General features: G+C 38.6%; 53 protein-coding genes, 2 pseudogenes and 1 riboswitch (2 of these 56 cut by a window edge). Of the genes and pseudogenes, 28 read left to right on the top strand and 27 right to left on the bottom strand.

Annotated elements, in window-relative coordinates; genetic code table 11:
- A protein-coding gene (gene bioD / locus RDV53_RS09475; protein ID WP_032822427.1) for a dethiobiotin synthase crosses the window boundary here: on the top strand, positions 1-494 show its 3' portion. It extends 241 nt beyond the left edge of the window; 494 of the gene's 735 nt are visible here — the last part of the coding sequence; its start codon lies beyond the left edge, outside the window; it ends in the stop codon at positions 492-494.
- Between the two features lie 53 nt (positions 495-547).
- Here the strand turns inward: bioD and can are convergent, their stop codons facing one another.
- Positions 548-1,240 carry a carbonate dehydratase gene (gene can / locus RDV53_RS09470; RefSeq protein ID WP_005696187.1) on the bottom strand — a complete coding sequence of 231 codons (693 nt, stop codon included), beginning with the start codon at positions 1,238-1,240 and terminating at the stop codon, positions 548-550.
- Positions 1,241-1,369: 129 nt separating this feature from the next.
- Positions 1,370-2,773, bottom strand: a complete 1,404-nt coding sequence (gene asnS, locus RDV53_RS09465) for an asparagine--tRNA ligase (protein WP_005696185.1) — start codon at positions 2,771-2,773, stop codon at positions 1,370-1,372.
- Between the two features lie 140 nt (positions 2,774-2,913).
- Here asnS and sohB point away from each other — a divergent pair.
- Both sohB and RDV53_RS09455 read left to right on the top strand, forming a co-directional pair.
- Positions 2,914-3,968: pseudogene (gene sohB / locus RDV53_RS09460) on the top strand (protease SohB).
- A gap of 213 nt (positions 3,969-4,181) precedes the next feature.
- On the top strand, positions 4,182-5,039 hold the full coding sequence (locus tag RDV53_RS09455) for an OmpA family protein (protein WP_005696182.1): 858 nt from the start codon (positions 4,182-4,184) through the stop codon (positions 5,037-5,039).
- Between the two features lie 62 nt (positions 5,040-5,101).
- Here RDV53_RS09455 and RDV53_RS09450 read toward each other — a convergent pair whose 3' ends face one another.
- Complete coding sequence (locus tag RDV53_RS09450) at positions 5,102-5,965, bottom strand: fructosamine kinase family protein (RefSeq protein ID WP_005696181.1); 864 nt, start codon at positions 5,963-5,965, stop codon at positions 5,102-5,104.
- 200 nt (positions 5,966-6,165) lie between these two features.
- Between RDV53_RS09450 and pheS the strand changes: the two genes are divergently transcribed.
- The 4 genes from pheS to RDV53_RS09430 all read left to right on the top strand — a co-directional run bounded on the left by pheS (position 6,166) and on the right by RDV53_RS09430 (position 10,467).
- Positions 6,166-7,155 carry a phenylalanine--tRNA ligase subunit alpha gene (gene pheS / locus RDV53_RS09445; protein ID WP_005696180.1) on the top strand — a complete coding sequence of 330 codons (990 nt, stop codon included), beginning with the start codon at positions 6,166-6,168 and terminating at the stop codon, positions 7,153-7,155.
- 75 nt (positions 7,156-7,230) lie between these two features.
- Complete coding sequence (pheT, locus tag RDV53_RS09440) at positions 7,231-9,621, top strand: phenylalanine--tRNA ligase subunit beta (RefSeq protein ID WP_005696179.1); 2,391 nt, start codon at positions 7,231-7,233, stop codon at positions 9,619-9,621.
- A 13-nt stretch (positions 9,622-9,634) separates the two neighbouring features.
- Entirely contained in the window at positions 9,635-9,934 is a 300-nt protein-coding gene (locus RDV53_RS09435; protein ID WP_005697518.1) for an integration host factor subunit alpha, read from the top strand.
- A gap of 47 nt (positions 9,935-9,981) precedes the next feature.
- A complete protein-coding gene (locus tag RDV53_RS09430) occupies positions 9,982-10,467 on the top strand; it encodes a C40 family peptidase (protein ID WP_005696176.1) in 486 nt (161 codons plus the stop codon).
- A 43-nt stretch (positions 10,468-10,510) separates the two neighbouring features.
- Here the strand turns inward: RDV53_RS09430 and metF are convergent, their stop codons facing one another.
- Entirely contained in the window at positions 10,511-11,401 is an 891-nt protein-coding gene (gene metF, locus RDV53_RS09425; RefSeq protein WP_005696175.1) for a methylenetetrahydrofolate reductase, read from the bottom strand.
- A gap of 330 nt (positions 11,402-11,731) precedes the next feature.
- Here metF and rplM point away from each other — a divergent pair, with 330 nt between their 5' ends.
- The 4 genes from rplM to RDV53_RS09405 all read left to right on the top strand — a co-directional run bounded on the left by rplM (position 11,732) and on the right by RDV53_RS09405 (position 13,883).
- Positions 11,732-12,160 carry a 50S ribosomal protein L13 gene (rplM, locus tag RDV53_RS09420; RefSeq protein WP_005628896.1) on the top strand — a complete coding sequence of 143 codons (429 nt, stop codon included), beginning with the start codon at positions 11,732-11,734 and terminating at the stop codon, positions 12,158-12,160.
- Positions 12,161-12,176: 16 nt separating this feature from the next.
- Positions 12,177-12,569: a 30S ribosomal protein S9 gene (rpsI, locus tag RDV53_RS09415; RefSeq protein WP_005696173.1), complete on the top strand. Its 393-nt coding sequence runs from the start codon at positions 12,177-12,179 to the stop codon at positions 12,567-12,569.
- Positions 12,570-12,798: 229 nt separating this feature from the next.
- Positions 12,799-13,437 (top strand): stringent starvation protein SspA, encoded by a 639-nt coding sequence (gene sspA, locus RDV53_RS09410; protein ID WP_005696172.1) that lies wholly within the window; start codon positions 12,799-12,801, stop codon positions 13,435-13,437.
- On the top strand, positions 13,437-13,883 hold the full coding sequence (locus tag RDV53_RS09405) for a ClpXP protease specificity-enhancing factor (RefSeq protein ID WP_005696171.1): 447 nt from the start codon (positions 13,437-13,439) through the stop codon (positions 13,881-13,883). Before sspA ends, RDV53_RS09405 begins: the two co-directional genes overlap by 1 nt.
- Before the next feature lie 47 nt (positions 13,884-13,930).
- On the opposite strand, the gene RDV53_RS09400 is transcribed toward RDV53_RS09405, so the two are convergent.
- From RDV53_RS09400 to RDV53_RS09355, 10 genes are all read right to left on the bottom strand, one after another.
- Positions 13,931-14,839 (bottom strand): hypothetical protein, encoded by a 909-nt coding sequence (locus RDV53_RS09400; protein ID WP_005696170.1) that lies wholly within the window; start codon positions 14,837-14,839, stop codon positions 13,931-13,933.
- Positions 14,840-14,880: 41 nt separating this feature from the next.
- Positions 14,881-15,687 (bottom strand): tryptophan synthase subunit alpha, encoded by an 807-nt coding sequence (gene trpA, locus RDV53_RS09395; protein ID WP_005696169.1) that lies wholly within the window; start codon positions 15,685-15,687, stop codon positions 14,881-14,883.
- Complete coding sequence (trpB, locus tag RDV53_RS09390; RefSeq protein WP_005696168.1) at positions 15,687-16,883, bottom strand: tryptophan synthase subunit beta; 1,197 nt, start codon at positions 16,881-16,883, stop codon at positions 15,687-15,689. The genes trpA and trpB overlap by 1 nt, the downstream gene beginning before the upstream one ends.
- Before the next feature lie 12 nt (positions 16,884-16,895).
- On the bottom strand, positions 16,896-17,654 hold the full coding sequence (locus RDV53_RS09385; RefSeq protein WP_005696166.1) for an SDR family oxidoreductase: 759 nt from the start codon (positions 17,652-17,654) through the stop codon (positions 16,896-16,898).
- A 23-nt stretch (positions 17,655-17,677) separates the two neighbouring features.
- Positions 17,678-19,114 (bottom strand): bifunctional indole-3-glycerol-phosphate synthase TrpC/phosphoribosylanthranilate isomerase TrpF, encoded by a 1,437-nt coding sequence (gene trpCF / locus RDV53_RS09380; RefSeq protein WP_005696165.1) that lies wholly within the window; start codon positions 19,112-19,114, stop codon positions 17,678-17,680.
- A gap of 41 nt (positions 19,115-19,155) precedes the next feature.
- Positions 19,156-20,157, bottom strand: a complete 1,002-nt coding sequence (trpD, locus tag RDV53_RS09375; RefSeq protein WP_005696164.1) for an anthranilate phosphoribosyltransferase — start codon at positions 20,155-20,157, stop codon at positions 19,156-19,158.
- 11 nt (positions 20,158-20,168) lie between these two features.
- Positions 20,169-20,555 carry a tautomerase family protein gene (locus RDV53_RS09370; protein ID WP_005629316.1) on the bottom strand — a complete coding sequence of 129 codons (387 nt, stop codon included), beginning with the start codon at positions 20,553-20,555 and terminating at the stop codon, positions 20,169-20,171.
- Positions 20,556-20,564: 9 nt separating this feature from the next.
- Positions 20,565-21,149: an aminodeoxychorismate/anthranilate synthase component II gene (locus RDV53_RS09365; RefSeq protein WP_005696163.1), complete on the bottom strand. Its 585-nt coding sequence runs from the start codon at positions 21,147-21,149 to the stop codon at positions 20,565-20,567.
- Positions 21,150-21,161: 12 nt separating this feature from the next.
- On the bottom strand, positions 21,162-22,712 hold the full coding sequence (gene trpE / locus RDV53_RS09360) for an anthranilate synthase component I (protein WP_005696162.1): 1,551 nt from the start codon (positions 22,710-22,712) through the stop codon (positions 21,162-21,164).
- A gap of 202 nt (positions 22,713-22,914) precedes the next feature.
- Entirely contained in the window at positions 22,915-23,496 is a 582-nt protein-coding gene (locus RDV53_RS09355) for an FMN-dependent NADH-azoreductase (protein ID WP_005696160.1), read from the bottom strand.
- Positions 23,497-23,756: 260 nt separating this feature from the next.
- Here RDV53_RS09355 and thrS point away from each other — a divergent pair, with 260 nt between their 5' ends.
- The 3 genes from thrS (at position 23,757) to infC (ending at position 27,320) form a co-directional block, all read left to right on the top strand.
- Entirely contained in the window at positions 23,757-25,688 is a 1,932-nt protein-coding gene (gene thrS, locus RDV53_RS09350; protein ID WP_005696159.1) for a threonine--tRNA ligase, read from the top strand.
- 126 nt (positions 25,689-25,814) lie between these two features.
- Positions 25,815-26,633, top strand: coding sequence for a D-hexose-6-phosphate mutarotase (locus RDV53_RS09345; RefSeq protein WP_005696158.1), 819 nt, complete (start codon positions 25,815-25,817; stop codon positions 26,631-26,633).
- A 123-nt stretch (positions 26,634-26,756) separates the two neighbouring features.
- On the top strand, positions 26,757-27,320 hold the full coding sequence (infC, locus tag RDV53_RS09340; protein WP_425306929.1) for a translation initiation factor IF-3: 564 nt from the start codon (positions 26,757-26,759) through the stop codon (positions 27,318-27,320).
- A gap of 60 nt (positions 27,321-27,380) precedes the next feature.
- Here infC and RDV53_RS09335 read toward each other — a convergent pair whose 3' ends face one another.
- Positions 27,381-28,733 carry a tetratricopeptide repeat protein gene (locus tag RDV53_RS09335; protein ID WP_005696156.1) on the bottom strand — a complete coding sequence of 451 codons (1,353 nt, stop codon included), beginning with the start codon at positions 28,731-28,733 and terminating at the stop codon, positions 27,381-27,383.
- Between the two features lie 246 nt (positions 28,734-28,979).
- On the opposite strand from RDV53_RS09335, the gene rpmI reads away from it, so the two are divergent.
- On the top strand, positions 28,980-29,177 hold the full coding sequence (rpmI, locus tag RDV53_RS09330) for a 50S ribosomal protein L35 (protein WP_005596065.1): 198 nt from the start codon (positions 28,980-28,982) through the stop codon (positions 29,175-29,177).
- Positions 29,178-29,243: 66 nt separating this feature from the next.
- Positions 29,244-29,597 (top strand): 50S ribosomal protein L20, encoded by a 354-nt coding sequence (gene rplT / locus RDV53_RS09325; protein WP_005596075.1) that lies wholly within the window; start codon positions 29,244-29,246, stop codon positions 29,595-29,597.
- Between the two features lie 243 nt (positions 29,598-29,840).
- On the opposite strand, the gene dxs is transcribed toward rplT, so the two are convergent.
- The 3 genes from dxs to xseB all read right to left on the bottom strand — a co-directional run bounded on the left by dxs (position 29,841) and on the right by xseB (position 32,903).
- The gene (gene dxs, locus RDV53_RS09320; protein ID WP_005696155.1) at positions 29,841-31,694 is read right to left on the bottom strand and encodes a 1-deoxy-D-xylulose-5-phosphate synthase; all 1,854 of its coding nucleotides are present in this window, start codon (positions 31,692-31,694) and stop codon (positions 29,841-29,843) included.
- A gap of 69 nt (positions 31,695-31,763) precedes the next feature.
- Positions 31,764-32,657 (bottom strand): (2E,6E)-farnesyl diphosphate synthase, encoded by an 894-nt coding sequence (gene ispA, locus RDV53_RS09315; RefSeq protein WP_005696154.1) that lies wholly within the window; start codon positions 32,655-32,657, stop codon positions 31,764-31,766.
- 3 nt (positions 32,658-32,660) lie between these two features.
- Entirely contained in the window at positions 32,661-32,903 is a 243-nt protein-coding gene (xseB, locus tag RDV53_RS09310; RefSeq protein ID WP_005696153.1) for an exodeoxyribonuclease VII small subunit, read from the bottom strand.
- 167 nt (positions 32,904-33,070) lie between these two features.
- Between xseB and thiI the strand changes: the two genes are divergently transcribed.
- On the top strand, positions 33,071-34,522 hold the full coding sequence (gene thiI / locus RDV53_RS09305) for a tRNA uracil 4-sulfurtransferase ThiI (RefSeq protein WP_005696151.1): 1,452 nt from the start codon (positions 33,071-33,073) through the stop codon (positions 34,520-34,522).
- Positions 34,523-34,559: 37 nt separating this feature from the next.
- On the opposite strand, the gene RDV53_RS09300 is transcribed toward thiI, so the two are convergent.
- Positions 34,560-35,504, bottom strand: a complete 945-nt coding sequence (locus RDV53_RS09300; protein ID WP_005696150.1) for a gluconeogenesis factor YvcK family protein — start codon at positions 35,502-35,504, stop codon at positions 34,560-34,562.
- A 156-nt stretch (positions 35,505-35,660) separates the two neighbouring features.
- Positions 35,661-35,802: riboswitch (molybdenum cofactor riboswitch) on the top strand.
- On the opposite strand from RDV53_RS09300, the gene moaA reads away from it, so the two are divergent.
- From moaA to RDV53_RS09270, 6 genes are all read left to right on the top strand, one after another.
- Entirely contained in the window at positions 35,791-36,804 is a 1,014-nt protein-coding gene (moaA, locus tag RDV53_RS09295) for a GTP 3',8-cyclase MoaA (RefSeq protein ID WP_005696149.1), read from the top strand. Its footprint overlaps the riboswitch before it by 12 nt.
- An 88-nt stretch (positions 36,805-36,892) precedes the next feature.
- Positions 36,893-37,375, top strand: a complete 483-nt coding sequence (gene moaC, locus RDV53_RS09290; RefSeq protein WP_032822448.1) for a cyclic pyranopterin monophosphate synthase MoaC — start codon at positions 36,893-36,895, stop codon at positions 37,373-37,375.
- Position 37,376: 1 nt separating this feature from the next.
- Complete coding sequence (gene moaD / locus RDV53_RS09285; RefSeq protein WP_005696147.1) at positions 37,377-37,622, top strand: molybdopterin synthase sulfur carrier subunit; 246 nt, start codon at positions 37,377-37,379, stop codon at positions 37,620-37,622.
- Positions 37,623-38,075 (top strand): molybdopterin synthase catalytic subunit MoaE, encoded by a 453-nt coding sequence (gene moaE / locus RDV53_RS09280; RefSeq protein ID WP_005696146.1) that lies wholly within the window; start codon positions 37,623-37,625, stop codon positions 38,073-38,075.
- 58 nt (positions 38,076-38,133) lie between these two features.
- Positions 38,134-40,059 (top strand): site-specific DNA-methyltransferase, encoded by a 1,926-nt coding sequence (locus RDV53_RS09275; RefSeq protein WP_192877097.1) that lies wholly within the window; start codon positions 38,134-38,136, stop codon positions 40,057-40,059.
- A gap of 9 nt (positions 40,060-40,068) precedes the next feature.
- Positions 40,069-42,678, top strand: a complete 2,610-nt coding sequence (locus tag RDV53_RS09270; RefSeq protein ID WP_005696143.1) for a restriction endonuclease — start codon at positions 40,069-40,071, stop codon at positions 42,676-42,678.
- A 41-nt stretch (positions 42,679-42,719) separates the two neighbouring features.
- Here the strand turns inward: RDV53_RS09270 and RDV53_RS09265 are convergent, their stop codons facing one another.
- The 3 genes from RDV53_RS09265 to purE form a co-directional block, all read right to left on the bottom strand.
- Complete coding sequence (locus tag RDV53_RS09265; RefSeq protein WP_005696142.1) at positions 42,720-43,910, bottom strand: amino acid aminotransferase; 1,191 nt, start codon at positions 43,908-43,910, stop codon at positions 42,720-42,722.
- 138 nt (positions 43,911-44,048) lie between these two features.
- The gene (gene purK, locus RDV53_RS09260) at positions 44,049-45,137 is read right to left on the bottom strand and encodes a 5-(carboxyamino)imidazole ribonucleotide synthase (protein ID WP_032822430.1); all 1,089 of its coding nucleotides are present in this window, start codon (positions 45,135-45,137) and stop codon (positions 44,049-44,051) included.
- Between the two features lie 69 nt (positions 45,138-45,206).
- Positions 45,207-45,701 (bottom strand): 5-(carboxyamino)imidazole ribonucleotide mutase, encoded by a 495-nt coding sequence (gene purE, locus RDV53_RS09255; RefSeq protein WP_005696139.1) that lies wholly within the window; start codon positions 45,699-45,701, stop codon positions 45,207-45,209.
- 161 nt (positions 45,702-45,862) lie between these two features.
- Between purE and pepN the strand changes: the two genes are divergently transcribed.
- The 3 genes from pepN to rnm all read left to right on the top strand — a co-directional run bounded on the left by pepN (position 45,863) and on the right by rnm (position 50,389).
- Positions 45,863-48,472, top strand: coding sequence for an aminopeptidase N (pepN, locus tag RDV53_RS09250; protein ID WP_005696138.1), 2,610 nt, complete (start codon positions 45,863-45,865; stop codon positions 48,470-48,472).
- Positions 48,473-48,541: 69 nt separating this feature from the next.
- Positions 48,542-49,561, top strand: coding sequence for a quinone-dependent dihydroorotate dehydrogenase (gene pyrD, locus RDV53_RS09245; protein WP_005696137.1), 1,020 nt, complete (start codon positions 48,542-48,544; stop codon positions 49,559-49,561).
- Positions 49,562-50,389: an RNase RNM gene (gene rnm, locus RDV53_RS09240; RefSeq protein ID WP_005696136.1), complete on the top strand. Its 828-nt coding sequence runs from the start codon at positions 49,562-49,564 to the stop codon at positions 50,387-50,389.
- Positions 50,390-50,417: 28 nt separating this feature from the next.
- Here the strand turns inward: rnm and RDV53_RS09235 are convergent, their stop codons facing one another.
- Positions 50,418-51,317, bottom strand: a complete 900-nt coding sequence (locus RDV53_RS09235) for a LysR family transcriptional regulator (RefSeq protein WP_005696135.1) — start codon at positions 51,315-51,317, stop codon at positions 50,418-50,420.
- 97 nt (positions 51,318-51,414) lie between these two features.
- On the opposite strand from RDV53_RS09235, the gene topA reads away from it, so the two are divergent.
- Positions 51,415-54,021 (top strand): type I DNA topoisomerase, encoded by a 2,607-nt coding sequence (gene topA, locus RDV53_RS09230; protein ID WP_005696133.1) that lies wholly within the window; start codon positions 51,415-51,417, stop codon positions 54,019-54,021.
- A gap of 1 nt (position 54,022) precedes the next feature.
- Positions 54,023-54,583 carry an LOG family protein gene (locus RDV53_RS09225; RefSeq protein WP_005696132.1) on the top strand — a complete coding sequence of 187 codons (561 nt, stop codon included), beginning with the start codon at positions 54,023-54,025 and terminating at the stop codon, positions 54,581-54,583.
- Positions 54,584-54,618: 35 nt separating this feature from the next.
- Here the strand turns inward: RDV53_RS09225 and RDV53_RS09220 are convergent, their stop codons facing one another.
- From RDV53_RS09220 to uspE, 4 genes and pseudogenes are all read right to left on the bottom strand, one after another.
- Positions 54,619-55,425: an IS3 family transposase gene (locus RDV53_RS09220; RefSeq protein ID WP_005696131.1), complete on the bottom strand. Its 807-nt coding sequence runs from the start codon at positions 55,423-55,425 to the stop codon at positions 54,619-54,621.
- Positions 55,422-55,797 (bottom strand): annotated as a pseudogene (locus RDV53_RS09215) (transposase). Before RDV53_RS09215 ends, RDV53_RS09220 begins: the two are co-directional and overlap by 4 nt.
- 79 nt (positions 55,798-55,876) lie before the next feature.
- Positions 55,877-56,710, bottom strand: a complete 834-nt coding sequence (locus RDV53_RS09210) for a DUF4198 domain-containing protein (RefSeq protein ID WP_005696127.1) — start codon at positions 56,708-56,710, stop codon at positions 55,877-55,879.
- 199 nt (positions 56,711-56,909) lie between these two features.
- Positions 56,910-57,671: the 3' portion of a universal stress protein UspE gene (gene uspE, locus RDV53_RS09205; RefSeq protein ID WP_005696126.1), read on the bottom strand. The gene runs 162 nt beyond the window's last position; 762 of the gene's 924 nt are visible here — the last part of the coding sequence; its start codon lies off the right edge, out of view; it ends in the stop codon at positions 56,910-56,912.

Below are 57,671 nucleotides of genomic sequence, written 5' to 3'. Positions count from 1 at the left end.
CCTATAAGGAAGTGAATAGTTATACTTTTACTCATTCTTTGCCGATGCTGACTCGAGATAAATCACGCATTAAATTAAGTAAGATTAACCAAGCCTTAACAACATTAGTTCAAAAATATCAATCTGTTGTGGTGGAAGGTTCATTTGGTTTACTCACCCCCATGGCAGAGGGTAAGAGTTTTGCTGATTGGGTCGTTGAGCATAAAATGCCTGTGGTATTGGTTGTAGGCATTAAAGAAGGCTGTATTAACCACGCATTGTTGACGGCTCAAGTGATTAAACAACTAGGCGTTCCTTTATTAGGCTGGATTGCAAATCGAATTAATCCTTGCTTAGGGCATTATAAAGAGGTGGTAGATATTTTAGAGGCTCAGATTGATGCCCCTCTGCTAGGTAAAATCCCTTATATTCATAAACCAGAATCCCAAGAGTTAGGACATTATTTAGCCAATATTGATCGTTTGATGTATATGCAAACAGAGTTAGTTAAATAGTCGTTTGAAATAAAATTGCGGTTAAAACTCATTAGATTTCAACCGCACTTTTTTTATTCTTCGTTTTCTGGAAGCTCTTTTTTCAGGATATCTTCTTCTTCAAGGCTAGATAAGCGAGCAATCGCATTACGATAAGAGATTTCAAGAGTTTCCCGGCTGGTTGCAATAACACCTTGATCCACTAAGAATCCATCATTGACATCATACACCCAGCCATGTAGAGAGAGCTTTTGTCCGCGCTCCCAGGCACTTTTTACGATAGATGTACGTCCTAGGTTATAAACTTGTTCTGCAACATTGATTTTAGTGAGCATATCTGCACGTTTTTCCGGTGAAAGATTGCCTAATAGGTGTCCATGTTTGAACCAAATATCACGAATATGAAGTAGCCAGTTATTGATCAATCCAAGATCTTGATCCTGCATCGCAGCTTTAATCCCTCCACAATTTGTATGGCCACAAATAATAATATGTTCAATTTTGAGTACATCAACGGCGTATTGCACAACTGAAAGACAGTTAAAATCCGTATGGATAACTTGATTGGCTACATTACGATGAACAAATAATTCGCCTGGTTCAAGATTTGTTAGTTTTTCAGCGGGAACACGGCTATCTGAGCAACCAATCCAGAGGTAATGAGGTGTTTGGTGATCGGCAAGTTCTTTAAAATAAGTGGAATTTTCTTCTTTCATTCTTTGTGCCCAACTGTAGTTGTTAGCAAAGAGTTGTTTAATTTTGTCCATTTCTACTTTCCTTAATGTGATGTATTTGAAAGATTGATTCAAACACAATAAGTGAAATTAGGGGATAAATTTATCGCCCAAAATGATGACCGCACTTTAAAGAAAGTGCGGTCAATTTAAACAATATTTTTAGAAATTTGCATTTCTTGGTGCGCGAGGGAATGGAATTACATCGCGAATATTTTGTACGCCGGTTACATAAACGATTAAACGTTCAAAACCAAGACCGAAACCTGAATGTGGTACGGTACCATATTTACGAAGATCACGATACCACCAGTAATCTTCAGGATTTAAGCCCATTTCTTCCATACGTTTATCTAATACGTCTAAACGTTCTTCACGTTGAGAACCACCGATGATTTCACCAATTCCAGGTGCGAGAACATCCATTGCGGCCACAGTTTTACCATCATCATTTAAACGCATATAGAAGGCTTTGATATCTTTCGGATAGTTTTTCACGACAACAGGCGATTTGAAATATTCTTCCGCTAAGAAACGTTCATGTTCAGAAGACAAATCGATTCCCCAAGATACTGGGAATTCGAATTTCTTACCTGATTTTAATAACACGTCGATCGCATCGGTATAATCAATTTGAGCAAAATCGGAGTTTACGAAGTTTTCTAAACGAGTAATCACATCTTTATCTACGTGTTTTTCAAAGAATTTTAAGTCATCTTTGCGCTCAGCAAGCACGGCACGGAATACGTATTTCAACATGTCTTCTGCTAATTTAGCATTGTCAGCAAGCGTTGCAAATGCAACTTCAGGCTCAACCATCCAGAATTCAGCAAGGTGACGAGTGGTATTTGAATTTTCAGCACGGAATGTTGGACCAAAAGTATAGATTTTGCTTAATGCGCACGCATAAGTCTCGCCATTTAATTGGCCTGAAACCGTTAAAAATGACTCTTTTCCGAAGAAGTCTTGGCTGAAATCAACTTTGCCATCTTCACCACGAGGAAGGTTTTCTAAATCAAGTGTTGAAACACGGAACATTTCACCCGCACCTTCAGTATCTGAAGCGGTAATTAATGGGGTAGCGACCCAATAGAAACCTTGTTCATGGAAGAAACGATGAATAGCTTGTGCTAAGCAGTGACGAACACGCGCCACGGCACCGATAATATTCGTACGAGGGCGTAAGTGAGCCACTTCACGTAAGTATTCAATAGAGTGACGTTTTGCTGCCATTGGATAAGTATCAGGATCTTCTACAAACCCTGTCACTTCTACTTTTTCAGCTTGAAGTTCAACAGCTTGACCTTCTGCAGGGGACTCAACAATAGTGCCTGTTACAATAACAGAACAACCTGTTGTTAAGCGTAATACTTCACTTTCGTAATTTTCAATATCGTTATTGACGATAACTTGAATAGGATCAAAGCAAGAGCCGTCATAAACAGCGAGGAAAGAAAGACCAGCTTTAGAATCACGACGGGTACGAACCCAGCCGCGTACGGTAACTTTTTCGCCAATAGCGATTTTACCTTGTAACACATCAACAATGGATGCAACTTTAGACATATAAACCTCTGTAATTCATTATAAATTAGGCAATAAAACTGCGTTAGTTTACCTTAAATCGCAAAATTTTCCATAAAAAGTTAGTGTAAATCAGGCTTGCACAGTAAAATAATGCCTTCACTTTATTTTAGGAGAAAACTATGTGGTCTGATATTTTGACCGGCTATGGCATTTTTATTTTGGAGATTTTAACGATTTTACTTGTGATTGCTGCTATTGTCGCAATGATCATTTCAGCAAAACAGCGTAATGCAACACATCATGGTGAATTGGTCGTGACAGATCTTTCGGAAGAATTTAAGGAAACAATAAAGCATTTACGCGATTTCCAGCTTTCAGAAGAAGAACTTAAACAAGCAGAAAAAGCGGAGAAGAAAGCGAAAAAGCAAGAGGCAAAGGCGTTAAAAGCGAAATTAAAAAATAGTGAGAAAGAAACGCCTAAACCTTGTGTTTATGTGCTCGATTTTAAAGGTGATATTTCTGCATCAGAAACAACCGCACTTCGAGAAGAAATTTCGGCGATTATTAATGTAGCAAAAGCCGATGATGAGGTCTTACTACGTTTAGAAAGCCCTGGTGGTGTTGTTCATGGTTATGGTCTGGCGGCCTCGCAGTTAGCTCGTTTAAAACAAAAAGGGATTAAATTAACTGTTGCAGTCGATAAGGTTGCTGCAAGTGGTGGGTATATGATGGCTTGTGTGGCAGATAGAATTGTTTCTGCGCCTTTTGCGATAATCGGTTCTATTGGTGTGGTTGCGCAAATTCCCAATATTCATCGTTTGTTAAAAAACATGATGTCGATGTTGATGTGATTACAGCAGGAGAATTTAAGCGCACGGTCACAGTATTAGGTGAAAATACTGAAAAAGGAAAACAAAAATTCCAAGCAGAACTTGAAGAAACACATCAATTATTTAAACAATTTGTGGCTCAAAATCGACCGCACTTAGATGTGGATAAAGTCGCAACTGGTGAGCATTGGTTCGGTCAACAAGCCTTAGCGCTTCAACTAGTCGATGAGTTAGCAACCAGTGATGATATTATTCTTGAAAAAATGAAAGATAAGTCTGTGATCGCGGTGAAATATAAAGTGAAAAAGCCACTTTTACAAAAAATAGGTAAGCAAGCTGAAGAGTGTATTGAGGGAATTATCCATCGAAATTTAACAAAAAATGGACAGGATTTTATTCAATAAGAAAAAAATTTACTTATTTGACAACTCTTTACACAACTTTACAAAAAAAGTTCCATAAAAAATCATTTTTTAATGTTTTTTTATTTACAAGTTAAAGAATTATGACTACCATACGCCATGAAACTCTTATAGTTTTATTTGTAAAATTTATAAAGTTTAGTTGTGTAGGTTCTTCTTGCAAGGATTGCACCTTAACAGTAAAAAGGTAAAGAAATGAAATTATCTCGTATTTTATTATCTGCAGTAGCAGTAGCGACAGTTGCTGCTTGTGGTAACTTAAGCAAAGTTACAGAAGCTGGTACTCCAGAATATAAAGAAGTTGATGGTCAACAAGTACCACAACTCGTATGGCCTAAGATTGATAAAGCTGGTTTCAATCATGATGGTAGCCAATTTGGTTCATGGCCAAACTGGGATAACGTTCGTATGATCGAACGTGGTATGAACAAAGACCAATTATATAACCTAATCGGTCGTCCGCACTTCTCTGAAGGTTTATACGGTGTTGAAGAGTGGGATTATGTGTTCAACTATCGTGAAAATGGTGTTCACAAAATCTGTCAATACAAAGTATTATTTGACAAAAACCATAATGCTCAAAGTTTCTTCTGGTATCCAAATGGTTGTAATGGGAATTCATCATTTGCGTTAAGCGGTGATTTCTTATTTGATTTCGATAAAGATACTTTAACAGCACGTGGTAAAGAAGTTGTTGACAGTGTGGCTGCGCAATTAAAAGAAACAGGCGCTAAAGATGTAAAAGTCGCAGGTTATACCGACCGTTTAGGTTCTGACGCTTATAACTTAGATTTGTCTCAACGTCGTGCAAACCGTGTTAAAGCTCGTTTGCTTCAAGATGGGGTGACATCAGAAATCACAGCTATTGGTTATGGTAAAAATCCACAAGTTAAAGCTTGTGACGGCTATAAACATGGAAGTAAAGCAGAAAAAGATTGTTTACGACCTAATCGCCGTGTAGAAATAAATGCTTCTGGTTCAGTTTTAAAATTGCAAGAAGGTAGCCAGGCTAATGGTGGTACTCAAGGTCCAGCAGTTCTTTATCAAAAATAATGTATAAACCTAAAAAGAGCGTAATATGATTACGCTCTTTTTTATTTTTGATATTTAAGAAATTATTCAAGTAAAAGTTCTTCAATTAGCTTAGTGGTTAAGTTGATATAACTTCCATTGAATCGATGGCTAAAATTTAATAGATAATAAAGTTGGTAAAGGTGTTTTCTTTCTTCAAAACCTTCTTTATCAAGTGGGAAAGTGCGCTCATAAATTTCATAGAATTCAGCTGAGAAAGGTTGGAAAAGCTCACTGAATGCTAAATCACATTCTCTATCCCCCCAGTAGCATGCAGGATCATAAGTAAAGGTTTGATTACCTACGATAGCGGTATTCTCAATCCATAAGTTACCATGTAACAAAGAAGGTTTAGGATTATGTTTTGAAAGTTTGTGTTTTACCTTTTCAATAATTAAATCAATGTCGCCAAAGTCTAAACCTTTATCTTTACAAAGTTGTAATTGCCATCCAATACGTTGTTCTGCAAAAAATTTTGCCCAACTTCCATTCCATTTATTCGGTTGATACTCAGGGCCAAGCCAAGTATCAAAATCTAAGCCATAGTTTTTAGTGCCAGATACTTGATGGAGTTTTGCTAATTCTTCAGCAAAATGTGGTGTTGCATTGGTTTGTTGAGTAATAGGAAGCGCTTCTAATAATAAGAAACTATGGTTTTGGGAACAGCCTACGCCATACACTTGTGGAAGTCTGATTGTATTGGTTTTGCCTAGTAGGTTTAATTGATCAGCCTCAGCACGAAACATTGAACGATAAGATCGTTCATTTACTTTAACAAAGACAGGTTGGATTCCATCCGTAATAAGCCAAGTTTCATTTACTTCGCCACCAGGTACTTTGTTTTTTTCTTTGATGTTATAGTAAGCACCAAATTGATCCGCTAAGACTTGAGAAATTGATTTCCACATAATACGCCTCCTAGACATGCTCGATTCTTCTTCATTCTATCCAAAATGTTAAAAATTACTGTGATATATCTCAAAAAATAGCAAAAATCTTTGTCATTTTTCATCTGAAACATCAATTCACTAATAAACGCGTGATTTTTTAATAAGTTAGTATTATCATTAAGCGTATTTTTAGTTAGAAAAGATAATCAGGGGAAACTATGCAACATCTGAAAGATCTTGTTGAGAAAGCAAAATCAGCGATTGAACAAATCGAAAATAAAAGTTTAGCCACATTAGATGAAATTCGTGTGGAATATTTTGGTAAAAAAGGGCATTTTACCCAACTTATGCAGGAATTGCGTAATGTTGCTGCAGAAGAGCGTCCAGCAATGGGCGCTAAAATCAATGAAGCGAAACAAGCTGCGTTAGATTTTTTAAATGCTAAAAAAGCAGAATGGGAGCAAGCTGAACTCAATGCGAAATTAGAAAAAGAACGTATTGATGTGAGCCTTCCTGGTCGTAAAACAGAAGCGGGTGGTTTACACCCCGTTACCATTACCATCAATCGCGTAACAAAATTCTTTTCAGAGTTAGGTTTTTCTGTGGAAACCGGTCCCGAAATTGAAAGTGATTATTACAATTTCGATGCATTAAATATCCCTAAACATCACCCAGCACGTGCTGATCACGATACATTCTGGTTTAATCCTGAATTATTACTTCGTACACAAACCTCCGGTGTGCAAATTCGTACCATGGTAAAAATGCAGCCGCCTATTCGTATTATGGCGCCAGGTCGTGTATATCGTAACGACTACGATCAAACACACACACCAATGTTCCATCAAATTGAATTACTTTATGTAGATAAAAAAGCAAACTTCACCGAGTTAAAAGGTTTATTACACGATTTCTTACGTGCATTTTTTGAAGAAGATTTACAAGTTCGCTTCCGTCCTTCTTATTTCCCATTCACCGAACCTTCTGCAGAAGTCGATGTAATGGGCAAAAACGGTAAATGGTTAGAAGTATTAGGTTGTGGTATGGTGCATCCTAATGTGTTACGTAACGTAGGTATTGATCCAAATGAATATTCTGGCTTCGCAGTAGGTATGGGGGTTGAGCGTTTAACCATGTTACGCTACAACGTCACAGATTTACGTTCATTCTTTGAAAACGACTTACGTTTTTTAAAACAATTTAAGTAATTAACCGTTGGGTTAAATTGACGATAATGATTAATTTAGAACGTAACACGTTCATCAATAAAGGATACAGAGATAATGAAATTTAGCGAAAATTGGGTGAGAGAATGGGTTAATCCATCAATTTCAACAGAGCAGTTATGTGATCAAATCACTATGCTTGGTTTAGAAGTTGACGGCGTTGAAAAAGTAGCTGGCGACTTTACCGGTGTGGTTGTAGGTGAAGTTGTTGAATGTGCACAACACCCAGATGCAGACAAATTACGAGTCACTAAAGTAAATGTTGGTGGCGACCGTTTATTAGATATCGTTTGTGGTGCACCAAATTGCCGTCAAGGTTTAAAAGTGGCATGTGCAACTGAAGGTGCCGTATTACCTGGTGATTTTAAAATTAAAAAAACTAAATTACGCGGTCAACCTTCAGAAGGGATGCTTTGCTCATTCTCTGAATTAGGCATTGATGTGGATGCAGATGGTATTATTGAGCTACCGTTAGATGCACCAGTAGGCACAAATCTACGCGAATATTTAGATTTAGATGATAAAGCCATTGAAATTAGCTTAACGCCAAACCGTGCAGATTGTTTAAGTATTGCAGGTGTTGCTCGTGAAGTTGGTGTGGTTAATAAACAAGTTGTTAATCAACCACACTTTGATGCCGTACCTGCAACGATTTCAGATAAAGTTCAAATTGAATTAAAAGCGCCAGAAGCATGCCCTCGTTATTTATTGCGCGTGGTGAAAAATGTGAATGTTAAAGCGCAATCACCAATTTGGTTACAAGAAAAATTACGTCGTTGTGGTATTCGTTCTATCGATCCTATTGTGGACATTACCAACTATGTTTTACTTGAATTAGGTCAACCAATGCATGCTTTTGATGCATCAAAAGTGTCTCAACCTGTTCAAGTACGTTTAGCCAATAACGGCGAAGAACTTGTTTTATTAGATGGTACAACCGCAAAATTACAATCGAATACTTTAGTGATTGCAGACCAAACTGGTCCATTAGCAATGGCGGGTATCTTTGGTGGTCAAGCAAGCGGTGTTGATGCGGAAACAACAAAAGATGTGATTTTAGAAGCCGCATTCTTTGCACCACTAGCGATTGCAGGACGCGCGAGACAATATGGTTTACACACTGATTCTTCACATCGTTTTGAACGCGGTGTTGATTTTACGCTACAACGTCACGCAATGGAACGTGCAACAGCATTGTTACTTGAAATTTGTGGTGGTGAAGCTGGTGAAATTTGTGAAGTGGTGAGTGAGCAATATTTACCAAAAGTCAATGAAGTCACTTTACGTCGTGAAAAATTAGATAGCTTATTAGGTCATCATATCGAAACTGAAACCGTGACCGAGATTTTTGAGCGTTTAGGTTTCGCCGTGAAATATGCTAATGATGTTTGGACCGTAACTTCTGCAAGCTGGCGTTTTGATATTGAAATCGAAGAAGATCTCATTGAAGAAGTGGCACGTATTTATGGCTATAACAGCATTCCAAATAACGCACCATTAGCACATCTTCGTATGCGTGAGCATAAAGAAGCCGATTTAGAATTAAGCAGAATTAAGACCGCACTTGTGGATGCAGATTATCAAGAGGCGATTACTTATAGCTTCGTTGATCCAAAAGTACAGACTTTACTTCATCCAGAAATTGAAGCGCTTGTATTGCCAAACCCAATTTCAGTTGAAATGTCAGCAATGCGCGTTTCATTGTTAAGTGGATTACTCGGTGCGGTACTATACAACCAAAATCGTCAACAAAATCGCGTGCGTTTATTTGAAACGGGATTACGTTTTGTTCCTGATGCTAATGCAGAATTTGGCATTCGCCAAGAGTTTGTTCTTGCTGGTGTAATTACAGGTACCGCTAAATCTGAATCTTGGACAGGTAAGGCCGAAAATGTTGATTTCTTTGATCTTAAAGGTGATTTAGAAAGCATTCTTTCTCTCACTGAAGTGGGGAGTCGTGTTAAGTTTGTGGCAAAAGCACACAGTGCATTGCACCCAGGACAATCTGCTTCAATTGAATTAGATGGAAAAGAAATTGGTTTTATTGGAACTATTCATCCACTTATCGCTCAAAAATTAGGATTAAATGGCAAAGCGGTTGTTTTTGAAATTTTATGGGATGCCATTGCAAATCGTCGTGTGGTTCAAGCTAAAGAGATTTCAAAATTCCCAGCAAACCGTCGTGACTTAGCTTTAATCGTTGCTGATAATGTGCCAGCAGGCGATATTATCGAAGCATGTAAACAAGCCGGCGGAGAAAAATTAACACAAGTCAATTTATTCGATGTATATCAAGGCATTGGCGTTGCTAGCGGACATAAGAGCTTAGCAATCAGTTTAACCATTCAAGATAATGAAAAAACGCTTGAAGATGATGAGATTAATGCGGTAATCTCTGCTGTATTAAACGAAGTTAAACAACGCTTTAATGCGGAGCTTAGAGACTAAACAGGAGACTAACATGGCAACGATTACAAAAATTGATATTACTGAATACTTATTAGATAAGTATCAATTACAAAAAGCGGAAGCTAAAGCATTAGTGGAAGACTTTTTTGAGGAAATTCGTTTATCGTTAGAATCTGGTGGTGAAGTGAAATTATCCGGTTTTGGTAATTTTGAACTTCGTAATAAAGCTTCCCGTCCAGGGCGTAATCCAAAAACAGGTGAAAGCATTCCTGTTTCTGCGCGCCGTGTAGTGGCATTCAAGCCAGGGCAGAAATTACGTGCTCGCGTGGAAAATACCAAGCCAAAACAATAGTAATAAAAGTGCGGTCGTTTTTGACCGCACTTTTGTCAGGATTGAACATGAATAAGATTAAATGTGCTTTTTTAGTCGCAGGAAGTTTTTTGCTTTTTGCTTGTTCAAGTGGTGTTCGTGAAGAATATGCTATGAACTATAAAGGTCAGATTGGAGATCCGATTATAGCGATTGCCATGTTAAGTGAACAACAATACGAATGGGCGGGTACACCTTATGTGTTAGGTGGGCAGTCTCGTGGTGGTATTGATTGTTCTGGTTTTGTGCAAAAAACCTTTATTGATCGTTTTAATATCAACCTTCCTCGAACGACGAAAGATCAAGCGGGTTACGGAAAACTTGTTCGTAAAGAAGATATCCAAACAGGCGATTTAATTTTCTTTAAAACGGGACGCGGACCAAATGGCTATCATGTGGGGATTTATGTGAAAGAAGATAAATTTTTACACGCTTCAACTAAAGGTGGCGTGATTTATTCTTCGATGAATAGCCCTTATTGGAAAAAAGCTTTTTGGCAAGTTAGACGAGTATAGTGGAAATAAAAAAAGTGCGGTTAATTTTAACCGCACTTTTTCTTTATGGATTTGTTGTAGGGCGAATGCCTAATGTGTGGCAAATCGCATAAGTGAGTTCACTACGATTTAATGTGTAGAAGTGGAAGTCATTCACGCCTTCACGAGAAAGGATTTTTACCATATCCATTGCCACACTCGCCGCGACGAGATTACGAGTAGTAGGATCATCATCTAATCCTTCATATGCTTTAGCCAACCATGCTGGAATTTTTACATTCGTAAATGATGCCATTTTTTGAAGTTGTTTGAAGTTAGTGACAGGTAGAATACCCGGAACAATTTCAGCCTCAATACCAATGGATGCACAGCGGTCTCGGAAGCGAAGATAACTATCAATATCAAAGAAGAATTGAGTAATGACATGATTAGCGCCCGCATCAATTTTACGTTTCAAATTGATTAAATCTGCTTGTGCTGATTTTGCTTCAGGGTGAACCTCAGGATATGCTGCAACGGAGATATCAAAATCAGCTACGGAGCGGAGTAGTTCAACTAAATCAGCCGCATAGAAAGGTTTTTTAGCATAGCCTTTTGGCTCATCACCGCGTAAAGCTACAATGCGACGAATACCGCTACCCCAATAATCTTTTGCAATTTCTTTTAATTCTTCAGGTGTGGCATCAATACCCGTTAAATGTGGTGCAGCTTCTATGCCAGTTTCTGCTTTAATAGCTTTCACGATGCTATGTGTACGATCACGTTCCCCAGAGTTTGCGCCATAGGTGACGGAGACAAATTTAGGATTTAATACTTTTAAGCGATGAATGGAATCCCAAAGCATGCTTTCCATTTTTTCATTTTTAGGCGGAAAGAATTCAAAGGAGACATTGATTTTTTTGTTAGTATCAGCAAGATGTTGATTTAATGTGTTAATTTCGTTTGCGTAGCTCATAGCATGCCTTCTTACATTTTTTATTAGAATGCGCTTATCATAAGATAAGAACTAATATGCGTCAATTTCAATGATTTCATCAAAATGATGAATGAAATTAATGATTATTTATTACGCGTTGTATTTTAAAAGAAAATCAAATTTATTTGCACAAAAAGTTAGCATTTTTTCTAAAAATAGGTATAATACGCCGACCCTGTAAATGCACGGATTCCCACCGTGCATTATTTTATCGAGATCACACTCGAAGGGGTGGAGATTAAGATTAATGGTTGTGTTTCAAACAATATGGAACACTGGGTATCAAACTTATATTTTGGTAATTAATTAATGAAAACTTTTGTAGCAAAACCGGAAACAGTAAAACGTGACTGGTATGTGGTAGATGCGACAGGTAAAACTTTAGGTCGTTTAGCTACTGAATTAGCACGCCGTCTTCGTGGTAAACACAAGGCTGAGTACACTCCACACGTAGATACTGGTGATTACATCATCGTTATCAACGCAGACAAAGTGGCAGTAACTGGTCGTAAAGAAACAGATAAACTTTACTACTGGCACACTGGCTATGTAGGTGGTATCAAACAAGCGACTTTCAAAGAAATGATCGCTCGCCGTCCTGAAGCGGTGATTGAAATTGCGGTTAAAGGTATGTTGCCAAAAGGTCCATTAGGCCGTGCAATGTTCCGTAAATTAAAAGTGTATGCGGGTGCAGAACACCAACACGCAGCACAACAACCACAAGTATTAGACATTTAATCACGAGGTTTAGGAAATGGCAGAGAATCAAAACTACGGCACTGGTCGCCGCAAAAGCTCTTCAGCTCGTGTATTTATCAAACCGGGCAGTGGTAAAATCACTATCAACCAACGTGAATTAGACGTATATTTCGGTCGCGAAACAGCTCGTATGATCGTACGTCAACCGTTAGAATTAGTGGAATTAACTGATAAATTAGACCTATACATCACTGTTAAAGGTGGTGGTATTTCTGGTCAAGCGGGTGCAATCCGTCACGGTATCACTCGTGCATTAATGGAATATGATGAGACTTTACGTCCTGCTCTTCGTGCAGCTGGCTTCGTTACTCGTGACGCACGTCGCGTTGAACGTAAAAAAGTTGGTTTACACAAAGCACGTCGTCGTCCACAATACTCCAAACGTTAATTTTTTATTATCGTTTCAAGAAAGCAGAGAGAAATCTCTGCTTTTTTATGTCTGTAAAAAACAAATTAATTAAAAATTCCCGTTCTTTGATTTCTTATCATGCGTTTATAATTGTTTGATTTTAAAGTAAAAATAAGAAATTGTTAGCAATTCACCTATCGGTTATGTTAAAATAATCGCCCGTTTTTAGTAGAAGTATATAAGTTAGTTTGGATCTTCGGAGGAATAAATGTCCAATGCATCAAGTAAACGTTCAGTAATGACTCTTTTTTCAAATAAAAATGACATTTACTGCCATCAGGTAAAAATTGTTTTAGCTGAAAAAGGTGTCGCTTACGAAAACGAAGAAGTTGATCTGCAAGCATTATCAGAAGATTTAATGGAATTAAATCCTTACGGCACATTACCAACCTTGGTGGATCGTGATTTAGTGTTATTCAGCTCACGCATTATTATGGAATATCTTGATGAGCGTTTTCCACATCCTCCACTTATGCCAGTTTATCCAGTTTCTCGTGCGAAAAGCCGTCTTTTAATGTTACGTATCGAACAAGATTGGTACCCAACATTAGAAATTGCTGAAAAAGGCACGGAAGTTGAACGTGAAGAAGCATTAAAACAGCTAAAAGAAGAATTGTTAGCGGTATCGGTTATCTTCCAACAAACCCCTTATTTTATGAGTGAAGAGTTTGGCTTAGTCGATTGCTATGTTGCACCATTATTATGGAAATTACGCAATATGGGTGTTGAATTTAGCGGTACAGGAAGCAAAGCAATCAAAGGCTATATGGATCGAGTATTTAGCCGTGATTCATTCTTACAATCTGTAGGTGAGGCTGCACCTAAAAATTTAATGGATGATAAATAATGGCTCATACACCTTCTCCAAAACGCCCTTATTTACTAAGAGCCTATTATGATTGGTTAGTGGATAATGATTTCACCCCATATTTAGTGGTAGATGCTAATTATTATGGTACCAATGTGCCTGTGGAATACGTGAAAGATGGACAAATCGTCTTAAATCTTTCTGCTGGGGCGACAGGGAATTTGAAATTAACGAATGATTTTATTCAGTTTAATGCACGTTTCAAAGGTGTTGCTCGTGAGTTATATATTCCGATGGGCGCGGCTTTAGCTATTTATGCACGTGAAAATGGTGATGGCGTGATGTTTGAGCCAGAAGAAATTTACGATGAACTCAATCGTGAGCCGACATCAGAACAGCCATTAAGTTTTGCTGAAGCGGTAGATAAGCCTAAGACGGAAAAGAAACCACAGAAATCAGCATCTCATTTACGAATTGTGGATTAAGGAAAGAAAAACAAAAGTGCGGTTAATTTTGACCGCACTTTTTTTGTCTATTGGATTTTGTTAATTGGTGTAATCTTTTTAAATGAAATCAATGCAGATAAAATAATGGCAATAATTAAGGGCATGTAGTTTTGTATTGCAAATAATCTGATGATTTCAATATTACTATCATTAAATAAAGAAGCTATCAAACTGTAATATAACACACCAATCAGAACGCTAAAGGCAAGATGGCGAAAATTCTTGTGGAATCGTGCAAACATGACGGTAAGACCAGTGAATAACATCGGTAACACAGCAATAACCATCATTAAAAGCATTAATGCTACGATGCTATCTAGATCTGTCACTTGTGTTAATAATATGGATGTGATTCCAAAAATAATAGTGCCAAGCAAAGTAAATACAAGAGGAATTAACCAACGGTAAGAGGCAAAGCCTTTTTTTTCTATGACTTGGTCAGTTAGATTTACTCCCGTTGAAACTGCCTTAGGCAGTATTTTATGCATGATTTGGGATTCTAAGAGAATTCCCGCTTTATTTGGAAAAGCGATTAGGCCAAAAATTGCAGCTAATGCACCATGGAAAAGGCAGAGGTAAAGGTTAATATCATTTGTTGTGATATAAAAAGAAATTCCAGCGGTGAGTGTTCCGATAATGGTTGCACTAAGAATGCCTTTAACGCTTCTCCTAAATTGACATAATCCGAGAATAAATCCGGTGGATATTCCCCAAATCAGCATAAAGTAAATTAAAAAAAACATGCCTCCAGAAAAAAAAGCAGCATAGCCAAATAAAACTGCATTACTTAAGACGCCTACCCCAGTAGGGAGAGCCAAGTTTGAGAATAAGAATTGAGATACCAATCTAGCATAAAGTGTAGTAAAAGCTAGAAAGTAAAGAAAAATACGCCAGAAAGCGAATTGTTTCCTCAGAAAAGGCATTAGAAAAGACATTTTTGGGGTTCCTTAAGCTGTAATATAAAAATTTCTATTAATTATTTTGTTGCTGCTTTCATATTGCGAACAAACTCGGCGAGTTCAGATAAGCAGTGAGCCTGATTATCTAAGTTTCGCTCAATGATTTTTACGGTCGCAGACCCTGAAATTGCGCCAGCTGCACCCAGTTGAAGGGCTTCTTTCACTTGAGCAGGTTGAGCAATACCAAAACCTTGTAGAATTGGTGGAGCCTTGTGGGCTTTAAGTTGTTCTACAAGTGTATCTAAGTTTGCGGCATGAGCTTGATTCTCTGCACTTGTTACACCTGCACGAGACACTAAATAGGTATAGCCTTCGCTGTTTTCAGCAACGCCTTGTACCGTTTTGGCATCAGCATTTGGTGGGCAAATAAAGACAGGTTGAATGCCATGTTTTTTAGCGGCTTGAACATAGTCTTCTTTTGCCAATAGTGGAATATCTGCCACTAAAACCGCATCTACGCCGACTTCTGCACAACGTTGATAGAAATTATCTAAGCCTTTCGCAAAAATTAAATTCGCACAAAGAAGTAAACTAATCGGAATTTCTGGATATTTTGACCGCACTTTAGCGAGTAATTTAAAGCTATCCTCAGTGCTATGGCCCGCATTGAGCGCACGGTTATTAGCCGCCTGGATAACGGGACCGTCTAATAGTGGATCAGAAAATGGAAAACCTAATTCCAACGCATCTGCGCCATTTTCGACTAACGTGCAAATAATCTCAAAAGAGCGATCAAATGTTGGATCGCATAATGTGACGAAAGGTACAAAAGCCCCTTCTTTTTTCGCTGCAAGTTCTGCAAATTTAGTTTCAAAACGGCTCATTATTGCATTCCTTTTTCTTTTAAAACTTTATCAACGGTGAAAATATCTTTATCACCACGACCAGAGAGATTCACCACTAAAATTTGTTCTTTATTCGGTTCTTGATGAATCATTTTTAGCGCATGTGCTAATGCATGAGAACTTTCCAATGCAGGAATAATTCCTTCATGTTTTGCTAATTCTTGGAAAGCGTTTAATGCTTCATCATCTGTAATACTTGGGTATTCTGCACGACCAATACTTTGCAAGTAAGCATGTTGAGGTCCTACAGAAGGGAAGTCTAATCCAGCAGAAATAGAGTAGGATTCTTCCACTTGACCATCTTCAGTTTGCATTAAAGGTGATTTCATACCGAAATAAATGCCGACTTTTGCATGGCCCAATGGTGCACCATGTTCCCCACTTTCAATGCCGTGACCTGCAGGTTCCACACCAATTAATCGCACACCTTTTTCATCGATAAAGTCAGTAAACATACCAATGGCATTCGAACCGCCACCGACTGCAGCAATAACGGCATCCGGTAAGCGATCTTCTTTTTCTAAGATTTGACGTTTGGTTTCTTCACCAATCATTTTTTGGAATTCACGCACAATGGTTGGGAATGGGTGAGGACCTGCCGCCGTACCCAATAAATAATGGGTGTTTTCATAATTGGCTGACCAATCACGCATCGCTTCACAGCATGCATCTTTTAATGAGCAAGAACCTTTTTGTACAGGAATCACTTCCGCACCCATTAAACGCATACGGAATACGTTTGGTGATTGACGTTCTACGTCTTTTGCCCCCATATAAACACGGCAAGGCATATCTAACATTGCACAAGCAAGGGCTGTCGCAACACCATGTTGGCCCGCACCGGTTTCCGCGATAATGCGTGTTTTACCCATGCGTTTTGCCAATAAAATTTGACCTAATACTTGGTTGGTTTTATGGGCACCACCGTGAAGTAAATCTTCACGTTTTAAATAAATTTTTGCTTTTGTGCCTTTGGTTAAATTACGGCAAAGGGTAAGTGCGGTTGGTCTGCCCGCATAATTTTTAAGTAAATCTTGAAATTCACGTTGGAATTCAGGATCATCTTTTGCTTCAACAAAGGCTTTTTCTAGCTGCTGTAGTACCGGTACGAGAATTTCCGGTACGTACATTCCGCCAAATTCACCGAAATAAGGATTTAAAAGGGTTTCTGACATAATATTTCCTTGTTATTTTTGAATTCTTGCGACATTAAGTGGTGCAAAGGTTTGAGCAGTTGGCATCACTTCAATGCGATTAATATTGACATGTTCAGGTTGTTGATTGAGCCATAACACAATATTAGCAATATCTTGTGGACTGACATATTCCACATTTTCATAGAGTTTTTCTGCTCGGGCATCGTCACCTTTAAAGCGAACATTCGAAAATTCAGTTCCACCACAAAGACCTGGCTCAACATTGGTCACGCGAATTTGTGTGCCTGCAAGATCAGCACGAAGATTTAAACTAAATTGTTTGATAAAAGCTTTAGTGCCACCGTATATATTTCCGCCTGGATAAGGATAAGTGCCTGCAATTGAGCCTAAATTAATAATGTGACCTGAATTGCGTTCTACCATTTGTGGTAAAACAAGTCGAGTAATGGTGACGAGACCTTTAATATTGGTATCAATCATTTGCATCCAATCGTCTAAATTCGCTTTATCTGCACTTTCTAAGCCTAATGCTAATCCTGCATTATTCACTAATAAATCAATGGATTGCCAACTAGCGGGAAGTGAATGGAACGCATCTTCTGTTGCTTGGCGATCTGAAATATCAAAGGCAAGAAAGTGGAAGTTTTCACCTAATTCTTGCTGTAATTGTTCTAAACGAGCTACGCGCCGCCCCGTGCCAATTACACGATAGCCATTTTCAATGAGTGTGCGACAAATTGCCGTACCAAATCCGGCAGTTGCGCCGGTTACTAACGCTGTTCTTTGCATAATGCTTCCCCTTAGCAATCAGATTAATTTGACAAAATCGTCTTAAAAACTGACCGCACTTTTTCGCTATCTTTCACGCCAGCGGTAGTTTCTACACCAGAATTGAGATCCACCCCTAAGCAACCTTGCTTAATGGCTTGTTCAATATTGTCAGGTGAAATGCCACCAGCCAAAATAATTTTGTGTTTCAAGTTTTCAGGCATGAGTGACCAATTAAAGGTTTTTCCTGTGCCACCTTGTTGATTAGCGGATTGGCTATCGAAAATATAGCGAGTGATATTTAAATCATCCGTAAAATCAACCGCACTTTGTGCTTCAGTATTCACCGAAATGGCTTTCCAAATTTGTATTTCTTCAGGCAGTTGGTGACGAAGTGCGGTAATAAATTCAGCGGTTTCTGAACCGTGTAGCTGAACGGCATAAAGCTGCAATTGTTTAGCGATTTTTACAATAAAATCAATTTCTTGATTCTGGAATACGCCCACAAAACGAAGTGGTGATGCTGTCACTAATTCTTGGGCTTGACGTAGGCTCACACAGCGTTTTGAATGTTCGGCGAAAATTAAGCCGCCGTATAATGCTCCGTTTGCGTAAACCTCTTTGACATCTTGCGTGCGAGTTAAACCGCATACTTTATTTTCTCCAAAAATCACTTCACGCACAGCATTATTTAAATCAGCACTGCCCATTAGGCTGCTACCGATTAAAAAGCCATGTGCCACTTTTTGCAAATCACGAATTTGACTGTGATTATAAATCCCTGATTCGCTGATAATACGTGCATCAGCAGGAATGCGATCGGCATATTTTTGTGTGAGTTCTACCACGCGGTTTAAATCAACAGTGAGATCGTGAAGATTACGATTGTTGACGCCGATAATTTTTGCACCTAATGCAAGGGCACGCTCAAACTCTTCTTCGTTGCTGGTTTCTGTCAATACGCCCATGCCAAGAGAATGCGCCAGATCAGCTAGTACTCGATAGGTTTCATCATTCACCACTGAAAGCATCAATAAAATAGCATCAGCTTGATAGTGGCGCGCGAGATAAACCTGATATTCGCTGATCATAAAATCTTTGCACAATACAGGTTGTGAGACAACGTCACGTACTTGCGGCAAATAGTCAAATTTACCTTGGAAGTATTTCTCATCCGTTAGCACAGAAACAGCTGATGCATAATGTTTATATACATTGGCGATTTCATCTAAATTAAATTCATTACGAATTAATCCTTTAGAAGGGGAAGCTTTTTTACATTCCAAAATATAAGCCGGTTTTTGATGTGTGCCTTTAGCCAACGCATCATAAAAAGAGCGGTCTGATTTTTGAATGTTTTCTTTAAATTGTGAAAGCGGAAATTCAGCTTCCTTTGCCTTAACCGATTGCGCTTTGTCTAAGACGATTTTTTGCAGCACCGTCGCAGAGTCAATTGGTTTAGTGAAATCTTGCGTGATCATAATCTTTCTTCTTATTATGGCTTATCAAATCAGCCTTTATCTTAATATTTAGTCAAATGTTGTAATGTCTCAAACGCTTTGCCTGATGCAAGATGAGCCAATACATTTTGAACATTTTGTTTTAAGTCATCATGACCAAATAACTTCAGCAATAATGCCACATTCGCCGCTACCGCATTAGCGTGTTCCGCTTTGCCTTTACCTTGTAAAAGTGCGGTCAGATATTGGGCATTTTCTTGCGGTTCGCCACCACGTAAACTTTCTAAAGATTGTGTTTTTAAACCAAAATCTTCTGGCGTTAAGGTGAAGTAGTCAATTTTGCCGTTTTTAATTTCTGCCACTTGTGTTTCGCCGTGTACAGCCACTTCATCTAGACCCGCACCATGCACAACAAAAGTATGTTGATGACCTAATGCGACAGCAGTTTCTGCATAGGTTTTCACTAATTCAGGGGCATACACGCCAAGTAAATGATAAGTTGGGCGAGCAGGATTAATTAATGGACCTAAAATATTAAAAAGCGTACGTGTTTTTAATGCCGCACGAACAGGGGCAACATGTTTAAACCCACTGTGATATTGTTGAGCAAATAAGAAACATACCCCAATATCGTCAAGTGCTTGGCGAGCTTGTTCTGGCGTGACGTTGACATTCACCCCGAGAGCAGTTAATACATCACTGGCACCTGATTTGCTTGATACACTGCGGTTACCGTGTTTGGCTACTTTGGCACCCATCGAGGCAGCAACAATCGCACTCGCCGTAGAGATATTAATCGTGTTTTGACCATCACCGCCAGTACCCACGATATCCGCAAAAGGGTAGTCAGGGCGAGGGAATGATTTGGCATTTTGCAAAGACGCAGATACCGCACCACTTAATTCATCAATAGTGGCACCACGTACTTTTAACGCAATCAGCATGGCAGCGATTTGTTCGTTATTCAGTTCGCCTTCCATAATGGCATTAAAAATGACCGCACTTTCTTCTTTGTTAAGTGTTTTTCCGTTGTAAAGTTGTTCTAATAATTGAGCCGTTTGCATAATCTCGTCCTTTATACGTAAATATCGTAATCTAAATCGCGTGCTTCATCACCAGTCATACCACGGAAACCCCAGCAGTGTGCAGGTTGTTCTTTAATCGTAATTTCAACGTTGTGAGATTTAATCCCAATTTTGTATTCGAGTTCGCTGAAGAGCATTTTGATTAAACGTTTTTTCGTACCTTCCATACGACCTTGCATCAGGTTAATTTCAATAACGGTGTAATCATCGTTACGATCGATAGGATAAAGAAAATCTTCTTTATCTAAACATAAAAAACGAATTGCATGTTTTCCACGAGGAATGTCTAAACCAAGGTTTAAACAGTTATAAATTACTTCAGCAATATCTTGACGACGAGGTGCAAGCACTTCTTTTAATCCATATACGGTAATCATTTTTCTTCCTTAATCTCTGTTTAATAACCATTCCACAGATTGTTGTAATAATTTCGAACCTTGCACAGTAAGGATGCTTTCTGGATGGAATTGGAAAGCACAGATTGGCAAGGTTTTATGACGAATTGCCATCACGATATCATTGTAATCGGCATTGACAATAAATTCGTTAGGTAGATTTTTACCCATTAAAGAGTGATAACGCGCCACTGGCATTGGGTTGGCAATATCTTTAAACATAGCTTGGTTATCGTGTTGAATGCGCGATACTTTACCATGTAATACTTCGCCTGCATGTACAACCTCTCCACCAAAGGCTTGAATAAGCGCTTGATGGCCCAAGCAAATACCAATAATTGGCACATCATTTTTTAAACGTTCAATGAGTGGGAGTAAGATCCCAGCTTCTGCCGGGGTACCTGGTCCTGGAGAAAGCGCAAGAATTGTATCGGGTGTATTTAATGCCTCTTGCACCACCTGTTCTAAATTGGTGTCATTACGATAAATTTTTACGTTATGCCCAAGCACACGGAATTGATCCACTAAGTTATAAGTGAATGAATCAAAATTATCTAAAAAGAGAATATTAGCCATAATTTATCGTCCTTATTTTGCTTGGGTATTGATTTGTTTGATTGCTTTAAGCACTGCAGCCGCTTTATGGCGAGTTTCATCCGCTTCCATTTGAGGATCAGAATCTAATACTTCACCACAACCTGCTTGAATATGGGCAATGTCATTTTGTACAAAGGCAGAACGAATCACGATACAGGTATCAAAACGGCCGTCAGAGGTGAGATAACCGACCGCACCACCGTAGCTGTGGCGTTTTTGCTGTTCAAATTGATAAATTAACTGCATGGCTTTAATTTTAGGCGCACCAGTTAACGTCCCCATATTCATACAAGCTTGATAAGCGTGTAAGGCATCAAGTTCAGGACGAAGTTTACCCACCACGCGAGAAACCAAATGCATGATGTGCGAATAGCGATCCACTTGCATTAATTCGGCGACTTTACGTGTACCGCTTTGGCAAACACGAGCAATGTCATTACGTGCTAAATCTACCAACATTAAATGTTCAGCTTGTTCTTTATGATCAAGACGTAATTCTAATTCCAAGCGTGCATCCAATTCTGGGTCAATATTACCATGCGCATCAAAACCACGTGGGCGAGAACCTGCAATTGGGTAAATTTCTAATTGGCGATTGTCTGGCGCATATTTCAACGCACTTTCTGGTGATGCACCGAATAAAATGAAATCCTCATCGTTCATGTAGAACATATAAGGGCTTGGATTGTTATGTTTTAATTGTGCATAGCTCGCAAGGGTATTCGGGCAAGTTAATGAAAAACGGCGGGATGGCACGATTTGGAACACATCACCAATATTAATGTGATGTTTTAACGCTTTAACGATACCTGTAAATTCAGGATCTTCAAAGTTGGTACTGACCTCATCACTTGCTGCTTTAATGGAAAGTACGCCATCAATATTTTTTAATTTTTGTGCAATAGAAAGTGCCGTTTTCGCGACTTCCACTTGTTCTTCTTGACTAAAACAGAAGCTTTTTAATGTGGCTTGTTGGCTTTGGTGATCGATGGTAATTAAGTTTTCCGCGAGATAGAAACTGTAATCCGGGCAGTGAATACCATCATCTTTTAATTCAACACCTTGCATTGGAATAAAATTTGCCACCAAATCATAAGCAAATAAACCACCTAAAAAGACTGGCGTACTGCTATGTTGATAATGGTTAGAAATTACACGAAGACCATCAAAGATTGTTGCAGCTTGTAATTTACTGTCTTCATCTAATTGATTATCGAGTGGCGCAAATTGTACAGAAAATTCATTGTCAAAATTGACCGCACTTACGGTACCAAGTTGGCTTAATACGGGATGAATTTCTTTTAACACTTGTTTACCGTTCGCATTTAGCGCTCTAAAAGTCACTTGATTGCCTAAGCAAGTAATTTTAACGGCCGCATTAATTAGAATAAGACTTTGTAAGCTATTTTTGCTACCAATTTCTGCAGAGTCGAGAAGAAGAGAATTTGAGTTCTGTTGGCATAATGTATTAAAAATTGCGGTGGTGTCGGCATGATAGGGAACCGGTTGAGAGGTTACCGCAATAAATGGGGTATTTTTCATAATCAATCCTGTATTTTGAACTTTTGTACTATTAAACTAGTGCAAGACGCATAAGTCAAGAGAATAATCAAAAAATTGGCGTAATTTTACAATATTTTTTTAATTTTTAATCAAAGATATAAAAAATAGAGGAAGTTGATTAGAAAAAAGCCATTTCGAGTCATATCTCAAAATGGCTTAATAGAGGGAATAGATTAAGAGATTAGAGAGAAGCAACGATCTCATCGATTTTATTTCTTGCTGATCGTTGTGCTTTTTCAATCGCTTCAGCACCTAATCCGATACCTTTTACATAAGCAAACTGAACATCGGTAATGCCAACAAAACCTAAAATCGCTTTTAAGTAATTTGTCACATTATTGTTTTCATCATACATGCCACCAAAGCTTGCTAACACAATCGCTTTTTTACCTTGAAGTAAACCTTCAGGGCCATTTGCGGTGTATTGGAATGTTACGCGAGGACGCGCGATAAAATCAAAATAGGATTTAAGTTGTGTTGGGATGCCTAAGTTATACATAGGTGCACCAATTACGATGATATCTGCTGCTTTTAATTCAGCCACTAACTCATCTGATAAGGCTAAAAGCGCATTTTCTTCTGCTGTTTTAGGTTCGCCACGTACCGCAGTTGCTGCCGTTGCATCAAAATGGGGAAGGGGTTGTGCTGCTAAATCACGTACCACAATGTTGTGACCTTTTAATTTTTCAATGGTGTAATCGGCTAATTTATTGCTTTGAGAGTTATCTGCAAGGATGCTGGATTTTAATACTAATACGTTCATAGAGTTTCCTTTAATTTGTGTTTATCAAAAGTGCGGTCATTTTATCGGAAATTTTGAATCGATAAAGTAGTTATCAGGAAAATCATTGTTTACTCATTGGAAAGAATTCAGTGAGATATTAACAAGCGTGGTGGAAAGTGCTAAAATTCTCCGCCGCACTTGGTTTGCTCGATAGTGGGAGTGAATGAAAGTGCGGTTTGTTTTTAATCATTATTTGCATGTTGCCTTTCGTATGGGCGACCACTGTATAAGGAAAAATTATGCCTATTATTACTTTACCGGACGGTTCTAAACGTGAATTTGATCGTCCAGTTTCTGTGTTAGAAGTGGCTCAAGATATCGGAGCCGGTCTTGCCAAAGCAACTATCGCGGGCCGTGTAAACGGCGTACGTCATGATGCTTGTGACATCATCAATGAAGATGCCAACCTTGAAATTATTACAGCAAAAGATGAAGACGGTTTAGAAATTATTCGGCACTCTTGCGCACACTTGCTTGGTCACGCAATCAAACAATTATTCCCCGATGTCAAAATGGCAATCGGTCCAACGATTGAAAATGGCTTCTATTATGACGTGGATTTAGACCGTTCTTTAACGCAAGAAGACATTGATGCTATCGAAAAACGTATGCTTGAATTGGCGAAAACCAATTATGACGTCATCAAAACTCCGGTAAGCTGGCAAGAAGCAAGAGATACTTTTGAAAAACGCGGCGAGCCATACAAAATGGCTATCTTAGATGAAAATATCGAACGTACCGCAACGCCTGCGCTTTATCATCACGAAGAATACATTGATATGTGTCGTGGACCACATGTGCCAAATATGCGTTTCTGCCACAACTTCAAATTAATGAAAGTTGCAGGTGCTTACTGGCGTGGTGATAGCAAAAATAAAATGTTACAACGTATCTATGGTACGGCTTGGGCAGATAAAAAACAATTAGCGGAATACTTAACTCGCTTAGAAGAAGCGGCAAAACGTGACCACCGTAAAATCGGTAAAGCGTTAGATTTATATCATATGCAAGAAGAAGCACCGGGTATGGTGTTCTGGCATAACGATGGTTGGACAATTTTCCGTGAATTGGAAACCTTCGTACGTACAAAATTAAAAGAATACGATTATCAAGAAGTGAAAGGTCCGTTCATGATGGACCGTGTGTTATGGGAAAAAACAGGTCACTGGCAAAACTACGGCGATTTGATGTTTACTACACAATCAGAAAACCGTGAATATGCGATTAAACCAATGAACTGTCCAGGTCACGTTCAAATCTTTAACCAAGGTTTAAAATCTTACCGTGATTTACCAATCCGCATGGCGGAATTTGGTTCTTGTCACCGTAATGAACCATCGGGTTCTTTACACGGTTTAATGCGTGTACGTGGTTTCACTCAAGATGATGCCCACATTTTCTGTACTGAAGATCAAATTGAAAGTGAAGTAACTAGCTGTATCAAAATGGTTTACGACATTTACAGCACTTTCGGTTTCCAAAATATTCAGGTGAAATTATCTACTCGTCCTGAAAAACGTATCGGTGCTGATGATATGTGGGATCGTGCAGAAGCAGGTCTTGCAGCAGCATTAGCGCATAACGGTCTTGAATATGAAATTCAAGCCGGTGAAGGTGCATTCTATGGTCCTAAAATTGAGTTTGCATTACGTGACTGCTTAGATCGTGAATGGCAATGCGGTACTATCCAATTAGACTTTGCATTACCAGGTCGTCTAAATGCTTCTTATGTAGCTGAAGACAATGACCGTCGTACACCAGTTATGATTCACCGTGCGATTTTAGGTTCAATTGAGCGTTTCATCGGTATTATTACTGAAGAATATGCGGGTTTCTTCCCAGCATGGTTAGCGCCAGTTCAAGCGGTTGTGATGAATATTACAGATAGCCAAGCAGACTACGTGCAAAAAGTCGTGAAACAACTTTCTGATGCTGGATTACGTGTTAAAGCAGATTTACGTAATGAGAAAGTCGGCTTTAAGATCCGCGAACACACCTTACGTCGCGTACCTTATATGCTAGTTTGCGGTGATAAAGAAATCGCAGAAGGAAAAGTGGCTGTACGTACTCGTAAAGGTGCAGATTTAGGTACTTTCACGATTGAAGAATTTGCTGAAATCTTAAAATCTCAAGTAAGACAACGTGAGTTGAAATTATTGGGTGAAGAGTAATTGACTCTTTAAAATCTTAATTAAAAATGACCGCACTTTGATGTGCGGTTTTTTATATTCACGGCATAAAAATAAACTCAAATATCCCTTTCTTCTATATAATAGCCTTATCACAAGGAGGCGAATATGACAGCTCAAATTCAACAATTAACATCAGAATTAACTTTAGAACGTATCAATGAAATCCCTGTTTTAACCTTAAATCACCCTGTGGGTTCAGCTCGAATTGCATTACAAGGGGCACAGCTATTAAATTGGCAGCCTAAAGGGGCTGAGCAGGATATCTTTTGGCTAAGTGAGATTGAACCTTTTACACAAGGTGTCGCGATTCGTGGCGGTGTACCGCTTTGTTACCCTTGGTTTGGTGGCGTAAAACAACCTTCACACGGTACAGCGCGTTTACGTTTGTGGAAATTGAGTGATTATGATCTGCAAGCGAATGAAGTGCGGTTAGAATTTTCACTCTTTTCTGAATATGGTGTGATTGAAGCCAAAATGAAAATGGAATTTACCGATAAATGCACAATGACTTTAACGCATTTAGGCCAAGAACCAGCTCAAGCAGCATTACACAGTTATTTTAATATTGGTGATATTTCACAAATTGAAGTCCAAAATTTACCAAGCAGTTGTTATGACTCATTACAAGGTAAACATACTGATGTTCCTTCAACTCGTAAAATTGAGCAGGGCGTCGATTGTATTTATACATTAGAGGAAGATAAAACATTCTTGGTTGATAAAGCATTTAATCGACGTATTCAAATTACCCATCATCATGCCGATTCAATAGTGCTATGGAATCCTTGGGAAAAAACGCCAAGTGCAATGAAAGCAGATGGATATCGAAATATGGTGTGTATTGAAACCGCAAGATTAGAGAAATTACTTCAATTTGGTGAAAGTATTTCTGCTGAAATAAGTACTTTACCCGCTGATATTTAAAGGAATAGAAATCCTTGTTGCATAAACGTGGCAAATACTATAAAATTTTGCCCGTTTTTTGTTTGTTTTTATAGCAAATGATTTAATAAATCTTCTGTTTGAATACAGTCGATTTTTTCTTAAATAAATAGAAGGAATAACATTATCAAAACCGTAAAAAAAGCTCCGGCAGCTAATCGCCCGAATCGCATTAACGATGAAATTCGAGTAAAAGAAGTTCGTTTGATTGACCAAGATGGTGAACAAGCGGGGATTGTATCAATTCAACAGGCCTTAGATATGGCAGAACAAGCAGCGCTTGATTTAGTTGAGATCAGTCCGAATGCCGAACCACCGGTTTGTCGTATTATGAACTACGGCAAGTTCCTCTATGAGAAGAGCAAAACGGCAAAAGAACAGAAGAAAAAACAAAAAGTTGTACAAGTGAAGGAAATTAAATTCCGTCCAGGTACTGACGAAGGTGACTACCAAGTTAAATTACGTAGCTTAATCCGTTTCTTAGAAGATGGTGATAAAGCGAAAATTACTGTACGTTTCCGTGGTCGTGAAATGGCTCACCAAGATATCGGTTTAGACGTATTAGAACGCGTTAAAAACGATTTGGCTGACATTTCTGTGGTGGAATCAGCACCGGGTAAATTAGAAGGTCGCCAAGCAGTAATGGTGTTAGCACCGAAGAAGAAGTAATAAACAATAAAAAAGCAACCTGAAGGTTGCTTTTTTTACGTTGTTTACTTGGATATGTCTTTATTTTAGCTTTTTTAATGCCTCACAGCCTTCTTTTCTTCCCCATTCACAGGCTTTTTGATAATAAAATTTTGCTTTTTTATGATTATTCTCGTCTTCATAAATTGCGCCTAAATTATAAGCCGCTACCGGGTGCTTATATTCAATGGCTTTTAAATACCACTCTTTTGCTTTAGCAACATTTTGTGGAACCTGATCACTTTCATAATAAATTAGCCCAGCCATAACTTGGCTATCGGTATCACCTGCCTTGGCTAATTTTTCAAAGAGTTCTAAGGCTTTTTGATGTTCACCGTTATTAAAGTATTTTTCGGCGACGCTAAAATACTGGCTAATATGTATTTGGTCAGAGGAATATGGCATTCTATATTTTTCTTCATAGAGTTTACGATAAAGTGCCTCTGCCTCTTCTGATTCTCGTTTTGTCTCTTGTTTTGTATCCATCATAATATGTAAGATTTCCAGTGCCATATCATGATCTTTTACTACGCCCTTGCCTTGATAATACATTAAGCCATAATAATAGGTTGCTTTGCCATATAATTCTTCAAACCCGACGATATCTCGAGAATTTTGTTGATGTGCGTTATCCAGTAAATACTTTGCTTTTTCCCAATTTTGTGTTGTTCCTTTGCCCTCTGCATATAGTATCCCCAGTAAAGGAGAAACCACTCTATAAAAATTATTTTTTGCTCCCTGTACTTCGTAGGATCTTCTTGCCCATTCAAAGGCTTTTTTATCATTTTTAGTGGTTAGTTTTCCATCATAATAGGCTTTGGCAAGTAAAAATTGTGCATAATATGAATCTGTTTGTTCAGCTGTTTGTTGCAACACTTGGAAGCTCGGGTAATCATACTCTGTCCTATAATACCAAGATTGACGCTCTAATGGATTTTGAGGTGCCCAATATTTTACATCCAGCCCACCATTCGTATTTTTCTCACCATAAAAATAGACTTTCTCACCTTCAACGGGGAGAGGACTTACACCACAATACACATCATTGCTAAGTTGCACTTGGAGCATATCTTTCTTATCTTTTAAAAAAAACTCATCCATAATAAAGTGTTCGACTATTCCTGCTTCTCTGTAGGATGCCTCACCAGCCACCTTTAATTTTGTTCCTTTAGGAGCTGATTTTGCTTGGTTAATAGTGGAAGTGGATAAATTAACATAAGGTGCTTTAACCTCCATCGCATTAAATTTTTCATCAGCAAAGCTACATTTTGCTTTGTTTATTGTGCCTATTGCGACACCAGCGCCCATCAAAATACCTGCACGAATAGGATCTGCTTGACTTTGTAGTGCAAATAATAGCCCCAAAGAAGCTACAATCATAAATTTAGTTTTCATAAACTGTACTCTCTATAAAGAAGAATCATCAAAATTATATTGAAAAAAAAAAACGACAAAGTATAATTCTACAGTTTTTCTTTGTAAATATGAAAAACTAAAGCAAACAGGCAAACTCAGCAGCCTGAGTTGCTTTTTTAGATTGCGATGCAAGTCGCAAAGTAGTGTGATCAGTGCTAGCAAGTAATTCGCAAGAATTCGCCTGATTATTCATTTAAACCAAAAACAATGCGGAGTTTTTTAACAATGCCTAAAATTAAAACAGTACGTGGTGCTGCTAAGCGTTTCAAAAAAACAGCTTCTGGCGGTTTCAAACGTAAACAATCTCACTTACGTCATATTTTGACTAAAAAGACAACTAAACGTAAACGTCATTTACGTCATAAATCAATGGTTGCGAAAGCAGACCAAGTTTTAGTAGTAGCTTGCTTACCATACGCATAAGCCGTTATTTAAGCAAAACGTACGATTAGTTAAATTAGTTAAAAATATTACATAGGAGATTAAATAATGGCTCGTGTAAAACGTGGTGTTATTGCAAGAGCACGCCATAAGAAAGTTCTTAAGGCTGCTAAAGGTTATTATGGTGCACGTTCACGCGTGTATCGCGTTGCTTTCCAAGCGGTGATCAAAGCTGGTCAATACGCATATCGTGACCGTCGTCAACGTAAACGTCAATTCCGTCAATTATGGATTGCACGTATCAACGCTGCGGCTCGTCAAAATGGTTTATCTTATAGTAAATTTATCAACGGCTTGAAAAAGGCATCTGTTGAAATCGACCGTAAGATCCTTGCTGATATCGCTGTATTCGACAAAGTGGCGTTCGCTGCATTAGTTGAAAAAGCAAAATCTGCACTTTAATTTTTTAAAGTTTAGATTCAAAAAATTAGGACGCTAAAAAGCGTCCTTTTTTATTACCACTAAAAAAGAAAAAACCGCTATTCAAAGCTTGAATAGCGGGGAGGTCTTAATTTATAAGAAACTTCAAAAGATAACTGCAATATGCAGTGCACTAGCAATGTATCAGACTGTGTATTTTTGAAATAGTTCGATATTTTTGAAAAAAATTTTAAAAATATCAAAATTAAACGAAAATGAATGAATTTAGCCCTTTATAAAGGCAATAATTTGCTCTTCAATCCCTTTTTCATCTAATTTAATTTCAGCAAGCGCTTCTTGTTGTGTACCTTGAGGAATAAAGATATCAGGTAAACCAAGTTGTAAAAGTGCGGTTGTTTTTCCATGAGAATTTAGCACTTCTGAAACAGCTGAACCTGCACCACCTTGAATCGCATTTTCTTCCAATGTCACAATGAAGTCGTGGGTATCCGCCATTTCTAGAATGCGAGCTTCATCAATTGGTTTTACAAAGCGCATATCAACAACAGTCGCATTGAGTTTTTCTGCCACAGATAAAGCGGCAGGTAAGAGTGTGCCAAAATTCAGAATCGCGATTTTTTCACCCTGACGAACCATTTTTGAACGACCAATTTCTAATTCAGCAAGTGGGGTTAATTCTACGCCGATTGCATTTCCACGCGGATAACGTACCGCAGTCGGTTTACCACATTTATAACCGGTATAAAGCATTTGGCGACATTCATTTTCATCACTTGGTGTCATAATGATCATATTTGGAATGCAGCGCATAAAACTTAAATCAAACGCACCTTGGTGAGTTTGACCATCAGCACCTACGATACCAGCACGATCGATGGCAAAGAGAACAGGTAAGTTTTGAATAGCAACATCGTGAATAAGCTGATCATAAGCACGTTGTAAGAAGGTAGAATAAATTGCCACAACAGGTTTATAACCGCCAATTGCAAGACCTGCTGCAAAGGTAACAGCATGTTGTTCAGCGATGGCAACATCAAAATATTGTTGCGGGAATCGTTCTGAAAATTCTACCATGCCAGAACCTTCACGCATTGCAGGAGTAATACCGACTAATTTATCGTCTTGTTCTGCCATTTCACATAACCAATCACCAAAGATTTTTGAATAAGTTGGTTTGGCATTTGATTTAGGAAGTTGACCGCTTGTTGGATCAAATTTTGGTACGCCATGGAAACCAATTGGGTCTTTTTCTGCAGGCTCGTAACCTTTCCCTTTTTTGGTTTTGATGTGTAAGAATTGCGGGCCTTTAAGATCGCGCATATTACTTAAAGTGGCAATTAATTCATCAATGTTATGCCCGTCAATTGGTCCGATATAGTTAAAACCGAGTTCTTCAAAGAGAGTACTTTCTGGAGAGAACATTACACCTTTCATGTGTTCTTCGGTTTTCTTCATAAAGTTTTTAACGGTCGGTACTTTATCTAAGATTTTCTTACTGCCATCACGAACCGTTGAATATAATGAACCAGAGAAAATACGCGCAAGGTGATTATTTAATGCACCGACATTTTCAGAAATAGACATTTCATTGTCATTTAAAATGACCAACATATCAGTATGTAAAGAACCCGCATGGTTTAAGGCTTCAAATGCCATACCCGCAGTGATTGCACCATCGCCAATTACACAAACAGTTTTACGCCCCGCATTTTCACGTTCTGCCGCAACTGCAATACCTAGCCCTGCACTGATTGAAGTGGAAGAGTGGCCAACACTCAATACATCAAACTCACTTTCTTCACGCCAAGGGAAAGGATGAATTCCGCCTTTTTGGCGAATGGTGGACATTTGATCACGACGACCAGTCAAAATTTTGTGTGGGTAAGCTTGATGGCCCACATCCCAAATTAATTGATCAAAAGGGGTTTTGAAAATGTAGTGTAGTGCAACAGTCAATTCAACAGTACCAAGACCAGATGCCAAATGACCACTGGTTTGACTAACGGATTCCAACAGATAACTCCGTAATTCCTGACAAAGTTGCGGAAGCTGATCTTTATTTAAAAGACGCAAATCTTCCGGCGAATTAATTAAGGATAAAAGAGGATAGTTGTTCATATATTCGTTAGTCCTAAAATGTGAAAAAAGTGACCGCACTTTGAGAAATTAAAGCCAGTGCTGTCACCATTAGCTTTTACGATTGACAATAAATTCAGCTAATGCACGCAATGCAGTGGTATCAAAAGGTAAATTGTCTAATTCATGTAAGGCGGTTTGATAGAGTTCTTGTGCTTTTTGTTTCGCGCCCTCTAATCCTAACAATTTTGGATAAGTGCTTTTATCTAAGCCTAAATCAGATCCCACCGGTTTACCGATTTCCGCACTGTCACCTTCAATATCTAAAATGTCATCTTGTACTTGGAAAGCTAAACCAATAGTTTGTGAATAACGTTCTAGTTGTTGCTCTAATTCTTTGTTTTCAAAGTGAGGTGAACAGATAAAACCCAGTTTTAATGCGGCTGTTAGCAATGCACCCGTTTTATTGCGATGAATAAGTTCTAATTCGTCTAAATTAACTTGTTTGTGCTCTGAAATTAAATCTAAACTTTGCCCTAAACACATGCCTTGTACGCCAGATGCTTGAGCTAAGACTTTCACTAATTGCAATTTTTGTTCAGCAGAAAGAGAAGGGGCTTCAGTCAGAATTTCAAAGGCAAAAGCTTGTAATGCATCGCCAGCTAAAATGGCCGTAGCTTCATCAAAAGCGATATGACAAGTTGGTTGACCACGACGAAGTTCATCGTTGTCCATGGCAGGCAAATCATCATGGATTAAAGAATAAGCATGGATAGATTCAATGGCTGCGGCAGCGTAATCTAAAGCGGACATTTCTGCCCCCAGCATTTTACCCGTTGCATAGACAAGGAAAGGACGAACGCGTTTGCCGCCTAGCAATAAGCCATATTTCATGGCATCACGCAAATGGGCATTATAAGAGTCAATTTCTTCAAATTGATTGGCTAAAAACTGATTAATGCGATCTTGAACTTGTTTAAGTTCAGTGCCGAATTGATAACTCATGGATTACTCGTCCCCTTGATAATCACTTAATGGGGCGGTTTCGCTTTTTTGTAACAAAATTTGAATACGTTGTTCTGCTTGTTGTAAGCGTTCTTGACCAAGTTGAGCCAATTTAATGCCGTTCTCAAATTCTTTCAGCGCATCTTCCAATGGTAATTCACCGCTTTCAAGTTTTGTCACAATCGTTTCCAATTGTGCAAGTGTTGTTTCAAAATCAGGTTCAGCATTTGCTGGTTTACGCGCCATTAAATTATCCTTTTCAGATGAATAAATTGCTCCGTATTGTACTTGATTTTTATAGGGATGTTAAAAACTTATTTCAAAGTGCGGTCAGTTTTTCGTGAGAATTTGAACTTTGTGGGATCTGGAATTTAGCGTACAATACGGCCATTTTTTATTATTCACAGATTATTATGAAATTTATCGTTAAACTTTTTCCTGAAATTATGATTAAAAGCGAAACCGTGCGTAAGCGTTTCGCGAAAATTTTGACCTCAAATATACGTAATATTTTACAGAAATATGATGAAGAAACAGCGGTTGTTCGTCATTGGGATTACATCGAAGTGCGCTCAAAAAATGAAGCCAATCGTGAAGAGTTGATTGCGCTTTTACAACGCATTCCGGGTATTCACCATTTTTTAGAAGTAGAAGAAAAACCATTTACCGATTTACATCATATCTTTGAATTGACGCTGGCGGATGTTGCCGATCAACTTGAAAACAAAACCTTTTGCGTGCGTGTAAAACGCAAAGGGAAACATGATTTCAGTTCCATTGAAGCTGAACGTTATATCGGTGGTGGTTTAAATCAGCATATTGAAAGCGCCAAAGTACGCTTAAAAAATCCTGATGTGACGGTGCGTATTGATATTGAAGATGACAAAATGATGCTGGTAAAAGCTCGTCATGTTGGTCTTGGTGGTTATCCAATTGGAACGCAAGAAGATGTGCTTTCATTGATTTCTGGTGGCTTTGACTCAGGCGTATCTAGTTATATGCTCATTCGCCGTGGTTCACGTGTGCATTATTGTTTCTTCAATTTAGGTGGGGCAGCCCATGAAATTGGCGTGAAACAAATGGCTTACCATATTTGGAGCCGTTATAGCTCATCTCATAAAGTCCGCTTTATTGCCATTCCTTTTGAAGGCGTAGTGGGCGAGATTTTAGAGAAAGTGGATAATGGCCAAATGGGCGTCGTATTAAAACGAATGATGGTGCGCGGAGCAAGTAAAGTCGCACAACGTTTTGATATTCAAGCTATTGTTACGGGTGAGGCACTCGGGCAAGTATCTAGCCAAACTTTAACCAATTTACGTTTAATTGATGAAGCATCCGATGCCTTAGTATTACGTCCACTCATTACTCATGATAAAGAACAGATTATTGCAATGGCGAAAGAGATCGGCACGGATGATATTGCCAAATCAATGCCAGAGTTCTGTGGGGTGATTTCTAAAAATCCAACGATTAAAGCGGTACGTGAAAAAATTCTTGAAGAAGAAAATCACTTTGATTTTGGTGTGTTGGAAAGTGCGGTTGAAAATGCACAATATTTAGATATTCGCCAAATTGCAGAAGAGACGGAGAAAGAAGTGGTCGAAGTGGATACCATTTCAGTGCTTGGTGAAAACGATATTATTTTAGATATTCGTAGCCCAGAAGAGACAGATGAAAATCCATTTGAATCAGACGAGCATCAAGTAATGCAGTTGCCGTTTTACAAATTATCTTCGCAATTCGGTTCATTAGATCAAAGTAAAAACTATGTGCTTTATTGTGAGCGAGGCGTGATGAGTAAACTGCAAGCGCTTTATTTAAAAGAAAATGGTTTCACGAATGTGAGAGTTTTCGGGAAAAAATAAGCTAAACAATGACCGCACTTTTAACGTGCGGTTTTTTTTATTTGTAATCTAATTCACCAATTAATTCATCGATAGCTTTGGCAAGTAATGTTCGATCGTGACGATAGCTAATATCATCTGCATTTAAACGTTTAGCTAAGATTTTAACGGAAGAAATGGCAGACAAATCGACCGCACTTTTTTCGCGATAAGGTGTAATGACACCATCAATAATGGATTCACCAACAATTTCATGAATTTTCTGAATACGATCAGCCAGTGAAAGCTGAGAGGCGGCACCAATTTCTACCCCTAAGTTATCAATAAAAATCACTTTCGCTTTGCTATTACGCAGGGCAGTCGCTAATTCAGGTAGCAATAGCGGCGGCATAATGCTCGTCATGAAACTTCCTGGACCAAGTAAAATGACTTCCGCTTGCTCCAATGCTTGGATGGCTTCTTGTGCGGCTTTAACCATGGGCACTAAGAAAAGTGATTGAGGTAATTCTGTTAAATTATCAATGCTCACTTCACCTACAATACTGGAGCCTGAGCCTAAACTCGCGGCAAGATGAACTGGTTCTTCTGACATGGGAATAATGTGAGATTTTACTTTGAGTAATTCACGAATCAAGTTAATGGCTTCAATAGGGCGAATATGCATATCTTCTAAAGCTTTAAGCATTAAATTGCCTAAATTATGCCCAGAAAGCTCACCTTCGCCAGTAAAGCGGTATTCAAATAATGCAGAGGCCGTGCTCGGTTCAATAATGATTTGATTTAAGCAATTACGCAGATCTCCCCATGCAATACCGCCTTGTTCTTGACGAATGCGACCCGTTGAACCGCCGTTATCTGTGGTGGTGACAATACCGGTTAAACGCTCTTTCATAAAACTAAGCGCCGATAATACACGCCCTAATCCATGACCACCACCAATGGCAACAATATGTTTGATTTCGTCTAAATGTTCATGACGACTGTGACGAGATAAATCAGACATTTTTCTTCCTTTTTACCTATAAATTATTATAAGAAACAATGTTATATATTCTGTTATATAAGTTAATTCTATTATTTTTATCAATATAGTCGGGTTATTTTACCAAATTATTGCTATTAACCGCTTGCTTTTATTACAATACCAACACAATTTATTTTTAACGCATAACTCCGAGCTTGTTTAGCCTAAGTTTCACAAGAAATATGGTGGCAAGCCAATAACGCGGTACGTTATTCAGGGATACGCTGGAAACGGTTTATCCTCTCCATATTTAGAAAGGTGTAAAATGCAATCCATTCCTATCAAGAACGTAGGAGAGTCTCGCTTAGTCGATCCTTTCCAACGTCAATATTACTATCTACGACTGTCGATTACCGATCAGTGTAATTTTCGTTGTACCTATTGTTTGCCGGATGGTTATCAACCCGAAGCTAACAAGCCAAGTTTCTTAACGTTAAAAGAAATTACCCATCTTGCCCAAGCATTTGCTGAAATGGGCACAGAGAAAATCCGTTTAACGGGTGGCGAACCCACTTTACGCAAAGATTTTATTTCTATTGCTGAAAGCATTGCTAATATTGATGGCATTCGTCAATTAGCTGTTACGACAAATGGCTATCGCATGGCAAAAGATGTGGCTGATTGGAAGAAAGCAGGAATTACGTCTATTAACGTCAGTGTTGATAGCTTAGATCCGAAAATGTTCCATCAAATTACAGGCATCAATAAATTTGATGACGTGATGCGTGGTATCGATCGTGCATTTGAAGTGGGTTACAACAAAGTCAAAGTCAATTCAGTTTTGATGAAAAATTTGAATGACAAAGAGTTTGAGCAATTCCTTGTTTGGGTGAAAGATCGCCCAATTCAAATGCGCTTTATCGAACTCATGCAAACGGGCGAAATGGATAGTTTCTTTGATAAATTCCATCTTTCAGGACAGGTATTAGCGGATAAATTGCTGCAAAACGGTTGGCAATTACAACACAAATCCCATACTGATGGTCCAGCTAAAGTATTCACGCATCCTGATTATGCAGGCGAAATTGGCTTAATCATGCCTTATGAGAAGAATTTCTGCGCAAGCTGTAATCGTCTCAGAGTATCAGCGAAGGGCAAACTTCATCTTTGTTTATTTGGTGAAGAAGGCATTGAATTACGTGATTTATTGCAATCACATGAGCAGCAAGATATTTTGCAAGCCCGTATTTTTGCCGCACTTCAAGGCAAACGTGAACATCATTATTTGCATATCGGTGATAGTGGCGTAAGAAATCATTTAGCTTCTATCGGTGGCTAAAAGAAAATAGGTGAATTTTGCTATTCACTTATTTTGCTTTTATCACACATGTAAAACATTCAATATTTTAACCGCACTTTATTTTATTATGACTACATTTACGCATATCAATTCTCAAGGCGAAGCCAATATGGTGGATGTTTCTGCAAAGGTAGAGACTGTTCGCGAAGCTCGTGCTGAAGCCATTGTAACCATGTCAAAAGAAACGCTTTCCATGATTGTGGAAGGTAAACATCATAAAGGTGATGTGTTTGCTACTGCGCGTATTGCAGGTATTCAAGCCGCAAAACGCACTTGGGAACTTATCCCGCTTTGCCATCCATTGTTACTTTCTAAAGTGGAAGTGAATTTAGAACCGTTACTTGAAACCAACCAAGTTCGTATTCAATCCCTTTGTAAATTAACCGGAAAAACCGGCGTAGAAATGGAAGCATTAACGGCAGCAAGCGTAGCAGCCTTAACCATTTACGATATGTGTAAAGCCGTACAAAAAGACATGGTGATTGAGCATGTTCGCCTGTTAGAAAAGATCGGTGGAAAATCTGGTCATTTTATTGCGGAGGAAAAGTAAGATGTTAAATGTTTTATTTTTTGCTCAAACTCGTGAATTAATTGGTGAAGATTCTATTCAGCTTGAAGGCGATTTTACGACAGCGGAAGCGGTGCGTGAACATCTTGCTCAAAAAGGTGATAGATGGGCGTTAGCGTTAGAAAAAGGGAAGCTTTTAGTTGCCATTAATCAAACTTTAATGCCATTAGAAAGTGCGGTCAAAAATGGCGATGAAATTGCGTTTTTCCCACCAGTAACAGGGGGCTAAATGACGGATATTCAGATTTCAGTACAAGAACAACCTTTCGATCAAAATGCCGTTTACCAATGGCTTTCTGAGCAACATTCGGTTGGTGCAACGGTTATTTTTGTAGGTAAAGTGCGCGATCTTAATTTAGGCGATGAGGTATCCAGCTTATACTTAGAACATTATCCCGCCATGACAGAAAAAGCCTTACGTGAAATTGTGGAGCAGGCGAAAGCGCGTTGGGATATCCAACGAGTGTCTGTGATTCATCGTGTAGGACTTTTACATACCGGCGATGAAATTGTTTTAGTCGGCATCAGTTCGGCTCACCGAGGTGATGCTTACCACGCCAATGAATTTATTATGGACTTCTTAAAATCCAAAGCGCCGTTCTGGAAAAAAGAACAAACTAATCAAGGTGAACGTTGGATTGAAGCAAGAGAGAGCGATACAGAAGCGTTAGAGAAGTGGTAAATAATAAAAATTTGTTGTTTTATATTCTATTATTGACATATTTAAAAGGAGAATCATAATGCCTGACAGCACAGCACAGCACAGCACAGCACAGCACAGCACAGCACAGCACAGCACAGCACAGCACAGCACAGCACAGCACTTGGATAACCTATCCATTAAATTAACGCAACTCAAATTACTTCTACCTGAAATTTTTTGCGAAGAGCAAATTGATTTTCAAAAATTCCAACAACTTTTTTCTGAACACATCACCACCGAGCCCGAGCGTTATATGTTGAACTGGGCGGGAAAATCGGAAGCCTATCGCGTATTACAAGCACAAACTTGCAAAACCCTCACACCGCAACCTGCGGAAAGTGTCAATTTTGATTCCACTGAAAATATATTTATTGAAGGGGAAAACCTGGATGTGTTGAAAGTGTTACAAAAATCCTATTTCAATAGCATCAAAATGATTTATATCGATCCGCCTTATAACACAGGTAATGATTTTGTTTATAACGACAATTTCAAGCAGGATCTTAAAGATTACCAGGAAAAAAGCGGCGAATTGGATGACGAAGGCAAACTCAAACTGGCTTTCAAGAAAAACAGCAAGGAAAACGGGCACTTCCACAGCAAATGGCTAAATATGATGTTGCCTCGTTTGCATTTGGCAAAGAATTTACTGAAAGATGACGGTGTGATTTTTATTTCCATTGATGACAATGAACAGGCTCAGTTAAAGTTGTTGTGTGATGAGGTATTTGGTGAAGAAAATTTCATTGCTGATGTAATTTGGAATTCAACAAAATCAGTGACTAATACGGCATTAATTTCTGTATCTCACACATATACTTTAATTTATGCAAAAAATATTGACTATTACATCAAGAATCGGGAGAAATTCAGATTACCTGAAGATGGGGAAGGATTTTCAAATCCAGATAATGATCCTAGGGGAGAATGGAAAGCCGACCCTTTCCAAGTCGGTGGTTGGAGACCAAATCAACAATATGAGATTGTCAATCCTAAAACGGGGAAAGTTTATACCCCAAATGAAGGTGCAAGTTGGAAAAACGATTATGAAAAATACCAAGAGCTTGTAAAAGATAATCGAATCATTTTTGGAAAAACAGGAGATGGTGCACCATTAAGAAAACGCTTCAAATGGGAAGCTGAAGAACGAGGGAAAGTCACTAAGACTATTTGGGATGATGTAGAAACAACAACTAATGGTACTCAATTATTAAAGAAAATGTTTGATGGAACAGCGGTATTTAGTAATCCGAAACCGATTGGGTTGTTGCAACGAATTCTAAGTCTTTCAACAGAAAAAAATTCAAATGATATTATCCTTGATTTTTTCAGTGGTTCAGGTACGACAGCCCATGCAATAATGGAATTAAATAAAGATGGCGGGAATAGAAAATTTATTGTTGTTCAGTTACCTGAGCAATTAGATCCCAAAGATAAAGAACAAAAAATAGCATATGATTTTTGTAAATCGAATAAGTTATCTACAAACATCGCCGAAATTTCCAAAGAACGCATCCGTCGGGCCGGTAAACAAATTGCTGAAAATCACCCAGACAAGCGAATAGATACCGGTTTTAAAGTATTTAAGCTGACCAACAGTCACTTTAAACAATGGCAATCGCCGTCGGCAGAAAATTTAGCGCAACAAATCGAATTATTTGTCGATCCTGTACGGAAAGAGGCAATGCCTGACGCCATGCTTTATGAAATGTTGTTGCGTTTAGGATTGAAATTGACGGCAAAAGTGCGGTCGGAAAATCAGGTGTTTTGGGTGAGTGATGAAAGCGGGCAACAGTTTGCCTTGTTGCTTGAAACCCTGAGTGCGGATTTATTGGATCAGGTGATTTCTGCCCAGCCGAAAAAAGTCGTGACGTTAGATTCGCTGTTTAATGGCGATGATGCCTTAAAGAAAAATGCCGAGTTGCAAATGAATGATGCAGGCATTGCCTTCTTTGTGCTTTAAGGAGGCAAAATGGAACTTCAATTTGAAACCTTGGATTACCAAACGCATGCGATTCAAGCGGCGGTAGATTTGTTCATCGGACAGCCTAATCAGCAAACGGAATTCGGTTTGAAAGCGCAGAATGATATGCGTTTCGTGGCGAATTTGCCGTTACAAATTAATGATGAACAGTTGCAACAAAACTTGGGCAAGCAACAAAATACTTTTAATTTTTACCGCACTTTAATTGAGGAACAGGGTAGAAATTTTACCGTAGAAATGGAAACCGGAACGGGGAAAACCTATGTTTATTTACGTACGATTTTTGAATTGAATCGTCAATATGGTTGGCAGAAATTTGTGATTGTGGTGCCGAGTGTGCCTATTCGTGAGGGCGTATTACATACCTTGGAAACAACGCGTAGCCACTTTGCCACCCTGTTTGATAACCCGAGCGTAAATCCGAAATATGAATATAAGAGTAATCAACTTTCCCGCTTAAAAGCCTTTGCTACCGGCAATCATATTGAAATTTTGGTGATGAATATTGATGCCTTTGCCAAAGAAAGCAATGTGATTAATACACAAAATGAAAGTGGCGATGCGCCCATTCGTTATATTCAAAACGTCAATCCTATTGTGATTATTGATGAACCGCAGAATATGGAAACGGATATTCGCCGTCATGCTATTGCAAGTCTCAATCCTTTATTCACTCTGCGCTATTCGGCAACCCATAAAAACGCCTATAACCCGATTTTTAGCCTCAATCCCGTGCAGGCGTACGAATTAGGCTTAGTGAAGCAAATCGAAGTGGACAGCGTGTTGGCAGATAATGATGTGAATGGCGCTTATGTGGCGTTAAAAGGAATTAACGCCGGCGCGAAAAGTTGGTCGGCGAAAGTGGAAATCTTGGTGAATGATAAGTCGATAAAGAAGAAAGTCGTCACCGTTAAGCCGAAGCAAGACTTATTTGATCTTTCCAGACAAAATGAAGTTTATCGCAGTGGTTATATTTTGGAAGGAATGAATGTTGAGGAACAACAGATTGAGTTTTCCGGCGGATTAAAAGTGACGAAAGGCGTTGATAATTCTCTCTTGAAAGATGACATTCAAAAAATGCAAATTCGTCGCACAATAGAAGAACATTTACGCAAGGAAAAAATCTTAAATCCATTAGGCATTAAAGTATTGTCGCTATTTTTTATTGATAAAGTGGATAATTACCGCAACGACGGCAAATTTTATCAATGGTTTGAGGAAATTTATCGCGAATTAACCCATGGAAAAGACCCCGTTGGCGTGCATGAAGGTTATTTTTCCAAAGATAAAAAAGGCGTCTTGAAAGATACCAACGGCACGACACAGGCGGATAATGACACGTATCATTTAATTATGCGGGATAAAGAATCCTTGCTGTCGTTGGGTAATCCGTTGCGTTTTATTTTCTCTCACTCGGCTTTGCGTGAGGGGTGGGATAATCCGAATGTGTTCCAAATTTGTACGTTAAACGATACCCATTCGGAAATTAAAAAACGACAAGAAATCGGACGTGGATTGCGCTTGCCGGTGAATCAGCTTGGCGTAAGAAGCCGTGAGCGGGATAAAAATATCCTGACAGTGATTGCCAATGAAAGCTATGAGGAATTTGCGACCAAATTACAACGGGAAATTGAAGAAGATTGCGGTGTGTCCTTTGATAAAGGGCAAATTAAAAATAAGCTGGATCGAAAATATGTGCGTTATCGCAAAGATTTTAGCCAACACCCTGAATTTTCCGCGATTTGGGAACGTATTAAGCACCAAACGACTTATCGGGTCAATTTTTCACAGTATGATTTGATCGAAAGTGCGGTCAAAAATTTGGTCAAAATGCCACGTATTGATGAGGTGAAAATTCGACATGAAAAGGTCGCATTTGCGATTAATGAAAAAGGCGTGACGACCGAATATCGTTCTTCCAATCAGGTAACCTCAAAAACTCACTGGGATATTCCCGATGTGTTGGGCGAATTACAGAAGAAAACCGGGTTAACCCGTCAAACCATTTGCCGTATTTTGCAAAAATCAAAACGACTGGCTGAGATTTATCATAATCCACAACGTTTTATTGATTTGGTTGCAGAAAAAATTAATGAAGCGTTAAGTCAAATTATGGCGGATGGTGTGGAATATCACCGCATTGCAGATCGCACCTATGAAATGACGTTATTTAAGGATTTTGAGTTTTATCTTAATCAATACAGTTTTTCTGTGAGTAATCAATCAAAAACCATTTATGAGGGCTATATTTCCCTAGATTCCAACACGGAAAATACGTTTGCCCGCCATTGTGAAAGCAGTGAAAATGTCGAGTTTTATTTTAAGTTACCGAAAAATTTTAAAATTCCAACGCCATTGGGGAATTATAATCCCGACTGGGCTGTAGTATTTAAAGGGCAGAATAAAGTTTACTTTGTGGCGGAAACCAAAAATACCGGTAAGGGTATTCAGCATGGTGTGGATGAAAGCAAGTTAGATCTTTCAGAACAAATGAAAATTGCTTATGCCAGAAAGAATTTTGAATATCTCCATAGAGATTACGATGATTTAGAATATCGGGTTGTGCAAAGTATAGATGAATTAACTGAAAATGTATAAAAAATATCAGACAGCCATTATTGGCTGTCTGATTGCGTTAATTAAAGTACTTTAACGATGCTTTCGCATAAATAACGAATATTGTCTTCAGTGATACCGGCCACATTGATACGACCAGAACGAACAGCGTAAATCGCAAATTCTTCTTTTAAGCGATCAACTTGTTCAGGCGATAAACCGCTGAAAGAGAACATACCGTTTTGTTCCATGATAAAGCTGAAATCTTGTTCTGCACCATATTCTTTTAATAACTGAACAAATAAATGACGCATTTTTTTGATGCGTTCACGCATTTCAGTCAATTCATTTTCCCATTCTTGGCGAAGTTGTGGATCATTTAACACTGTCGCTACGGTCGCCCCACCGTGAGATGCTGGATTAGAGTAGAGGGTACGAATAATTGATTTCACCTGTGTTAATGCAGTTGAAGCAATTTCTGCATTTTCTGCCACAAGGGTAAAGGCACCGACACGCTCATTGTATAAACCAAAGTTTTTAGAGAATGAACTCGCCACTAATAATTCTTTATGATTTGCCGCAAAAGCACGTAAACCGTAAGCATCTTGGTCTAAGCCATTGGCTAAACCTTGATAAGCAAAGTCAAAGAGTGGTAACCAGCCATTTTTTGCTGAAAGTGCGGCTAATTCTTGCCATTGTTCAGGGGTTGGGTCAATACCGGTTGGGTTGTGGCAACAACCGTGTAACAGCACCACATCACCTTCGCTTGCTTGACTTAAATCTTCAAGTAAATGTTCCCAGTCAAGGGCTTTGCGTTCAGCATCATAATAACGATATTCACGAATCGTCATGCCCACCGCATTGAAAATCGCATTATGGTTTGGCCATGTTGGCGTACTAATCCACACATTTTGAGCTTTGGTTTGACGTTTGATGAATTCAGCAGCAATACGTAGCGCACCCGTGCCACCTAAACTTTGCGCAGTTCTTGCGCGATTCGCTTTAATGACTTCTGAATCTTTACCGAAAAGGAGTTCTTTTGTGCGTTCGTTATAATCTGCAATACCATCGATAGTCAGATAGTTTTTCGTTTTTTCGTTATCAAATAAGCGTTTTTCAGCTTCTTTTACTGCACGCATAATCGGCGTTGAACCTTGTGCATCTTTATAAACGCCAATACCTAAGTTGATTTTATTTTCACGTGTTTCAGATTTGAATGCTTCGCCTAAGCCTAAGATAGGATCGGCTGGAGCCGCTTTGATATGTTCAAACATAGCTTTTCCTTATGTATGTGTTGTGGGATGAGTAAATTTATACTTCAGCCGATAGATTTTATCAAGAAGAACCTGATAAAAATCAACCGCACTTTGATGTTTTTAGATATTCATCAAAAAGTGCGGTTCTTTTTTCGATTATTTTAATTTCTCAATCGCCCAATTTAAACCAGATTGATAATCTTCAGGGAGTTCGTGACGAAGTTTTTCAAGCTGTTGAATAATGATCGTTTTGTCAGTATGCGTAATATTGATATGACCTAATTTTCTACCTGGACGAACTTCTTTACCATACCAATGTAACTGGGAGAAAGGCGTGTTCAACCATTGTGGATTATGTTCTGTACCAATTAAATTGACCATGACACTTGGTGCAATGGATTGTAATGATGGAGTGGGTAAATCTAATAAAGCACGTAGATGCAATTCAAATTGACTAATGGCACAGCCGAGTTGTGTCCAATGTCCACTGTTATGCACACGAGGGGCAAGTTCATTAATTAATAATTTATCCCCCACCACAAAGCATTCCATCGCCATTACACCCACATATTCAAGCTTATCCATGATTTTTCCTAACATAGATTCAGCCTGAATTTGTTGGTTTTTTTGTTGTGGGAATGAAGTATCTGTCACACTGTAACGTAAAATGCCATTTTGCTGTAGATTATGAGTTACTGGATAGAAGCGTTTTTCACCATTTTTAAATCTTGCGCCAACGATAGACACTTCATAATCAAAAGGAATGAATTTTTCTGCGATAACTTCACCAAATAAATCGTCTGTAATGTCACGTTGATTACTTTCAGTAATAATCCATTGACCGCGACCGTCATAACCACCTGTGCGACGTTTTACCACGACTTTTTCGCCTACGTTTTTAAATACTTCAGGCCATTGCGTTTTATCTTTTAATAAACACCATGGTGAGGTAGAGAGATTGAGTTCATCCAGTAAAGATTTTTGGGTAAAGCGATCGGCTAATAAGCCAAAAACATTCTGATTAACGAAATTTTTATGATGACCTAATAATTCAGTTAAAGGTGTTTTTTCCCAACGTTCAATTTCTGCGGTGATGATGGCATCTTTAGGTAAATCAAATACTGGCGCATTAAACTCAAGTGGTTGAACATGAATGTCTAATGGTGCGCCGGCGTAACGTAACATTCTGCCGAGTTGACCATTACCAAGCACATAAACGGTAGGATAGAGGGTAGAGTTTTGCATAAAATTTCTCATCAAATCTAGCTAAAAAACAACCGCACTTTAAAAAGTGCGGTCAAAATGAAAGGTGTTTTATTTACGTGGATCAGGATTATCCAATACCACATTAGTTTGATTTTCGCGGAATGCTTGTAGGCGAGCAAATAACGCATCATCCCAACCAGCAAGAATTTGTGCGGCGAGTAATCCTGCATTAGCTGCGCCAGCAGGGCCAATTGCTAAGGTACCAACAGGAATACCTTTAGGCATTTGTACGATAGAATAGAGACTATCTACACCGCTTAATATAGAGCTTTTAACAGGTACCCCAAGTACTGGCACAAGTGTTTTGGCTGCGATCATACCCGGCAAATGCGCTGCACCACCTGCACCTGCAATAATCACTTTGTAACCATTTTTTTGTGCATTTTCGGCAAATTCAAACAATTTGTCGGGGGTTCGATGTGCAGAAACGACTTCAACATGATATGCCACATTGAGTTCATCTAAAATTTGAGTGGCTTCTTGCATGGTTGCCCAATCGCTTTTTGAGCCCATAACAATAGCAATTTGTGCGGTATTTGACATATTTTTAAAAATTTATCTGATAAAAAACGATGCGTAGAATAGCATATTTGCCCACTTTTAAGCAAACGTTTGCTATATGGTAAAAACTGAAAATTCCATTGCAAGTTTTGTCATAAAATCTTATCCTAATATGAGTTTTTTTCTTAGAAATAGAGCAGATTATGTTAGCTAAAGCGAAATATAGAAAAGATTACAAACAACCTGATTTTACAGTTACGGATATTTTCCTTGATTTTCAATTAGATCCTAATCATACCGTTGTCACTGCAAAAACAACCTTCCAACGTTTAAACGACGAAGCAACACACCTACGATTAGATGGTCATGGCTTCCAATTTGCCTCCATTAAATTCAATGGCGAAGATTTCAAACATTATCATCAAGACCATGAAAGTTTAACGTTAGATTTAACTAACCAAAGTGCGGCCAATTTTGAACTTGAAATTGTGACGAATCTAGAGCCTGCACAAAACACCTCTTTACAAGGGCTTTATCAATCAGGTGAAGGCATTTGTACTCAATGCGAAGCAGAAGGTTTCCGTCAAATTACCTATATGCTTGATCGTCCTGATGTATTAGCTCGCTATACAACCAAAATTACCGCTGATAAAACTAAATATCCTTACTTGCTTTCTAATGGTAACCGCATTGCAAGTGGTGAATTAGAGGATGGTCGTCATTGGGTTGAATGGAATGACCCTTTCCCGAAACCAAGCTATTTATTCGCTTTAGTGGCAGGTGATTTTGATTTATTACAAGATACCTTTACGACAAAAAGTGGTCGTGAAGTAGCCTTAGAGCTTTATGTTGACCGTGGCAATCTTGATCGCGCTTCGTGGGCAATGGAAAGTCTGAAAAAATCCATGAAATGGGATGAAGACCGTTTCAATTTAGAATACGACTTAGATATTTACATGATTGTTGCTGTGGACTTCTTCAATATGGGCGCCATGGAAAATAAAGGGTTGAATATTTTCAACTCTAAATTTGTGTTGGCAAATCCACAAACAGCAACCGATGATGATTATCTCGCTATTGAAAGCGTGATTGCGCATGAGTATTTCCATAACTGGACAGGAAACCGTGTAACTTGCCGTGATTGGTTCCAATTAAGTTTGAAAGAAGGTTTAACGGTTTTCCGTGATCAAGAATTTTCATCTGATACGGGTTCTCGAGCTGTTAATCGCATTAATAACGTGAAATTCTTACGTACGGTACAATTTGCCGAAGATGCGAGCCCAATGTCACACCCAATTCGCCCTGAAAAAGTCATTGAAATGAATAACTTCTATACCGTGACTGTATATGAAAAAGGGGCTGAAGTGATTCGTATGTTGCATACCTTATTAGGTGAACAAGGTTTCCAAAAAGGAATGCAACTTTATATTGCAGAAAATGACGGTAAAGCAGCAACTTGTGAAGATTTTGTTTCCGCAATGGAACGTGCGAATAATGTTGATTTAGTACAATTCCGTCGTTGGTATAGCCAATCAGGTACGCCAGAATTATTGATTAGTGATGCCTATGACGAACAAACTCATACTTATCGTTTAACTGTTTCGCAATCTACGCCACCAACAGCAGATCAAATGGAAAAAGTAAACTTACATATTCCATTGAAAATTGCGCTTTATGATGCCAACGGCACCAAACAAATGTTACAGCATAACGGTGAATTGTTAAGTGATGTATTAAATGTAACAGAAAAAGACCAAGTGTTTGAGTTCCATGGTATTTATGGTCGCCCAATTCCTGCGTTATTATGTGATTTCTCTGCACCGGTGAAACTGGATTATGATTACACCACAGAGCAGTTATTAGGTTTGCTTAAATTCGCTGATAACCAATTTGCTCGTTGGGATGCAGCACAAATGCTGTTTACTCAAGAATTGCGTCGTAATGTGGCGCATTTCCAACAAGGTGAAACCTTTGAGATTTCACCTGATGTTTTAACCGCACTTGCGCATGTATTGGAAAATTACGAACAGGATATCGAATTAGCCACATTAATTCTAACCTTACCAAAAGACATTGAGTTTGCAGAAAACTTTAAAACAATTGATCCAGATGGTATTGCTGCTGCTAGAGAATTTATGTTGGTGCAAATTGCAGAATACTTAAAAGAAGATTTATTGCGTATTTACACCCATATTCGTCTTGAAGATTATCGAGTGACGCAAGAAGATATTGCCTTACGAGCAATGCGTAATCTTTGTTTAAGTTATTTGGCTTACACCAATCTAGGCAACAATGTAGTTCAAAAACATTACAATAATGCCAATAATATGACAGATACGCTGGCTGCATTAAATATGGCAACCAAAGCCTCGTTATCTTGCCGTGATACCTTGTTAGCGGATTTTGAACAAAAATGGCAACATGATGGCTTAGTCATGGATAAATGGTTTGCTTTACAAGCAACTCGTCCTGATGAAAACGTATTGGAAATTGTACAAGCATTAATGGATCACCCAAGCTTTAACTTCAACAATCCAAACCGTTTACGTTCATTAGTGGGTAGCTTTGCAAATCACAACTTAAAAGCGTTCCATCATATTAGTGGTTCAGGCTATCGCTTCTTAACGGATGTTTTAATTCGTTTAAATGAAAGCAATCCACAAGTGGCAGCACGTTTAATTGAGCCATTGATTCGTTTCTCACGTTTTGATGCACAACGTCAAACCTTAATGAAACGTGCCTTAGAACGATTAAGTGCTGTTGAAGATCTCTCAAAAGATTTATTTGAGAAGATTGAAAAAGCCTTGCAATAAAACAAAAAGTGCGGTTAATTTTGACCGCACTTTCCATTTACAGTGAACTATCCTGAGAGATAAACGAGTATGTATTCTTTAATCCGTAAAGCCATCTTTTCCCTTGACCCTGAAACTGCCCATGATTTAGTGATTAAATCATTGCACTTAGCGGGTAAATCGCCTTGCCAATTTTTATTAAAGCAGCTTTTGGCTTGTCCACAAGGCACACCTAAGCAAGTAATGGGCATTACCTTTAAAAATCCTATTGGGTTAGCAGCGGGCGCAGATAAAAATGCCGAAGCCATTGATGGATTTGGTGCGATGGGATTTGGTTTTATTGAAGTAGGAACGGTTACGCCTTTAGCGCAAGAGGGAAATGCGAAACCTCGTCAATTCCGTTTAGTGGAAGCAGAAGGGATTATTAACCGTAACGGATTCAATAATTATGGTATTGATTATGCGATTGAGAATGTTAAAAAGGCAAAATTTGATGGCGTAATTGGGATTAATATTGGCAAAAATAAAGTCACACCAATTGAAAAGGGTAAAGATGATTACTTATTTTGCTTAAACAAAGCTTATAACTATGCGGATTATATTACGGTAAATATTTCATCACCGAATACTCCAGATTTACGCCAATTACAGTATGGTGATTACTTTGATGATTTACTGCAAAGTATAAAACAGCGTCAAAAAGTATTAGCTGAGCAATATAATAAATATGTGCCGATTGCCGTAAAAATTGCACCTGATTTATCTGAGGCTGAGCTCGTTCAAATTGCTGATACGTTAATTCGTCATCAAATGGATGGGGTGATAGCTACTAATACCACCATTTCTCGTGACAACGTCGCTGGTTTGAAAAATGTTGAGCAACAAGGCGGCTTAAGTGGAAAACCGTTACAGCATAAAAGCACAGAAATTATACGAAGATTGCATCAAGAGCTAAAAGGTCAAATTCCGATTATTGGGAGTGGTGGCATTGATGGCGTACAAAACGCACAAGAGAAAATTGAAGCGGGTGCTGAATTGTTACAAGTTTATTCGGGCTTGATTTATCATGGCCCAAGTTTAGTTAAAGAATTAGTGAAAGCGATTAAATAAATGACAAAAAAATATGATTTACATTGCCATAGTACGGCTTCAGATGGTGTTTTAACGCCTACGGAGCTTGTGCAACGAGCTCATGAACAAGGTGTCAATGTGCTTGCTTTATGTGATCACGACACCGTGATGGGTATTGATGAAGCCCAAATTGAAGCAGATAAATTAGGCATTGAGCTGATTAATGGCGTGGAAATTTCAACGAATTGGGAAGGTCGTGGCATCCATATTGTTGGATTAAATTTTGATAAAACGCATCCAAAAATGACCGCACTTTTAGCCGAACAAAAATCACTGAGAGAAAAAAGAGCGGTTGAAATTGGCCATAAACTAGAAAAAGCAGGCATCCCAAATACCTATGAAGGCGCAAAAGCGTTGGCCAATGGGGAAGTAACTCGTGCACATTATGCGCGTTATTTGGTACAAATCGGCAAGATTTCAAATGATGGGCAAGCCTTTAAACGTTATCTAGGCAGTGGAAAATCGTGTTTTGTCAAAGCTGAATGGGTAGATATTCCAACAGCAATTGATACGATTCATGCAGCAGGCGGTGTCGCAGTCATTGCCCATCCTATGCGCTATAACATGACAGGGAAATGGATTCGTCGATTAATTGTTGATTTTAAACAATGGGGCGGTGATGGTATGGAAGTGGCAGATAGTAGACAGACCAAAGATCAACGTCAATATCTTGCGCGTTTAGCGAATGAATATGACTTAGCCGCCTCTTTAGGGTCAGACTTTCATTTTCCTTGCGGATGGATTGAATTAGGAAAGAATTTATTTTTACCTGAAGAGGTAAAACCGATTTGGACATTATTTGAATAATAAAGGGCGGTCAATCCGCCCTTATTTTTTATATTTGACTGTTCTCACACAAACCGAGACTCGCGAGAAATTCAATAAATGCGCGAACTTTTGCCGGTAAATGACGACGATTTGGATAAACCACATAAATATCTAAAGGTTTTTGTTTATATTCAGACAAAATTTCAACTAATTCACCTGAAGCAAGCGCATCTTTGACAAAGAAGCTCGGTGCATTACTGATGCCTAATCCCGCTTTTGTCATTTCTAACAATGCCATACCGTTATTAGAAACTACTTTAGATTGAATTTTATACCGTTGAATTTGATTGGCTTTTGTTGATTGCCAATGCACTTGATTTAATGATGATTTGTAAAGTAAACCTTGGTGATATTCTAAATCATCTGGTGTAAGTGGTGTGCCTCGTGCTTCTAAATAACTTGGAGAGGCAACAAAATGCATAGGGGAGCTACTAATTTTACGCGCAACAAGTGAGCTATCTTGCATATAGCCAATCCGTAATGCTAAGTCATAGCCCTCAGCAACGAGATCAACACGTTTGTCTTCAAATTCAATTTCTACGTGTAAATTAGGGTGAAGCTCAATAAATTTAGGTAAGTTAGGCGAGATATAAAGTAAACCAAAATCACGCGGCACAGAGATTAATAAATTACCTTGTAAGCTTGTTGCCATATTGCTAATGCTAGAATCAGCCTCGCTTAAATCTAATAAAATGGCTTGGCAACGTTGGTAATAAAGCATCCCCGCTTCAGTTGGTACAATTTTTCGTGTTGTACGTTGTAATAATCGTGTTTTTAAATGTTCTTCTAATTGTGAAACTAGTTTACTCGCCATCGCTACAGAAATATTCTGTTGGTTTGCGGCTTGTGTAAAACTTTGCGTTTCGATCACTTTACAGAAAACCGAAATTGCATTGAGTTTATCCATTTATAAATCCTTTTTGAAAAAAAGCTTGATTTTATCGGCGTAAGTTTGCAGTATATCGCCAATTTTACAGAATTCTAGTTATATTTTAGGTAAGCAAATGAGCAAATCTTTAGTGATTGTGGAGTCGCCAGCCAAAGCGAAAACCATCAATAAATATTTAGGTAGCCAGTATGTGGTGAAATCCAGCGTAGGGCATATTTGTGATTTGCCTACTGCAGGGAGTAGCACAGGCGAAAAGGCCAAACCAGTTTCCACTAAAGGATTAAGTGCGGAAGAAAAAAACAAAATTAAAGCAGAAAAAGACCGTGCGGCCTTAGTAAAACGTATGGGGATTGACCCCTATGACGATTGGAAAGCCAATTACCAAATTCTACCAGGTAAAGAAAAAGTGGTAGCCGAATTAAAATCTCTCGCTAAAAAATCAGATCATATTTATCTCGCCACCGACTTGGATAGAGAAGGAGAGGCTATCGCGTGGCATTTACGCGAAGTCATTGGTGGCGATGATAGTCGTTTTAGTCGCGTTGTATTTAATGAGATTACTAAAAAAGCGATTGAAAAAGCGTTTCAGCATCCTGCGCACATTAATATGGACCAGGTTAATGCTCAGCAAACCCGTCGTTTCTTAGACCGCGTGGTAGGCTTTATGGTGTCGCCATTATTATGGAAAAAAGTGGCACGCGGTCTATCTGCCGGACGAGTGCAATCTGTTGCCGTGAAATTGGTGGTAGAGCGTGAACGTGAAATCAAAGCATTTCAACCGGAAGAATTTTGGGAAATTGAAGCGCTAACCCAAACGAGTAAGAAAGAAGACTTACTTTTGGATGTGGTGCAGTATAAAGGCAAGAAATTTGAGCCGAAAACTGAAAAAGAAGCACAAAGTGCGGTCGATTTCTTAAATAAATCACATTACGTTGTCACAGATTTAGAAACAAAACCAACAGGTTCTAAACCAAGAGCCCCATTTATTACTTCAACCTTACAACAAACTGCAAGCACGCGTTTAGGTTTTGGGGTGAAGAAAACCATGATGTTAGCACAACGTTTATATGAAGCCGGTTACATTACTTATATGCGTACTGACTCTACCAACTTGAGCCAAGATGCGTTAAATATGGTACGCTCTTATATCGAAAGCCATTTCGGTAAAGATTATTTGCCAGCTAAACCGAATTTCTACTCGAGTAAAGAAAACGCTCAAGAAGCGCACGAAGCGATTCGTCCTTCTGATGTAAAAACGCTCGCAGATCATTTAAGTGGCATGGATAAAGATGCTGTGCGCTTGTATGATTTAATCTGGCGTCAATTTGTAGCCTGCCAAATGCCGGCTGCACAATATGACAGCACAACGGTTACCGTAATGGCTGGCGATTATGAATTGAAAGCTAAAGGCCGTATTTTACGTTTTGATGGTTGGACAAAAGTGTTGCCACAAGTAGGTAAAAATCCGGAAGACCAAATTTTACCGGCTGTGAGTTTGAATGAAACATTGGCACTAAAAACGGTTTCGCCAAGCCAACACTTCACTAAACCGCCCGCTCGTTTTACCGAAGCTGCATTGGTTAAAGAATTGGAGAAACGTGGTATTGGTCGTCCTTCTACTTATGCGGCAATTATTTCAACTATCCAAGAACGTGGTTATGTGCGCATTGAAAATCGTCGTTTCTATGCCGAGAAAATGGGCGAAATAGTTACTGATCGCTTAAATCAATCCTTTACTGATTTGATGAGCTACGATTTCACTGCCAACATGGAAAACGTATTAGACCAAATAGCATCAGGTGAGAAAAATTGGAAGGCTGAGTTAAATCAATTCTTCAAAGATTTTTCTACTCAACTTTCTACGGCTGAATTGGATGAATTAGAAGGTGGAATGAAGCCGAATAGCCTTGTACTCACCAATATTGATTGTCCGACTTGTAGCCGAAAAATGGCCATTCGCACAGCAAGTACAGGTGTATTTCTTGGTTGTTCTGGTTATGCTTTACCACCGAAAGAGCGTTGTAAAACGACGATTAATCTCATTCCTGAGGCGGAATTACTCAATGTATTGGATGAGGCTTCTGAAACTAAAGCCTTAATGGATCGTAAACGTTGTCCGAAATGTGGTACAGCGATGGACAGTTACATCATTGACCCTCATCGTAAATTGCATATTTGTGGTAATAATCCGAATTGTGATGGTTATTTGGTTGAACAAGGCCAATTCAAAATTAAAGGCTATGATGGTCCGATTGTAGAATGTGATAAGTGCGGTTCAGATATGCATTTAAAACTCGGTCGTTTTGGTAAATATATGGGCTGTACCAGCTGTGATAATACCCGTAAGATTTTGAAAAACGGCGAAGTTGCACCACCAAAAGAAGAGCCCGTTCATTTCCCTGAATTGAAATGTGAAAAATCTGATGCGTATTTTGTATTACGTGATGGTGCAAGTGGCGTGTTTATGTCAGCACATAACTTCCCTAAATCACGTGAAACACGACCGGCAAAAGTGGCTGAATTAGCGCTTTATCGTGATCGTTTACCGGAAAAATTACGTTATTTAGCCGATGCGCCACAAAAAGACCCTGAGGGTAATGAAGCCATTATCCGCTTCAGCCGTAAAGAAAAACATCAATATGTGACATCTGAAAAGAATGGCAAAGCCACAAAATGGATTGTGGATTATATTGATGGAAAATGGGTAGAACGGAAAAAGTAGGATGAACATCACGGTTTATTGCGGTGCCAGTTTAGGTAATGATTCTGCCTATCAGGCTGCCGCAAAAAAATTAGGAAAATGGATTGCCGATGGTCAACATACTTTAGTCTATGGTGGCGGAAAATTGGGATTAATGGGCGTGGTTGCAGATACTGTACTTGCTCATCAAACTAAAGTAATTGGCATTATCCCTCAATTTTTACAAGACAGAGAAGTTTCACATCCTAATTTGACCAAGACCGTGATTGTTGAAAGCATGTCTGAGCGAAAAAATAAAATGGTTGAGCTTGGCGATGCTTATATTGCTTTGCCTGGCGGACCAGGCACTTTAGAAGAGATTATTGAAGTGATTTCTTGGGCTCGAATAGGGAAAAATAATAATCCTTGTATTTTGTTTAATGAAAAGGGGTATTTTGATTCACTAAAGTCCTTTTTTAGCCATATGGTGAAAGAAGGCTTCTTTACTCAAGGTGATTTTGAGAAGATTTTATTCTCGAATAATCTTCAAGAAATCGAAACCTTTATTGAACATTACCAACCTCCAGCGTTAAGAACATATTAAAAAAGTGATCTGCCCCCAAAAAGTTGGACAGGTAGTTAACTTAAATATTGAGCTCGGTATTGCACTGGGCTCAATCCTTTTAAACCAAGTTTAATTCGTTTTTGGTTGTAATACACTAAATATTCTTCAATGTCAGCCTGTAATTCAGCAATTGAATGATAAGTCCGAGAGTAAAAGCACTCTGATTTTAATATGGCAAAAAAGCTTTCAATCACCGCATTATCATAGCAATTTCCTCGGCGACTCATACTTTGCACCGCTTTACCCTTCAACATCTTTACCCATTCCGCCGAGCCATACAATACACCTCGGTCGCTATGAATAATCGGACATTCTGTTGGTTTAATCCTACTAAGCCCTTGTTCTAACATCTTTTTTACCAATGAAAACTTCGGGCGTGTCGCAAAGTTATAGGCAATAATTTCTCGGTTAGCCAAGTCCATCAACGGTGAAAAATAAAGCTTTTCTTGCCCAACATGAAATTCCGTTACATCCGTTACCCATTTTTGATTGAGTGCCGTTGCTGTAAAATCACGATTCAGTAAATTCTGGGCAATATGCGATGTTTTTCCACGTTTTCCATGTCTTTTTTTGCGTAAAATGGAATGAATACCTAACTCGTTCATCAGCTTTAACACCGTTTTATGATTCAAATGAAAACCCATTTGGCGTAATTTAAACGTCATGGGGCGATAACCATCTCGTTTTCTGTTTTTTTTATACAGCGATAAGATAGCTTCTTTAGCTTCGTGATAATTTCGCTTAATCTCTTTATAGTAAAAGCTTGAGCGAGGCATTTTAGTCACACGAAGTAAATCATTTAACGCGTGGTCTGGCTTCAATCTTTCAATAATTTTTCTTTTTTCTGTCGTTGTTTTTGACGGTCGAGCTTCTCCAACTCCTTTAGGTAAGCAATCTCCGCTCGAGCCAAGGCGAGCTCTCGCTGCAGCTTTTTAAACGCTTTAGGTGAAAAGTCTGTGGTTTCTGGAATTTCAATGTCTTTCTTTTTCATCTTTGGCTTCACTATTTTCGGGGGGGTGAAGGTTTGTATGAGGCGATTTTACGCCATCAAGCCCTCTTTCCCGAAATGCTTTTAGCCAATAAATGACGAGAGCGTGGGAAATTTTATGAAGTTTAGCCACCTCACGGATACCATAATCCTGTTCAGTGACGAGTGTGATAATTTTTAAACGAAATTGATAAGAGTAGGACATAATCTGCACCTCAAATTAGGTGTCCAGGTTTTGGGGTGCAGATCAAAGTGCGGTTAAATTTGACCGCACTTTTTTATGATTAATGATGATGTTCTGGTTTTGGTGGGAGTTTAGCTCTAGCTTTACCAACAGGGAGAATTAACGTCGCGTAATTCGCTGAATGTTGACAAACTTTTTGATCTTCAAATGGTTCTTTATGAATCACTTTAAGTTTCCAAACACCTTCAATTAATGGGATAAAATTAACTTTACCTTCACTATCTGTTTTACCTGAAAACGCTTGTGGTTCACGATGAGATGTCGCCGCTTCCATATCTTTCACGACAAACGTATCAGACGTTGCAATAATCGTTTCACCCGCAAGTGGTTTGTCTTTATAGAAAATTTGAAGTGGGAAAGCTTCGCCAGCTTTGATTGTTTTTGGATCTTTGAGTGGCACAATTTCAAGTGGTAAACCGATGCGTGTCATTGCCATCTCCGCATTCAATGGTTTTTTACCTACCACAGTAAAAGCTTTACCAAACATTTGAGTTTGTTCGCAATAGAATGCATTTGGTGTGCCTTGTAAGTTATCCATTTTCCAGCCTTCATTATTTTGTGACCAGAAAGTTGGTTTATAAGTCGCCGTTACCCAATATGAACCGTCTTTTAACGGTTTTTCTGATTGATATTGGTAGTTCTCACCTTTTTGTACTAAGGTTTGCATTTCGCCATCTTGATTGATGAGTTCCATTGGGGGGAAAATAGCAAGACGTTTTTCGGGAATTTTTTCAACGTAAGGGTAGTCACCATAAGCTAAATCAGCTTTTAAAACGCTATTAGAAGCAATTTGTGCCGGTGTTGCAACCCAAACTTCATGAGCTTGCGCAAGCGCAGATAAGCCAATTAGTGCCGCAATTAATGTTTTTTTCATTCTCTTTCCTTTTTAATTAATAAATCAATTTATAGAAAGTCTTCGATAGGGCGGATGAGTATAGCGAAAAAGAAATAATGAGACGAATAGAAAAAGTTGATTTTGTGAGAAACTTCACATTTTTTTAACAAAAAAGCGCGGTCATTAAAACAATTGTTTTTTTGACCGCACTTAATTTTAAATTAAAGGCTAAATTGGCTTATTTTTTAGAAGGTTTAATAGCTAATAGGTTACAACTTAATTTACTAATCACATGTTCCGCTGTATTACCTAATAACGCTGCAGATAAACCCGTTCTTCCCACTGTACCTAAAATCACTAATTCAGCTTCAATTTCTTTCGCCACTTCAGGAATCACTTCTTCAGGGAAACCTTCACGTACGTGGGTATGATCTTCATCAATGCCAAATTTTTGACGCAAGGATTTCATATTGATGAGGTGTTGGCCACGAATACCATTTTCATAACCTGAAGTATTAAATTCAGGTAAATCAATCGCCATATTAATTGGTGCAACAGGGTAGGCCGCCACTAAATGTACGTTACCACGGTTTAAGTTCTCCGCTAAATTCATCCCTGTTGAAACTAATTCTTGGTTGAATTCATCTTGATATTCTTGTTCACCCGATACATTCACGGCGACTAAAATGCGGCGTTGGTGTTTCCAGTCACCATCACGCACCATTAATACTGGAATTGGACATTTACGTAATAATTGCCAATCTACTGGTGTAAAAATTAATGAAGTGAAACTTTCTTCATCTTTGGTGTATTTTACAACGAGATCGTATTGATTTTTTTCAACTTCTTCACGAATAGCATCCGCTTCATTGCTGCTCCAGACGATGTGAGATTCAAACTCAATTTCTGGATCCGCATATTTATCTAAATAAAATTGGACGGCTTGACGTTGTTGTTCAATGGCTGTTTTATGCATTTGGCTACGTTCTTCCGAAGAAAG

Source organism: Haemophilus parainfluenzae ATCC 33392 (assembly GCF_031191205.1).
In the GTDB taxonomy this organism is placed as follows: Bacteria; Pseudomonadota; Gammaproteobacteria; order Enterobacterales; family Pasteurellaceae; genus Haemophilus_D; species Haemophilus_D parainfluenzae.
Note: the sequence above shows the minus strand (reverse complement) of the source record. Positions and strands in the feature narration are given on the sequence as shown.

Coding starts and splice junctions, on each gene's coding strand:
- can (WP_005696187.1), bottom strand. CDS start 1,240: ATGGACAAAATTAAACAACTCTTTGCTAACAACTACAGTTGGGCACAA.
- asnS (WP_005696185.1), bottom strand. CDS start 2,773: ATGTCTAAAGTTGCATCCATTGTTGATGTGTTACAAGGTAAAATCGCT.
- RDV53_RS09455 (WP_005696182.1), top strand. CDS start 4,182: ATGAAATTATCTCGTATTTTATTATCTGCAGTAGCAGTAGCGACAGTT.
- RDV53_RS09450 (WP_005696181.1), bottom strand. CDS start 5,965: ATGTGGAAATCAATTTCTCAAGTCTTAGCGGATCAATTTGGTGCTTAC.
- pheS (WP_005696180.1), top strand. CDS start 6,166: ATGCAACATCTGAAAGATCTTGTTGAGAAAGCAAAATCAGCGATTGAA.
- pheT (WP_005696179.1), top strand. CDS start 7,231: ATGAAATTTAGCGAAAATTGGGTGAGAGAATGGGTTAATCCATCAATT.
- RDV53_RS09435 (WP_005697518.1), top strand. CDS start 9,635: ATGGCAACGATTACAAAAATTGATATTACTGAATACTTATTAGATAAG.
- RDV53_RS09430 (WP_005696176.1), top strand. CDS start 9,982: ATGAATAAGATTAAATGTGCTTTTTTAGTCGCAGGAAGTTTTTTGCTT.
- metF (WP_005696175.1), bottom strand. CDS start 11,401: ATGAGCTACGCAAACGAAATTAACACATTAAATCAACATCTTGCTGAT.
- rplM (WP_005628896.1), top strand. CDS start 11,732: ATGAAAACTTTTGTAGCAAAACCGGAAACAGTAAAACGTGACTGGTAT.
- rpsI (WP_005696173.1), top strand. CDS start 12,177: ATGGCAGAGAATCAAAACTACGGCACTGGTCGCCGCAAAAGCTCTTCA.
- sspA (WP_005696172.1), top strand. CDS start 12,799: ATGTCCAATGCATCAAGTAAACGTTCAGTAATGACTCTTTTTTCAAAT.
- RDV53_RS09405 (WP_005696171.1), top strand. CDS start 13,437: ATGGCTCATACACCTTCTCCAAAACGCCCTTATTTACTAAGAGCCTAT.
- RDV53_RS09400 (WP_005696170.1), bottom strand. CDS start 14,839: ATGTCTTTTCTAATGCCTTTTCTGAGGAAACAATTCGCTTTCTGGCGT.
- trpA (WP_005696169.1), bottom strand. CDS start 15,687: ATGAGCCGTTTTGAAACTAAATTTGCAGAACTTGCAGCGAAAAAAGAA.
- trpB (WP_005696168.1), bottom strand. CDS start 16,883: ATGTCAGAAACCCTTTTAAATCCTTATTTCGGTGAATTTGGCGGAATG.
- RDV53_RS09385 (WP_005696166.1), bottom strand. CDS start 17,654: ATGCAAAGAACAGCGTTAGTAACCGGCGCAACTGCCGGATTTGGTACG.
- trpCF (WP_005696165.1), bottom strand. CDS start 19,114: ATGATCACGCAAGATTTCACTAAACCAATTGACTCTGCGACGGTGCTG.
- trpD (WP_005696164.1), bottom strand. CDS start 20,157: ATGCAAACGGCTCAATTATTAGAACAACTTTACAACGGAAAAACACTT.
- RDV53_RS09370 (WP_005629316.1), bottom strand. CDS start 20,555: ATGATTACCGTATATGGATTAAAAGAAGTGCTTGCACCTCGTCGTCAA.
- RDV53_RS09365 (WP_005696163.1), bottom strand. CDS start 21,149: ATGGCTAATATTCTCTTTTTAGATAATTTTGATTCATTCACTTATAAC.
- trpE (WP_005696162.1), bottom strand. CDS start 22,712: ATGAAAAATACCCCATTTATTGCGGTAACCTCTCAACCGGTTCCCTAT.
- RDV53_RS09355 (WP_005696160.1), bottom strand. CDS start 23,496: ATGAACGTATTAGTATTAAAATCCAGCATCCTTGCAGATAACTCTCAA.
- thrS (WP_005696159.1), top strand. CDS start 23,757: ATGCCTATTATTACTTTACCGGACGGTTCTAAACGTGAATTTGATCGT.
- RDV53_RS09345 (WP_005696158.1), top strand. CDS start 25,815: ATGACAGCTCAAATTCAACAATTAACATCAGAATTAACTTTAGAACGT.
- RDV53_RS09335 (WP_005696156.1), bottom strand. CDS start 28,733: ATGAAAACTAAATTTATGATTGTAGCTTCTTTGGGGCTATTATTTGCA.
- rpmI (WP_005596065.1), top strand. CDS start 28,980: ATGCCTAAAATTAAAACAGTACGTGGTGCTGCTAAGCGTTTCAAAAAA.
- rplT (WP_005596075.1), top strand. CDS start 29,244: ATGGCTCGTGTAAAACGTGGTGTTATTGCAAGAGCACGCCATAAGAAA.
- dxs (WP_005696155.1), bottom strand. CDS start 31,694: ATGAACAACTATCCTCTTTTATCCTTAATTAATTCGCCGGAAGATTTG.
- ispA (WP_005696154.1), bottom strand. CDS start 32,657: ATGAGTTATCAATTCGGCACTGAACTTAAACAAGTTCAAGATCGCATT.
- xseB (WP_005696153.1), bottom strand. CDS start 32,903: ATGGCGCGTAAACCAGCAAATGCTGAACCTGATTTTGAAACAACACTT.
- thiI (WP_005696151.1), top strand. CDS start 33,071: ATGAAATTTATCGTTAAACTTTTTCCTGAAATTATGATTAAAAGCGAA.
- RDV53_RS09300 (WP_005696150.1), bottom strand. CDS start 35,504: ATGTCTGATTTATCTCGTCACAGTCGTCATGAACATTTAGACGAAATC.
- moaA (WP_005696149.1), top strand. CDS start 35,791: ATGCAATCCATTCCTATCAAGAACGTAGGAGAGTCTCGCTTAGTCGAT.
- moaC (WP_032822448.1), top strand. CDS start 36,893: ATGACTACATTTACGCATATCAATTCTCAAGGCGAAGCCAATATGGTG.
- moaD (WP_005696147.1), top strand. CDS start 37,377: ATGTTAAATGTTTTATTTTTTGCTCAAACTCGTGAATTAATTGGTGAA.
- moaE (WP_005696146.1), top strand. CDS start 37,623: ATGACGGATATTCAGATTTCAGTACAAGAACAACCTTTCGATCAAAAT.
- RDV53_RS09275 (WP_192877097.1), top strand. CDS start 38,134: ATGCCTGACAGCACAGCACAGCACAGCACAGCACAGCACAGCACAGCA.
- RDV53_RS09270 (WP_005696143.1), top strand. CDS start 40,069: ATGGAACTTCAATTTGAAACCTTGGATTACCAAACGCATGCGATTCAA.
- RDV53_RS09265 (WP_005696142.1), bottom strand. CDS start 43,910: ATGTTTGAACATATCAAAGCGGCTCCAGCCGATCCTATCTTAGGCTTA.
- purK (WP_032822430.1), bottom strand. CDS start 45,137: ATGCAAAACTCTACCCTCTATCCTACCGTTTATGTGCTTGGTAATGGT.
- purE (WP_005696139.1), bottom strand. CDS start 45,701: ATGTCAAATACCGCACAAATTGCTATTGTTATGGGCTCAAAAAGCGAT.
- pepN (WP_005696138.1), top strand. CDS start 45,863: ATGTTAGCTAAAGCGAAATATAGAAAAGATTACAAACAACCTGATTTT.
- pyrD (WP_005696137.1), top strand. CDS start 48,542: ATGTATTCTTTAATCCGTAAAGCCATCTTTTCCCTTGACCCTGAAACT.
- rnm (WP_005696136.1), top strand. CDS start 49,562: ATGACAAAAAAATATGATTTACATTGCCATAGTACGGCTTCAGATGGT.
- RDV53_RS09235 (WP_005696135.1), bottom strand. CDS start 51,317: ATGGATAAACTCAATGCAATTTCGGTTTTCTGTAAAGTGATCGAAACG.
- topA (WP_005696133.1), top strand. CDS start 51,415: ATGAGCAAATCTTTAGTGATTGTGGAGTCGCCAGCCAAAGCGAAAACC.
- RDV53_RS09225 (WP_005696132.1), top strand. CDS start 54,023: ATGAACATCACGGTTTATTGCGGTGCCAGTTTAGGTAATGATTCTGCC.
- RDV53_RS09210 (WP_005696127.1), bottom strand. CDS start 56,710: ATGAAAAAAACATTAATTGCGGCACTAATTGGCTTATCTGCGCTTGCG.